This window comes from Plantactinospora sonchi, from assembly GCF_036422035.1.
Taxonomy (GTDB): domain Bacteria; phylum Actinomycetota; class Actinomycetes; order Mycobacteriales; family Micromonosporaceae; genus Plantactinospora; species Plantactinospora sonchi.
The window spans coordinates 113889-170166 of record NZ_JAZGQK010000020.1; the positions used below are offsets into that span (position 1 = coordinate 113889).

Here is a 56278-nt window from a genome sequence, read left to right on the forward strand (position 1 = left end):
TGTTCACGCTGCCGCAGCGCCACCTTGACGATGGCCACCCGCTCCGAGTCGGTCAGCGCGTCCCGCAACAGCACGTACGGCTTGGTCGCGGCGCTCTCCGGCTCCAGGAAGTACGCCTTGTTGTAGAGGATCGGGTCGACCTGCTCCGCCGGCACGAACTCCAGTACGTCGATCGCGTGCGAGGTGCTCAACGGCAGCTCGGCGAAGTCCTCGTCGGTGAGGATGACCATCTCGCCACCGCCGATGTCGTACCCCTTGGCGATGTCGTCGTAGCTGACCTCCTCGCCGTCGACCGAGCAGACCCGCTTGTACTTGATCCGGCCGCCGTCGGTGCGGTGCACCTGGTGGAAGCGGATGTCCTTCTCCTCGGTCGCCGAGTAGACCCGGACCCCGATGGAGACCAGCCCGAACGAGACCGCGCCGCGCCAGATAGCCCGCATGACCGCACCTACCCCCATCCGGGCGCCAGATTCACCCGACCGAGTGAAAGAACCCCCTTGACCAGCCGGTACTACCCGTCCACGGCGTACCGAACACTGCCGTTGTGGACCAGAATCGCATCGATCGAATCGCCACGCGAGGCTTTCGGTGTGGTCCTAGAGTGAGGATCGTGCCCGGCCCGCCGGTCAAGCCGATGCTCGCCAGCACCGGGGAGCTGCCCACAGGCCCCGGCTGGGGGCATGAGTTCAAGTGGGACGGGGTCCGGGCGATCGGCGACTTCGCGGGCCCCGGCGAACTGCGGCTGTACGCCCGCTCCGGGGTCCAGATCACCGCCGCGTATCCCGAACTCGCGCCGCTCGGCGCGCAGCTCACCGAACGGGGACTGGCCGGGGCGGTACTCGACGGCGAGGTGGTGGTGCTGACCGAGAGCGGGCAGCCGTCGTTCACCGCCCTCGCCGAGCGGATGCACGTGCGGGAGCCGAACCGGGCCGCCCGGCTGGCGGCGAGCCTGCCGGTGACGTACATGATCTTCGACCTGTTGCGCCGGGACGGGGAGGATCTGACCGGGTGGCCGTACCGGCGACGGCGGGCGGCGCTGGAGGAACTCGGGCTCGCCGGGAGCCGCTGGGCGGTGCCGCCGGTCTTTCCCGACGGCGTCGCCACCTACCAGGCCGCCAGTGAGCACGGCCTGGAGGGCGTGGTCGCCAAACGGTTCGACTCGGCCTACCGCCCCGGCGTCCGGTCACCGGACTGGGTCAAGGTGAAACTGGAGATCACCGCCGACTTCGTGGTGGGTGGCTGGCGTCCCGGCGTACGCCGGATCGGTGGCCTGCTGGTCGGGGTGCCGGCGCCGGACGGCGGCCTGGTCTACCGGGGCCGGGTCGGCGGCGGGATCGGCGCGGCGATCGAGCGGGAGTTGCTGGCCGTCCTGGAGCCGCTGCGGGCGGCGGCGTCCCCGTTCGTCGATCGGGTACCCCGGGAGGATGCCCGGGGCGCGATCTGGGTACGACCTGAGGTCGTGGTGGAGGTGAAGTACGGCCAGCGGACCCCGGACGGCCGGCTGCGGTTTCCCCGGATCCGCCGGTTGCGTACCGACAAGACGGCGGCGGAGGTCGACGATGCCGGTTGAGCGCACCGTGTTCCCTGCCGGACGGGAGGTCAGCGATGCCGGCTGAGCGGCGGGTGGTCCGGGTCGAGGTCGACGGACGTGACCTGGAGCTGTCCAATCTGGACAAGGTGCTGTACCCGGCGTCCGGGTTCACCAAGGGTGAGGTGATCGACTACTACACCCGGATCTCGAACGCGCTGCTGCCGCACCTGCGGAACCGGCCGCTGACCCGGATCCGCTACCCGAACGGCGTCGACGGCAACTCCTTCTTCGAGAAGAACGCCCCGGCCGGCACCCCGGACTGGGTACGCCTGGAGACCCTGCCCGCGCCCGGCTCCACCAAGGGCCGGGAGATGCTCGACTACGTCGTCTGTGACGACCTGCCGACCCTGGTCTGGCTGGCCAACCTCGCCGCCCTGGAGTTGCACACCCCGCAGTGGCAGGTCGGCGCCGACCCGGACCTGATGGTGATGGACCTGGACCCGGGTGCCCCGGCCGGGCTGGTCGAGTGCTGCGGGGTGGCGCTGCTGCTCCGGGAACGCCTCGCCGCCGACGGCATCGCCAGCTATCCGAAGACCTCCGGCAAGAAGGGGATGCAGCTCTGCTGCCCGGTCTCCGGACGGCAGTCGGCGGATGTCGTCTCCGGCTACGCCCACCGGGTCGCCGAGGAACTCGCCCGCGAGGCACCGAAGTTGATCACCGCTCAGATGGCGAAACGGCTCCGCCCCGGCAAGATCTTCATCGACTGGAGCCAGAACAACGCGGCGAAGACGACGGTGACGGCGTACTCGCTGCGGGCCCAGCCGAACCCGTCGGTCTCCACCCCGGTCACCTGGGCCGAGGTGGAGGCCGCGGCCGACGGGGAGGCGGGCGCCGTCCGCCAGTTCCCCGCCGCCGAGGTGCTGGACCGGATCGAGGAGTACGGCGACCTGCTGATCGACCTCCTCGACCACGGCCCGGAACTCCCGTCCCGCTGAGCCGGCCCGCTCTCGCCCGCCAGCCCGCTCTCGCCCCGCCGACCGGGGTGACCCTGGTCAGTCGACGCTCGGCAGCGGCGGCCCGAGTACGTCGTCGGCGTCGACGATCGTGTACGCGTATCCCTGCTCGGCGAGGAAGCGCTGCCGGTGGGCGGCGTACTCGGTGTCGATGGTGTCCCGGGAGACCACGGTGTAGAAGTGCGCCTGCCGGCGGTCCGCCTTGGGCCGGAGCACCCGGCCGAGCCGCTGCGCCTCCTCCTGCCGGGAGCCGAAGGTGCCGGAGACCTGGATCGCCACCGCCGCCTCCGGCAGGTCGATGGAGAAGTTGCCGACCTTGGAGATGACCAGGGTACGCAGCTCACCGGCGCGGAACGCGTCGAAGAGCCGTTCCCGCTCCTTGTTCGTCGTCGAACCCTGCACGATCGGCGCGTCGAGGGTCTCGCCCAACTCGTGCAGCTGGTCGATGTAGCCGCCGATGACCAGCACCTGGTCGCCGGCGTGCCGCCGCACCAGGGCCCGGACCACCGGCAGTTTGGTCCGGGCCGTCGCGGCCACCCGGTAGCGCTCCTCCGGCTCGGCGACCGCGTACGTCATCCGTTCGGCGTCGGTCAGGGTGACCCGTACCTCGACACACTCGGCCGGGGCGATCCAGCCCTGCGCCTCGATGTCCTTCCACGGCGCGTCGTACCGCTTCGGGCCGATCAGCGAGAAGACGTCGCCCTCCCGGCCGTCCTCCCGGACCAGGGTGGCGGTCAGGCCGAGCCGGCGGCGGGCCTGCAGGTCGGCGGTGAACCGGAAGATCGGCGCCGGCAGTAGGTGCACCTCGTCGTAGATCACCAGTCCCCAGTCCCGGGCGTTGAACAGGTCCAGGTGGGTGAAGGCGCCGCCGCGCCGGGCGGTCAGCACCTGGTACGTCGCGATGGTGACCGGCCGGATCTCCTTACGTTCTCCGGAGTACTCGCCGATCTCCTCCTCGGTCAGCGAGGTGCGGGCGACAAGTTCCCGCTTCCACTGCCGGCCGGCGACGGTGTTGGTGACCAGGATCAGGGTGGTCGCCTTCGCCTCCGCCATCGCGGCGGCACCGACAAGCGTCTTGCCCGCACCGCAGGGCAGCACCACCACGCCCGACCCGCCGGCCCAGAACTGCTCCACCGCCTCCCGCTGGTACGACCGCAGCTCCCAGCCGGGTCGTCCGTCGGTGGCGGCGGTGTCGAGGTCGATCGCGTGCGCCTCGCCGTCGACGTACCCGGCCAGGTCCTCGGCCGGCCAGCCGAGCTTGAGCAGCGCCTGCTTGAGCCGGCCGCGCTCGGACGGGTGCACGATCATCGTGTCGTCGTCGACCTTGCCGCCGAGCATGCCGGCGAGCTTCTTGCTCTTGGCGACCTCGATCAGCACCAGCCGGTCCAGGGCGTGCAGCACCAAGCCGTGGGTCGGGTGGGCGACGAGTTGCAGCCGCCCGTACCGGTCCATGGTCTCGGCGACGTCGACCAGCAGGGCGTGCGGCACCGGGTAGCGGGAGAACTTCAGCAGGGCGTCGACCACGCCCTCGGCGTCGTGCCCGGCGGCCCGCGCGTTCCAGAGCCCGAGCGGGGTCAGCCGGTAGGTGTGCACGTGCTCCGGCGAGCGTTCCAGCTCGGCGAAGGGGGCGATGGCCATCCGGCAGTCCTTCGCGTCGGGGTGGTCGATCTCCAGCAGCAGGGTCTTGTCCGATTGCACGATCAGTGGTCCGCCGCTCACATCGACATCCTTCCGTCGCAGGTCGGACGCCCCCGCGCCGACCCTCCAGTGTTGCACTCGGAAAACAGGGCGGAAAATTTCTTCACCCGGCGCAACCGAACCGGTACTCCCGTGCGTCTAGCTCTCGACGGCTTCTGGGGAGGACCAGATGGTATCCGCACATTTCGGCACCCGTCTTGTCGCTCTGGTGGCGGTCACCCTGTTCGGCGTCGGTGCGTGCGCGTTTGATCCGCAGACCGACCAGTCGGGAGCCGGCGGGCTCCGGCCGGCCGGTGACGTGGAGGACGCAACGGGGGCGAGCGCGCCGCCCACGCCGGACCGGAAGAAGGACGACTCGGACCAGGAGAAGAACGACTCGGACCGGAAGAAGGGCGAGCCTTCGCCGACCGCGACGACCACCCGGCCACCGGCCCCGACCCGGACCCCGACCTCGAAGCCGCCGTCCGGCTGCCCGCAGGGCGAGCGGCAGCGCGAGGTCGAGCGGCACCTCGCCCAACTCGGCGGTTTCGGCAGGGTCACCGTCGACGGCCGGCAGTCGGCCGCCGACTGCGAGGCGATCAAGAGGTTCCAGCGCCGGTACGACATCCGGCCTGCGCACGGCCGGGCCGGCCCGACCACCGCCGACGTCGCCCGCCGACTGGCCGAGACCGACACCGACCGGTGCCGGGCCGGTTCCGGTACGACGTTCTGCGTCGACCTGACCCGGCAGACCGTCTGGGCGATCCGGGACGGTCGGGTGGTCGTCCCGCCGACGGTCACCCGTACCGGCATGTCGGGGTACGCGACCCCGTCCGGGACGTACAGAATCAACTTCCGGAACGTGAAGGAGTGGTCGGACCCGTACGAGGTGTGGCTGCCGTACTGGCAGCGTTTCGTCGGCGGGATCGGCTTCCATCAGACCACCACCTACCTGCACGACAAGTCGATCGGCTCGCACGGCTGCGTCAACCTGCTCCCGAGCGACGCCCGCCGGCTCTGGGAACTCGGCAAGGTCGGCACCCGGGTCCACGTCATCGGCCGCCGCCCCGGCACCTGACCCGGCCGCCCGTTCCCGGGGCACCCGGGCCGGCCGCCCGTTGCCTCCCCTGGCACCTCTGGGCCGGCGGCCCGTTCCCGGGGGACCCGGGCCGGCGACCCGTTCCCAGGCACCTGGGCCGGCGGCCCCGGCACGCGGGCACTATTACCCGCCATGCCCTGTCGCAACCGGCGGGTGGATGCGAGTCTGGACGGGGAACGAACCGGTGGGAGGGCGCCAGATGACGGTTGACGGCGAGGTGCGACCCGAGACAGATCCTCCGGCCGCCCCTCCGGTCGATCCGTCGACCGCAGGCACGCTGCCCCCGGCCGCCGTCCCGTCCACCGACCCCGTCACGCCGCCGGAACCGGTGTCGCTGGTCACGGTGCTGGCGTACGCCACGGTCGCGGTGCTGCTGGCGATCTGGGTGCTCTTCGGCTGGCTGGTGCAGCAGCAGGGGTTCGTCGAATCGCTCGGCGAGGGGCTCGGCGCCGCCTTCACCCTGCTGCTGATCGTCTCCGTGATCGGCACGGTACGACGCAACCGCCGCCCCTGAGCCGTTAGGAAGGGCCCCTTCCTATCGCTTCTTGTATGGGAAGGGGCCCTTCCTAACAGCTGCTGTCACTCGTCGAGGACCGCGGCGGTGATCCGGTGCAGGGCGAAGGTGTGCAGCATCTCGGTGCGTTCGTCCTCGGCCCGCAGGTAACCGGCGCCGATCGAGACCGGCCGGACCAGCCGGGACGCGGTCGCGCCGTGCGCGTCGACGTACCCGACCCAGACCAGGGCCTTGTCCCGGACCGCCTGCTGCAGCACCGCCAGCGCCTGGCTGTGGGCATGCGCCGAGGGCAGCGCCGGCCCGGTGCCGCCCGGCCGACCGGCACCCCGGACGGTGGTCGGGGCACGGCGGGCGGCCCGGGCGGCGGCGTCGCCCCGGCGGACCTGCTCGACGATGCCGAGCAGCCGGGGCGTGGTCAGCCGGGGAGTGGCCAGCGGATCGGTGACCCGGTTCGCCACCGAGCCCCGGGCCGGTGCCCGCCGCACCTTCACCCGGGTCAGTACGGTCGCGCCGCTGGCGTCCTCGGACACCGGGGCGTACCCGGCCTCGCGCAGCGCGGTCAGCAGCCGCCCGACCAGGTGCGGGGTGGTGAGCACGGTCGGCGCCAGTCGACGCAGTCCCATCACGGCGAGTCGGCGGTCGGCGAGCACCTCGGTCAACAGCGCCTCGTCGTCGCTGCGCAGGTACGCCCCGGCGGAGCCGACCCGCAGCCCGCCGTGCCGCCGGGCGATGTCGTCGATCAGGTACGTCAACCCCTGCGGTACGGGGGTCCGGGACCGGCGCCGGAAGAGCGCCTGCAGGTCCTCGCCGGCGTACCCGGCGTCCAAGGCGCGCCGGACACTCGCCGCGGTGACCCGGTGCACGCTGGCCCCGCCGGCCGACTCCGGCTCGGCGACCACCGCGAGTTCGGCGGCCAGGCCCGGTTCCGGCGGCCCGGGTACCACCACGGTCAGGTCTGCCTGGACCAGGAAGTGGTCGACCGGGGCCGGCAGCAGCGCGTCCAGCGCCCGGACCGCGGGTGACCCGCCACCGGCCGCGCCGTCGGCGTCCGGCCGTACGCCGAGCGGGTCGTCACCGGCCTCGGTGAGTCGGGTGTCGCCGGCCGCCCACTGGGCGAGCAGCAGCTTGCCGTACGAGGTGAGGGCGCCGAGCCCGGTGACGCCGAGCAGCGCCGCCTCGGTCAGCACCTCCCGCTGTCCCGCCTCCCGGCCGAGGCTGCGTCGGGGGGCCCGCCAGGCGAGCAGCCCGACCACGTCGTCCGGGGCCGGCGCGGTCCCCGGGTTCAGGTCGTCGAGGACCCCGAGCACCGCCCGCCGGACGGCGGGGGCACCGGCCCGCTCCGCCTCGGGGGAGAGCAGGGTGATCACCCGGTCGCGGTCGTCGCGCTGGCCGACCAGCCCCACCTGGCGGGTCATCGTCAGCCACGCCCGGGCCAGGTGTTCCCAGCGGTGGGCCAGCGAGCCGTCCCGCCAGCCCTCGTAGCCGGCGGCGGGAAGGACCTGCTGGTCGGCGCCGGTACGGGTGGTGGCGGCGCCGGGCAGGTCCGCCTCACCGAGCAGCCCGGCGGCGTACGCCACCTCCAGCAGCAGCGCGGCGGTCGGCTCGTCGAGTCCGCTGGCCTTGGCGAGCCGACGCAGGTCGCGTACCCCGAGTCCGCCGGAACGCAGCAGCGGGGCGGGCTCGCCGGCGAGCTGTTCGAGCAGTGCCTCGGTGTGCCGTACCGCCTCCATCGCCTGCCCGGCACCGGCCGAGTCGACGGCTTTCGGCTCCCGTTCCGGGCCGGTCACCGTCGGGGGCTGGGCCCGGAGTGGTCCGAGTGGGCCGGCGTCGCGGCGCAGCAGCAGCCCGATCTCCCGGGGCAGCTCGACCGCGGCCGGCCGGGCCGGACCGCCACCGGTCTCGGGGACCGGTACCAGCAGTTTCTGTTCGACCAGCCAGGAGGCCGGGCTCACCGGTTCGGTGCCGGGCGCCGGGGCGGCGGGCAGGGTGCCGACCGGGGGTCCGGCGGCGAGCCGGTCCAGGATCGCCCGGGCCGGCGGCGGGGCGGCGAGCAGGGTGCGGCGCAGTCGGGCCGGGTCCGCGACCAGGGCCGCCGTCTCCGGGTCCAGTTCCGCCGCCGGTCGGCCCAACCCGGCCGGGTACGGCGAGCAGACCTCGTCCACCCCGGCGGTGACCCGCAGTGCGTCCTCCGGCCCGTACAGCAGGAAAAGCGCGCGGAGCCGGTCGATCGCGGTACGGGCGGCGGCCCGCTCGGCGCGGCGCCGGTTGCCGGTGGTGTCCCCGAGCACGAGTGTGACGATCGCCTCGACCGAGGTCTCGGCGTCGTCCCCGGCCCGGGTCAGCCGGGCCGCGTCGAGGATCCGCAGGGTGAACTCGTCGAGCCCGTCCAGGGCACGGGCGACCGACACCCGGGACTGGGCTCGGACCGCCAGAGCGGACAGATCGGTCGGTACCGGTACGACGAGGTCCGGACGCAGCCGGAACAGGGCGGCGAGCGCCTCGTCGGGCAGGGCCCGCAGGTGGTCGGCGAGTGTGGTCATCGTCTTCCCACGCTATCCGGCCGGGGGCCGGTGATGCTCGTCGGTCGTCCGGCTCGTTCCACCTGGTTGATCAGCGCCGTACCCGGTCCGGCCGGACTGATCGGCCGGGTGGCAGCATGGCCGGGGTGAGCACGCCCGCCGCCGTCGGCTTCGATCTTGACATGACCCTGCTCGACACCCGCCCGGGCATCGCCGCCGCCTACCGGAGGCTCTCCGAGCTGACCGGGGTGCACGTTGACGCCGACCTGGTGGTGAGCCGGCTCGGCCCACCGCTGCGGGAGGAGATCAGCCGGTGGTTCCCGGCCGAGCGGGTCGAGGAGGCGGTCCGGACCTACCGGGCGCTCTATCCGGAGTACGCGGTCACCACCGCACGGCCGCTGCCCGGCGCGTTGGACGCGGTGGCGGCGGTCCGGGACCACGGGCTGCGGGTGGTGGTGGTGACCTCGAAGCTCGGCCGACTCGCCCGGCTGCACCTGGAGCATGTCGGACTGGAGGTCGACGAGCTGGCCGGTGACCTCTTCGCCGAGGGCAAGGCGACCGCGTTGACCGAACACGGCGTACGCCTCTACGTCGGTGACCACGTCGGCGACATGGTGGCGGCGCGGACCGCCGGCATACCCGGGATCGGGGTCACCACCGGCCCCTGCGACGCCGACGAGCTGCGTACCGCCGGCGCCGAACTGGTGCTCGCCGACCTGACCGGATTCCCGCAGGCGCTCGGGCGGTTGATGCCGCTAGCCTTGTGAGGACAGTTATCTCAGGGGAGTCGAGGTCTACAGGTGCCGACGGGTCGAGTGAAGTGGTACGACGCGGCCAAGGGATACGGGTTCGTCACCAGTGACGAGGGTGGCGACGTGTTCCTGCCGAAGGGCGCGCTGCCCGCTGGTGTCACCGACCTGAAGGGCGGCCAGCGGATCGAGTTCGGTGTGGTCGACAGCCGTCGCGGCGCGCAGGCACTCGGCGTGAAGTTGCTGGACGCGCCACCGTCCATGGCGGAGCTTCGCCGCCGCCCGGCGGAGGAGCTGCACGGCCTGGTCGAAGACATGATCAAGGTGCTGGAGGCCAAGGTGCAGCCCGCGCTGTCGCGGGGCCGGTTCCCCGACAAGAAGACCGCCCAGACCGTGGCCCAGCTCGTCCACGCGGTCGCCCGCGAACTGGAGATCTGAGGACCGCTCGTCAGCCGGGTGCACCGTTCGTCCGGAGCTGCGGATCTGGGGACCGCTCGTCAGCCGGGCAGGTCGGTGATCGGCGGGGTCAGCCCGGCGGCGGCGGCCCGACCGAGCAGCGCGTCGATCGCCGCCCGGCCGTCGTCGCCCAGCTCGGCGGTGAACTCGTTGACGTAGAGCCCGATGTGCTGGTCCACCACGTCGGGCTCCATCTCCTGCGCGTTCGCCAGAACGTAGTCGCGGCTCGCCGCCGGGTCGGCCCAGGCCTGGCGGACCGAGTCGCGGATCCAGCCGGCCGCCGCGTCCGGGTCGACGACACCCTTGCGGGCCAGGATGGCGCCGAGCGGGATCGGCAGCCCGGTGTCGCCCTCCCACCACTCGCCGAGGTCGACCAGCGCGGTCAGCCCGTGCCGGTGGTACGTGAACCGGGCCTCGTGGATCACCAGACCGGCGTCGTACCGGCCGGCGGCCACCCCGGGCATGATCTCGTGGAACGGGACGACCTCGATCTTCGCCGGCGGGTGCGCCGCCGACCAGAGCCGGAACAGCAGGTACGCCGTGGTCCGGTCACCCGGGACCGCCACCGTCGCCCCGGTCAGGTCGGCCGGGTCGCCGCCGTGTCCCGTCCATCCGTTGCCGGTCAGCACCAGCGGCCCGCAGCCGCGTCCGAGCGCTCCGCCGCACGGCAGCAGGTGGTAGTCGTCGAGCAGCCAGGGCAGCGCCGCGTAGCTCACCTTCACCAGGTCGTACGCCCCGCGTTCGGCGGCGGTGTTGGTGACGTCCACGTCGGCGAAGGTCACCTCGACCGGCGGGGCGCCGGGCACCAGCCCGTGCACCAGGGCGTGGAAGACGAAGGTGTCGTTCGGGCAGGGCGAGATCGCCAGGGAGAGCGCCACGATCCTCACCGTAGACCTCGCGTCCGCCCCGGCCGCCGCCCCGCCCCCAGGCCCGTTGGCTACGTCACCCCACGGGCTTGCGGATCGTTGTCACGCTGGCGTGGTGCGCCCTGCCGCTCTGCTTCGTGTCGGTCTCGGCGGGACCGCCGTGGCCGGGGTGTTGGTCGCCGTACTCGGGTTGCTGCTCGGCGACCCGACCGCGGGCTGGCCCCGCACGGAGGTGCTCGGGCCGCTCGGCGTCGCGATGCTGGCCGGTGCCGGCTGGTGGTGGGCGGCGACCCGGGCCGATCCGGCCGACGGTCCACCGTACGGCTGGGGCTGGTGGCCGGCCCGACGCCGGATCGTCGTCAACCTCGTACTGGTCTTCGGCGGGATCTGTGTGCTCAGCCTGCCCTTCGCCGTCACCGGCGGGCATCCTGGCCTGGCCGAACTGCGGCGGCACGATCCGGTCGTCCAGGAGGTCAACATCGAGTCGATGGGTCCGGTCGTCCGCCGGTCCGGCGGCCGGAGCGGGCCGAGTTGGCAGACCGAGGTGACGGTACGGCTCAATCGGCCTGACGGGCCCGGTCGACAGGTCACCGAGGAGGTCTCCTTCGACCGGGACCCACGTCGCCGTAAGACCATCCACGTGCTGTACGCGCCGTCGCGGCATACCGCCGGTGCGGTCCTCTCCGCGGACCGCGACAGGCTGGTCGACCTGATGGATCCGCCCCGGCCCGGCTGGTTTCCCTGGTTCCTCCTGGCGGGGGCGGCGCTGGTGCTGGTCAGGGCGGGGGCGGCCGGTCCGCCGGGCGGATGGCGGGCCTAGGCGCGACTGCGCGGGGCGCTGCGCCGCACGGCACAGGCGATCGTGCTCACCGGCCGGCTGACGGCGTCCGGGCTGCCGTCCGGGAAGACGACAACGCCGGCCGAGTTCCACGGTACGGAGGCCAGCGGCACCGTCCATCTCGACGACTCACTCCCGGTCGACCGGGTACGGGCGGATCTTCCCGGCGAGGTACGGCTGTGCTGGTTGCCCGGGACGACACCGGCGCGGTGGCAGGAGTTCCACGCCGCGGTGCTGGTCGACGACACCGGCCGGTACGTCCCGGTCGGCATCCGGCGGCTTTCTCCGGTGGCCGCCACCCGGCCCGGCCCGACGCTCGGCGCTCCGCTCGGCCCGTACCCGTGGGCGGCCGGCCGGTACCGGTTGACGCTCGGGCTGACCGTACTGCTCGGTGCCGGCGTGCTCTGCTCCGGCGTTCTGGTGCCGTCGACGGCCGACCCGGCGGGTTTCGACAACACGACGTGGACGGACCTGAACTTTGCCGAGACCATGCAGTGCTGCCTGCTGGTCGTGCCCCTGATCGGGCTGTTGTTCGCCAAGGTCGACGACCGGGTGTGAGTCGCCGCCGGGTGCGTGGACCGGGGTACCCGCACGGGCCGGCCGGAGACGGTCGGTCGGAGCTGCCGGAAAAAGGTTGGTCAGAGCTTCGGCGCGACGGTGGCGAAGGCGGCGGTGAGGGCGGCGAAGGCGTCACCGATCCGCCAGGCTGCCCGGTCGCGGGGGCCGATCGGGTTGGAGATGGTCCGTAGTTCGGCGAAGGGCAGCCCGGCGGCGCCGGCGGCGACCGCGACGCCGTACCCCTCCATCGCCTCGGCCACCGCGTCGGGATAGCGGGCCAGCAGGGCGGCCGTGGTCGCCGCGCTGCCGGTCACCGTGCCCAGGGTGAGTACGGTGCCGGTGACCGCGTACGGCAGGCAGGTGCGGAGCAGGTCGAGCAGTGCCGGGTCGGCCGGGGCGGTGGTGGCGCCGAAGCCGAGTTCGTCCAGGGTGAGGAAGCCGTCCGGCGACTCGGCACCGAGGTCGGCGGCGACGCTGCGGGTGCCGAGCACGGTCCCGCCGACCGGCGCCCGACCGGGGAAACCGCCACCGATCCCGGCACTGACCACCGCCCGGTACGGCGTTCCGCCCGCCTCGGCCAGCGCGATCAGTCGGGCCGTACCGGCAGCGGCTGCCGCCGGGCCCACTCCGACCGGCGCGACCGTCACCGTGTCGTCGACCAGCCCGGCCCGGACCGCGTCCGCCTCGGCGCCGACGGCCGTGACGACCAGGATGCCGCCGTTCACTACTGACCTCCCCGGGCGTCCCGGCGGGAGCCCTCGTCGCCCGGTCCCGGTCCCGGCGCCGGTACGGCGGAGGACGGCCGGTAGATGTGGTAGCCCGGCGGCGCCAGCCCCTCGTCGTCGTCAGGGTCGTCGGACGGGTCGACGGACTGGCCGCGGGTCGCCGGGGTGACGGCGGGGGTGGGTGCGGTCGGCGTGTCATCCGGCCGGGTCCCACGGTCGCGGGTGTCGGCGGTCCGGGCGCCGCCGGCCTGGCGGTCGGTGCCGACGGTGGTGGTGGCCTCGGCCGGTCGGGCGTCGCGGAGGCGGCTGCCGGCCGGCGGCGGTACGTCGCCCCCGGCATCGTCGGCCGGCCCGCCCGGCGGCCTGTCGTCGGGGTGGGCCTCGTCCGGCAGGTCCGCGTCGGGCATGGCCCGGCCGGAGAGCCGTTCGCCGCGCAGCCGGGTGGCGACCGCCGTGGTCCAGACCATGGCGACCACCGCGAGGCCGGTCAGCACGCCGATGCCGATCCGGCCGTCGACCGGGATCAGGCCCAGGGCGCCGCCGGCCACGAAGGCCAGCATCAGGATCGTCTCGGAGTGTGCGAAGGCGGTCGCCCGCAGCCGCTCCCGGACCCGTTCCTGGATCGTGGCGTCGACGGCCAACTTGGCGATACCGCTGGTCATGGCGGTGACCAGGCAGAGCAGGGCGACGAGTTGGAGCGAGAACCAGAGCGTGGCGACGATACCGACCCCGGCGACCAGTACCAGGCCGATGGCCTGCAGTACCACCGGGCGGTGGATGCGTAGCCGGGTGCCGAGTGCGGTGGCCAGGAAGGTCCCGATGCCGAGCCCGGCGCCGACCACCCCGAGGGCGAGTTCGTCGCCGAGTTCCCGGCCGAAGAGGCGGCTGTCCAGGTCGCCGGCCTTGATCGCGAAGGCGAGGAAGAGCAGGAGGAAGCCGTACAGGGCGCGCAGCGTGGCGCTGCCGACCAGGCTGGAGATCACCAGCCGGCCGGACGGCCCACCCCGACTGAGCGCCCGTTCCCGGTTGCCGCGCAGCCGGAACGCCTGGAAGGCACGGGGCACCGTCTCCGGCGGGTCGGAATCCGCCCGGGGCGGCAGCCGCAGGGCGATCACCATGCCGACCAGGAAGATCACCGAGGCGACCCGGAGCGGCCACTGTGGACCGAACCAGAACGCGGCCAGTCCGATCGGCAGCACCAGGCCGCCGGCGATCGAGCCGTACACGCTGGCCCGGGCGCCGGCCTGGGAGAGCCCGATCCCCTCCGGCAGCAGCCGGGGCACCGCCGCCGACCGGGCCACCCCGTACGCCCGGGAGAGCGCCAGCACCCCGAAGGCGGCCGGGTAGAGGCCGAAGCCGTGGATGTAGTCCGAGATCAGCCAGGCGAGAAAGGCCCGGCCGAGCATGGTGGCCGCCAGGGCGTACCGGCGGCCGTGCCGGAAGTGGTCGAGCAGCGGGCCGACCACCGGTGCGAGCAGCGCGAACGGCACCATGGTGATCAGCAGGTAGAGCGCCACCTTGCTGCGTGCCTCGCCCAGCGGCGCGTTGAAGAAGATCGTTCCGGCCAGGCCGATCGTGATCAGCGTGTCCCCGGCGCAGGAGGCGGCGTGCAGATCGAAGAGCCGGACCATGCCGGCCTCGCCGCCGGCGCCCTTCTCCCGGACCCGGGCGACCCGGCGGCCGGTCCAGCGCACGCTGCCCAGCGATCCCCGGAACAGCAGCCGGACGGCCCGGATGACCGTGCCGACGACGCGCCCCAGGAAGGAGCCCCCAGGGCGACTGAACAGCGGCATGAACACCATCCTTGCCCATTCGGTCGGTGACCGTCGGTTCCGTGCCGAGATATCTCTGCCTGAACGGCGCCGGGGAGTGCCGCCGACCCGACGTCAAGGATAGGCAAGAATAGGTGAGTGACCAGGACCAGCACTGCTCGCGCGGCCCGCCTCGACCAGGTCTGCGCCAGCGCCGTCGACGTGGCGCGCGACGGCATCACCGAGGTCGAGGCCGCCGACGTCGGCGAGCACCTGGGGGCTATTGCCGAGGGTGACCGTCTGGTGACCCATCTGTTTGAGTGTCGGCTGGCCGGATACCGGGGCTGGCGGTGGGCGGTCACCGTGACCCGGGTGCCGCGCAGCCGGCAGGTCACGGTCTGCGAGACGTTCCTGCTGCCCGGCCCGGACGCCATGCTGGCACCGAGCTGGTTGCCCTGGCAGGAACGGCTGCAACCGGGCGACCTCGGGGTCGGCGACCTGCTGCCCACCCCGGCGGACGACGAGCGGCTGGCCCCCGGTTACCTGCTCTCCGACGACCCGGCGGTCGAGGAGACCGCGTGGGAGCTGGGCCTCGGCCGACCCCGGGTGATGTCCCGGGAGGGGCGCGCCGACACCGCCCAGCGGTGGTACGACGGCGACCACGGCCCGACCGCGCCGATCTCGGTCGCCGCGCCGCGTACCGCCCGGTGCGGGACGTGCGGCTTCTACCTCCCGTTGGCCGGTGCGATGCGCCAGGCGTTCGGGGTCTGCGGCAACTTCTTCGCCCCGGACGACGGCCGGGCGGTCAGTGCCGACCACGGCTGCGGGGCGCACTCGGAGACCCTGGTCGAGGTGGCCGACACCCCGGTCGACGAACTGCCGACGATCTACGACGACAGTGAGGTCGAGGCGATCGCGGTCAGCCGGGCTCCCGGCTCGGTCGAGGTGGGCGAGCCCGCGGAGCCGTACGGGCACGGCTGAGCGGCGACACCGGACGGGCTCGGCGTCACGCCCGGGGTCGGCGTCCGGCGTACCCCGGCGGAGGTCAGCGGGCGGCGCGTCGGCGCCGGCGGTTGGCGTCGTGCCGGAGCATCACGGCGAGTCCCGGGAAGCCGGCCAGGAACCCGGCGAAGCAGATCCAGAGCCAGTTCTCGTGGTCGTGCGCGATGAGCCAGTCGCGGAAGAAGAGGAACAGCACCAGCCCGACCAGCGCGAAGACCACGATGCCGGCGACGGCGAACGGCACCATCGGCGGGTCGAGCGGCGCGATCGGCGCGTCGCGGGGCGCGTCGGCCGGCGCGGCGGGCGGGCGCGGCTGGTCGGACACGGAACCAAGGGTACGGCCGGGCCGACCCGGCACGGTAACCGGGAAGGTCTTTGCCGGTAACCGGTGATCTGGCACGATGCCCGGATCAGCAGTTGACCCCTCACCTGCGAGGACCCGATGGACGACGTCGCGGCCACCCCCGCCGCCCCGGCTGACCGGCCGATCCCCCGCAACGGGTTCGACCGGTTCTTCGAGATCTCCGCCCGTGGCTCGACGCTGAGCCGGGAGCTGCGCGGAGGTCTGGCCACCTTCTTCACGATGGCCTACATCGTGGTGCTGAACCCGCTGATCCTGGGCAACGCCGTCGACGGGGACGGCCAGCGGCTCGCCATTCCGGCGATCGCCGCCGCCACCGCCCTGGTCGCCGGGGTGATGACCATCCTGATGGGGGTGGTCGGCCGGTTCCCGCTGGCACTGGCCGCCGGGCTCGGCGTCAACGCGCTGGTCGCGCTGGAGATCGCACCGCAGATGACCTGGGCCGACGCCATGGGCCTGGTGGTGATCGAGGGCGTGATCATCGCGATCCTGGTGTTGACCGGGCTGCGTACCGCCGTGTTCCGGTCGGTGCCGACGCAGTTGAAGACCGCGATCGGGGTGGGGATCGGGCTCTTCCTCACCATCATCGGCCTGGTCGACGCCGGGTTCGTCCGCCGGGTGCCGGACATCGCCGGCACCACCGTGCCGGTCGGGCTGGGCATCGGCGGCAAGCTGGTCACCTGGCCGGCGTTGGTCTTCGTACTGGGACTGCTGATCACCCTGGTGCTGGTGGTACGGCGGGTGAGGGGCGCGATCCTGATCGGCATCCTCGCCTCGACCGCGCTGGCGATCGTGGTCGAGGCGATCGCCAAGGTCGGCCCGTCGTTCGTGAACGGGCAGCCGAACCCGGCCGGCTGGTCGCTCAACGTGCCGACGCTGCCGGAGACGGTGGTGGACACCCCGGACCTCTCCCTGCTCGGCCAGTTCGACCTGCTCGGGTCCTGGCAGCGGGCCGGTTGGCTGGTGGCGATCATGTTCGTTTTCACCCTGCTGGTCACCGACTTCTTCGACACCATGGGGACGATGGTCGCGGTCGGCCAGGAGGGGAACCTGCTCGACGAGCAGAAGATGCCGCCGCGTACCCGGGAGATCCTGCTGGTCGACTCGCTCGCGGCGGCGGCGGGTGGTGCGGCGAGCACGTCGAGCAACACGTCGTACATCGAGAGCGCGGCGGGTGTCGCGGAGGGTGCCCGGACCGGGGCGGCCAACCTGGTCACCGGTGGGCTGTTCCTGCTGGCGATGTTCCTGGCGCCGCTGGTGCTGGTGGTGCCGTTCGAGGCCGCCTCGGTGGCGCTGGTGATCGTCGGTTTCCTGATGATGACGGCGGTCCGGACGATCGACTGGAGCGACTACGAGATCGCCATCCCGGCGTTCCTGACCATCGTGCTGATGCCGTTCACCTACTCGATCTCGAACGGGATCGGCGCCGGGGTGATCACCTTCGTGGTACTCAAGATCGCCCGTGGTAAGGCCCGGGAGCTGCACCCGCTGCTGTACGGGGTGGCGGCACTCTTTGTGCTCTACTTCCTGCGCGGTCCGATCGAGACCGTACTGTTCTAGCTGCGCAAGCCCCGCCCGGCGGCGGTGACGGTGGTCATAACGAGTGGTCGTTAGCCTGGCTCATTAGTTAGGCTAACGACCGTGACGGAGTGGACGGTGATGGCAGAGCACATGCCGGCGACACAGCTCGCCACGGTGCTGCGTGACGCGATCACCCGACTCAACCGACGGGTACGGCAGACCCGCCCTGTCGGCGATCTCACGGGGACCCAGCTCTCCGCGCTGACCAGCCTGGAGCTGGCCGGCGCGCTGACCCCCCGTGAGCTGGCCGACACCGAGCGGGTCCAGCCGCCGACGATGACCAAGATCGTTGCGAAGTTGGAGGAGCGCGGCCTCGTGCAGCGCACCCCCCACCCGACCGACGGTCGCCAGGTCATTCTCGCGGTGACCGACCCCGGTCGCTCGATGTTGGCCCAGTTCGACCGGGCCCGCAACGAGTGGCTGGCCGGTCGGCTCACCGAGCTGACCCCGGAAGACCGTGAGGTGCTGCGGCGGGCCGCCGAGATCCTGCAGAAGGTGGCCCGCGACTGACCGGCGCGTCCATCAGGTCCGCTTCGTCCGCCAGGTAGCCGGCGCTCTCGCCGGGTACACGGATGACGCGTACGACCCGAGGAGGCGCACCCCGAGTGCGGGCAAAGCTGAGCACCACCTTCCAGTCCCTGAAGGTCCGTAACTACCGGCTCTTCGCCACCGGTCAGCTGATCAAGTTGATCGGTGTGTGGATGATGTTCACGACCCAGGACTGGCTCGTCCTGGACCTCTCGGACAACAACGCCACCGCGCTCGGCATCGTGATCGCGTGCCAGTTCACCCCGGTGCTCCTGCTCACCCTGCTCTCCGGGCGGCTCGCCGACCGGTACGACAAGCGTTTCCTGCTGATGATCGCCAACACCACCTGGAGCGTGCTGTCGCTCGGGATGAGTCTGCTGGTCATCACCGGTTTCGTGCAGCTCTGGCACGTGTTCGTCTTCGCCGCCCTGCTCGGCGTGGCGAACGCGGTCGAAACCCCGGTACGGCAGTCCTTCGTCTCCGAACTCGTCGGTACGCCGCTGCTGCCCAACGCGCTGTCGCTCTCCGCCGCCACGTTCAACTCGGCCCGGATCATCGGTCCGGCGGTCGCCGGCGTGGCGATCGCGGTCTTCGGCGTCGGCCCGGTCTTCATGGTCAGCGCGTTCAGTTCGATCGCCCCGGTGATCTGCGTGGTGCTGATGCGCGCCGCCGAACTGCACCGCGAGGACCTGCCGCCGATCGGGGAACGCGAACCGGCCCGGGTGATCGACGGCCTGCGGTACGTCGCCCGCCGCGCCGACCTGCTGCTGCCGATGGCGGTGATGTCGGTGATGGGGCTGGCGCTGTTCAACTTCCAGCTCACCCTCTCGGCGCTGGCCAAGACCACCTTCGACACCGGCGCCGCCTCGTTCGGCCTCTTCACCACCGCGCTCGCGGTCGGCGCGCTCTGCGGCGCACTGGCCGGCAGCGGCCGGCGCAGCCGGCCGTCGGTCTACATCGTGCTGGGTGCCGCCATCGGGACCGGCTTCTTCGGCACCCTGGTCGGGCTCGCGCCGACGTACTGGCTGGTGGTGACGTTGCTGCCGCTGACCGGGTTCTTCATGGTCTATTTCGCCCAGGCGGCGAACCAGCGGGTGCAACTCGGCGTCGACGCCGCCTTCCGGGGCCGGGTGATGGCCCTGTGGGTGCTGGTCTTCCTCGGCACCAACCCGGTCGGCGCGCCGATCATCGGCTGGATCGCCGAACGGTACGGCGCCGGGGCGAGCATCTGGATCGGCGGGCTGCTCTCGATGGCCGCCGCCGGTGTCGCCCTGACCTGGCAACTGCACCGCGACGGGGCCCGGCTGCGGTTGCGGCTCCTGCCACTGCCCCGGTTCTACGTGGTCAACTCCGCCGACCTGTGACAGCCTCTCCGCCCTCTCGTAATACCTGGGCGCAGCGGCGAGTCACCGCCACGTCAGGCCGTGCACGCGTCGGCGTGAGCCCCTGCCACGCCGGCCGGGGAGGAATCGTCGATCCGGTGACGGGTCGCGCCGGCGCCGCCGATAATCCTCGGGGGGCACGGCGGGAGGCCGGGAATGACCACCGGGGAAAATGCGGCGCTGTTGCGCCGGATGGAGGGGTCGACCCGGGCCACGCTGTTGGAGCTGATCTTCGACGTGGTCTTCGTGGCCGCCCTCGCGCTGACGTCGACCCTGTTGACCGAAGAGCACTCCTGGTCCGGCAGCGCCAAGGTGCTGCTGATGCTGACAGCCATCTGGTGGACCTGGTCGGTCACCGCGACCACGACCGAGTTCTACGATCCGCAGCAGCGCCCGATCCAGGCCATCCTGATGATCGCCATGGTCGGTTCGGTGGGGATGGCGGTGGCGCTGCCGATGGTCACCACCGGACACCTGCTGCTCTTCGTGGTGTCGTACGTGGGCACGCACCTGATGCGCGGCGTCATCCTGATCACCGCCTTGTACCGGCAGGCGCACCGGACGGCCTTGGAACGGGCCACCCGGTTTCTGTTCTGGTTCATGGTGTCCGGCGTCTTCTGGGGCGCCGGCGCGCTGTCGAACAAGCCGAACTGGGCGCTCTGGACCGTCGCCATCACGATCGACCTGGTCGCCGCGGCGGCCCGCTATCCCACGCCCCGGCTGGGCCAGCTCCAACATGTGCCGGCCGGCGCGGCTGGCTCCGTACACCCATCTGTTGCTACTGGCTGGGGTGGTCGCCACGGCGGCCTCGTTCGAGATGGTCGTCGACCGGCCGACCGGAACGACGCCGGTGCGCTGGCTCGTGCTGATCATCGGCGGTCCGGCGCTGTTCGTGCTCGGCCGCGTCCTGTTCACCCTGCTGGTCTCCGCCCTCGTACCGTGGCGGCGAGTGGCCTGGCAGGTCGTGCCGCTACTGGTGCTGCCGTGGGCCGGCGGCTGGCCGCCGCTGCTGGTCACCGCGATCGTGGCGCTCGGGCTGGCCGGTCACATCCTGGTCCCCAGCGGAGACCGAGAAACCAAGCCAGGGCCGCAACTGTGGCAAGACGGCAACTGACCCGCAAGAGCCAGGCGGGGCCCAATCGGCGAGGTCGCGGGCGCATGCGCCCACCGCCCCGGATCGGGCGGACCCCGAACGTCGTACTCCTCTGGTTAGGTGACCGGATACTGCCGAACGCGCGATTCCTCGGCACCGACCAACTCCGGGCGGTCCTGGGAACGGCGACACAGTGAAATGTTCGATGCCGGCAAATCGGTAGCGGTAAGCTGAACAACCGCCTAGCGTCAAAGGATGTGTCCACCGTGCATGCTCTCGCGCTGCCGCTGGCACTACTCGCTACCGCGTGCCTGCCCCTTGTCGTGGCCGCGTTGATCTGTGCGGACGAGCTGCTCGACCACCTCGGGCGCCGGATCGCCGAGCGCCGGGAACGACGCCTGCTCGACCGGTTCGACCGGGCGTTCGAGGCGGACACGCGCGGCCGGGTCGATCCGACCGAGTTGGACCGGGTCGGCGGCCCGACCATCGAGCAGCTCGCCGCCGACCTGCGTCGCCTCGCCGACCAACGCGGGCAGGCCGCCGGTGGGCCGGAGCCGGAGCACCGTGCGCTGCTGGAGGCGTACGACGACCGGCTCCGGCTGGCCAGCCAGCGCCTCGGCGTACCGGAGCACCTGGGCGAGCTGACCGGCGTCGACCGGGAGATCGAACGGGTACGCGTCGAAGGCGAACTGGAGGCCGCTGGTCTGGTGCTCCGGACCCCGCACGCCGGTCCCCGTCGACCGGCCGGCTGACCCCCGGAGCGGCGACCCGTGCGGCTCTTCGTCGCCATCTACCCGCCCGCCGAGGTGGTGGACGACGTGATGGCGCAGGTTCGTCGGCTCCGGGTCGGCGCGGTGGCCGACACCGGCGTCAACGTACGTCTCGCCGACCAGGCGAACCTGCACGTCACGGTCGCCTTTCTCGGAGAGGTGGCCGACGACCGGCTACCGGAGGTGGCGGAGGCGTTAGGCCGGGCCGTACAGACCTGGCGTTCGCCGCCCACCCGTCGTCGAGACCGGCAGCCCGTCCCCGAGCCGACTCCGCTCCGGTTGCGGCTCGGCGGGGGCGGCCGGTTCGGTCGGGGCCGGTTCACCGTGCTCTGGGTCGGCCTGCTCGGCGACGTCGCCGCACTGCGCAGACTCGCCGACCGCACTCGGCGGGAGTTGCGCCGGGCCCGGTTGCCGTACGACTCCCGACCGTTCCGACCGCACCTCACCCTGGCCCGGCCCGGTGACCGGCTCGACCGGGAGAGCCTCGACGAGGACCTGCGTACCCTCGACGGCTATCTCGGACCGTCCTGGCCCGCGACCGAGCTGGCGCTGGTCCGCAGCCAGCTCGGTCCCCGCCCGACGTACGACCGGCTGGCGACCTGGCCGCTCACCGAGGACGCCTCGGAGCAGTCGGTATCCGACCGGTAGCCGCGACGGACTGTGCTCGCCGGCGGGCCGTGCTCGACCGGCGGGCCGGGGAGAGCTTCCCGGCCGCCCGGAGAGTCACCAGGCCCAGGCCTCCGGGCCGGGTCCGCCCTTGCCGGGCGCCGGGAAGAGTTCGTCGAGTCGGGCCAGCGTCTCGGCGCTGAACTCGACGGTGAGTGCCCCGAGTGTGGCGTCGAGCTGCTGCACCGTACGCGGGCCGATGATCGGCGCGGTCACCGCCGGACGGGTCAGCAGCCAGCCGAGTGCCACGTTCGCCGGATCGTGGCCCAGGTCGGCGCAGAGCTTCTCGTACGCCTCGATCGCCGCCCGGTTCTCGGCCAGCAGCCGGGTCGCGTGCTCGTTGCGTGACCGGCTCGCGCTGCCCTCGGCGAGTTTGCGGATCGCTCCGCCGAGCAGCCCGCCCTGCAACGGCGACCACGGGATGACGCCGAGGCCGTACTGTTCGGCGGCGGGCAGCACCTCCAGCTCCACGAACCGGTTCATCAGGTTGTAGATCGACTGCTCGGAGACGAGACCGAGGAAGTTGCGCCGGTCCGCCGACTCCTGGGCGCGGGCGAGGTGCCAGCCGGCGAAGTTCGAGGAGCCGACGTAGAGCACCTTGCCCTGGGCGACCAGGGTCTCCATCGCCTGCCAGATCTCCTCGAACGGGGTGGTCCGGGAGATGTGGTGCATCTGGTACAGGTCGATCCAGTCGGTCTGCAGACGACGCAACGAATCCTCGCAGGACCGGACGATGTGCCGGGCGGAGAGACCCTGCTCGTTGGGCCACTCACCCATCCGGTTGTACACCTTGGTCGCCAGCACGACTCTGTCCCGGCGGCCGTCACCCTGGGCGAACCAGCGCCCGATGATGTTCTCGGTGACACCCTCGCCGAGCTTGCGGCCGTACACGTTGGCGGTGTCGAAGAAGTTGATCCCCTGCTCCAGCGCGCGGTCCATGATGGCGTGGCTGTCCGGCTCGCTGGTCTCCGGTCCGAAGTTCATCGTGCCGAGGCAGAGCCGGCTCACCGACAGCCCGGTTCGACCGAGATTCGTGTATTCCATGACTCCCACCCTGCCACGCGTCCCGTAGACCCTCGATGACGACGGTGGCCGCGGGGGGGGGGGGCCCCCCCCCCCCCCCCCCGCGGCCACCGCAGGGACCATCGTCCGGGTCAGGCCGCTCCGGCGTACGGCCCCGACCAGGTGGGTAGCGTCGACGTCGGCGGCACCTCGGATCGGCGCGGCGACGCGGCCGGCACCGGGTCGGCGGCCGGCGTGCAGCTGGCCCCGGCCGGCGGGACGATCCGGTCGACCAGGTACCGGTCGACGAATCCGATGGTGCAGGGGGTGCGGTCGTACGCGCCGTGCCCCCAGCCCAGGTAGCTGACGAGCCGACCGTGCCGGCCCAACTGCTTCGCGACCGCCACCGACCAGTGGTACGGAGTGGCCGGGTCGTACCGCGACCCGAGCACCAACAGCGGGATGTTCGTCCGGACCTTCGGCCGGTGCTGGGGGTTGCCCACCTCGCCCGACCAGCCGAGGCAGACGGCGACCGCGAGGACGCCGAGCGTCGACGCGCGGATCTGGGGAGCCACCCGCCGGTTCTCGGCGAGGAACCGGGAGTACTGCGCGAAGTCCCGCACCGGCAGCGACCAGTCCTGACACAGAATCGCCGTCGGGAACTGGACGACGGTGGGCGGAGCGACGCCGTCGGCCCGCCCGGCCGCCGGGTCGCCCGTGACGTCGGCCGCCGGGTCGTTCCTGGCGCCGGCCGCCGGCCAGGTGAGGGTCGCCGTCGGGTCGTTCGGGACGCCGGCCGCAGGCCAGGTCAGGGCCGCCGCCGGCACCGGCCGTGGTGCGGGCGCCCGTTCGGCGTCGGTCCGGTCCGCGGACCCCGGCCTGCCGTCCGGGTCAGCGGCGGTGTCAGCCAGCGCGGCGAGCCACTCGGCCAATGACAGCCAGGCCGGACCGTAGCCGGCAGTGCGGGCGGTGCCGCTGAGCGCGTACCAGTCGAGCGGCGTACCGGTGCCCGGATCGACCAGGTCACCCGCGTCGGCACGGCGCATCAGCTCGTCGAAGACGGCCAGCACGTCCCGGCCGTGCAGTGCACACCTCTCGTCCCGGTCGCACCAGGCCGCGAACTCCTCGAACGACTCCTGCGCCCCCACCGTCTGGCCGAGGAGGAAGTCCCGGACACCCAGGCTGTGGTCCATGTTGCTGTCGATCACCAGGGCGCGTACCCGGTCGGGGAAGCGCTCGGCGTACATCTGGCCGATCAGGGTGCCGTAGGAGAGCCCGTAGTAGCTGATCTGCCGTGCGTTCAGCGCCGCCCGGATGGCGTCCATGTCGCGTACGACGTCGAGCGTGTCGACGTGGTCGAAGAGGGGGCCGGTCTGCCGCCGGCAGTCTTCGTGCAGCCGCTGGCTGAACTGGAGCAGATCGGCGTACCCCGCCGCGCTGGCGGGTGCCGGGGAGGGGCCGGTGGCGAGCACGTCGATCGAGCAGACGACCGCATTGCTGCGCGCGACTCCGCGGGGATCGAAGCCGATCACGTCGAAGCGTCGCAGCACCTCGGCGCTGAGCTGCTGATCCGCGCCGAGTGCGGCGTTCACTCCGGAGCCACCCGGGCCGCCCGGGTTGATCAGGAGCGGGCCGATCGCCGGTTCCGGTCCGGTGGCAGCACGCTTGGCGATCGCCAACGGGAAGGTGGGGCCGTGCGGTCGGGTCCAGTCGATCGGCAGGTCCAGCGTGGCGCACCGTACGCCCGGGTCATCCGGAAGTTCCGGACAGGGCTGCCAGTCGACCGGCTCCGCACGCCAACCTTCGGTGACCCGGTCGGGCTCCGGGGCCGCTGCGGCCACTGCCGGTGCGGTGGCGGCCAGCAGGAGCGAGGTGACGAGTAGGCCGATGGCGGCATGGGACGTTCGTCTCATGGGCACTCCCCGTTCGACGGAGCAACGATACCGGTCAGTTGATCACAGTCGTCGACCGGAGCAAAGGGTGATAGTCCGAAGTGTTCGGTTGTCGTATCGACTGGAGTCGACGGTTTGACGCGCCTCGACGGTGGCCGTGGGCCGGGCGTACGTCCCGACCCACAGCCACCGCTTCGTGGTCCTGCGCCGGTCAGGTCATCCCACCTGTCGGCCGAACCAGGTCGGCGGGTTCGGCATGCCCGGCACCGCCGAGCCGGGGCGCTGCGGTGACGGCGTACCCGCGGGCTGCGAGCGGGGGGTCGGATCCAGGACGCCCACGCAGGTCGCTCCGGGTGGCGGCAGTTCCCGGTCGATCAGGTACCGATCCACGAACGACCCGGTGCAGGGTGTGGCGTTGTAGCCGCCGTGTCCCCAGCCGAGGTAGGTCACCAGCCGACCGTGCCGGCCGAGCTGCTCCGCCACGTTCACCGACCACTGGTACGGGGTGGACGGGTCGTAGCGGACGCCCATCACCAGCAACGGAATCGACGTGCGTACCCGGAGCCGGTGCTGCGGGTTGCCCGCCTTCGCCGGCCATCCCATGCAGGAGCCGACCGTGAGGCTGCTGAGCCACGAGATCCGGACCTGTGGTGCGATGCGCCGGAGCTCCGCCAGGTGGCGGGAGTACTCCGCGAAGCTCCTGACCGGCAGCGAAAAGTCCTGGCAGAAGATCAGGAGGGGATTTTCGGTGACCTCCGCCGAGGTGGTGTCGGCGGTCGAGTCGGTGCCGGGTGTCGTGGTGGTGCGGTCCGTGCCGGGGAGGGCCCAGCGCGGCGCCACTGCCCCGGCCGCCGTCGGGGACGTCTGGTCCACCAGCGCGGCGAGCCAGTTGGACAGCATGATCCAGAGCGGCTCGAAGCTGCTGCTCCGAACCTGGGCGCCCAGCTCGGACCAGTGCATCGGGGCGCCGGTGTCCGGGTTGACCAGCTCGCCGGCCTCGGCCCGGCGGACGAGGTCGTCGAAGAGGGCCGGCACGTCCCGGCCGTGCAACGCGCAACGCTCGTCCCGACCGCACCACGCGGCGAAGCCGTCGAACAACTCCTGCACCGCGATCGCCCCGGTGCGCAGGAAATCCCGGGTACCCAGGCTGTGGTCCATGTTGCTGTCGATGACCATCGCCCGTACCCGGTCCGGGAAGTGCTCGGCGTACATCTGGCCGATGAGGCTGCCGTAGGAGAGGGCGTAGTAGCTGATCTGTCGTGCGCCCAGCGCGGCCCGGACGGCGTCCATGTCGTACGCGACGTCGACGCTGTCCAGGTGGTCGAAGAGCGGTCCGGTCCGGGTCCGGCAGTCGGCGTACAGGCGCCGGTTGTAGTCGACCAGTGCGGTGTAGGCGGCTTCGCTCTCCGGGATCAGGAACGGCCGCTGGTAAGCCAGTTCGGTGCTGCAGACGAGTGGATGGCTACGTGCGACCCCGCGCGGGTCGAAGCCGATCAGGTCGAAGCGGCGCAGCAGTTCGGGGCTGTACCGCGGTTCGCCGCCGAACCGTGCTCCGAGGTGGATCACCTCGTCCACTCCGGAGCCGCCCGGACCGCCCGGGTTGACCAGCAGTGGCCCGACGGCCGGTTCGGGGCCGGTGGCGGCACGCCTGGCGATCGCCAACGGGAAGGTGGGGCCGTGCGGGCGGGTCCAGTCGACCGGCAGGTCGAGCGTGGCGCAGCGGACGCCCGGGTCGTCGGGTACCTCGGGACACGGCTGCCAGTCGATCGGTCCCGGCCGCCAACCGCCCACCACCTGGTCGGATGCCGGCTCGGCCGGTGCCGCGACCGCCGGGGCGGCTCCGGACAGGATCAGCGTGGCGGCGAGCAGGCCGACACCGGCGCGGAACGTTCGTCTCATGCTTCCCCCGTCGTGGTCGATCGACGATCGTGGTTGGTTCATGACCGCCACAGTCGACCACGTCGATCGGTCAGAGCAAAGGGACGCTGACCCCGCTCCGGGCCGGTCCAGGGACCACTGGTCGGATCACCGCCCGGGATCCGACCGGTCGGCCAGGTCGGACTCCCGATGGGCCCGGTACAGCCGGTCGGCGACCACGGCGAGTTCCGCGACCAGCTCGGGTGGTTCCAGCACGGTGAAGTCCTGCCCGAGCAGCGCGAGGTGCACCGCGATACCCGTGACCGAGTCGGCCCCGGTGACCAGCAGGCAGTGCCCGGCGTCGACCGACTCGACCACCCCGACCGAGGACGGCACCCGGTCGGCGACCTGCTCGGCCGGCGCGTGTACCAGGACCCGGGCCCGGAACCGGTACGGCGCGGTGGTGATCGAGTCGGCCACGAACGCCGCCGCGTCGGGCGGGTCACACGGGGTGAACCGGCCCCCGGCGGCACGCGGCTCGCTGATCCGGTCCACCCGGAAGGTACGCCAGTCGTCCCGGTCCTCGTCCCGGGCGACCAGGTACCAGCGGCGGCCGGTGTGCACCAGCCGGTGCGGCTGCACGGTACGGACCAGGGCGGTTCCGTCCCGACCCTGGTAGCCGAAGCGGAGGCGGTGCAGGCCCTGGCACGCCTCGGCGATCACGTGGAGCAGGTCCGGGTCGACGGTCGGCAGCTGGCCCGGCAGCGGGACGGTGGCCAGCCGCAGGGCGGCGGTACGCCGACGCAGCCGGGCGGGCAGCAGCCGTTCGATTTTCACCAGCGCCCGTACGGAGGTCTCGGCGATGCCGGTGACCGTGTGGTTCGTCGCGCCGCGCAGGCCGAGCACCACCGCCACCGCCTCGTCGTCGTCGAGCAGCAGCGGCGGCAGGGTCGAGCCGCTGCCCAGCCGGTAGCCGCCGGCCACCCCCGGGGTTGCCCGTACCGGATAGCCGAGTTCGCGCAGCCGGGCGATGTCACGACGCAGCGTGCGTACCGTGACGTCGAGCCGCTCGGCCAGCTCCGGCCCGGTCCACTCCGGCCGGGTCGACAACAGGGCGAGCAGCCGCAGCAACCGGGCCGACGTGTCCAACACACATCAAGTCTTCCAGCTATCGAGGACCGAACCTGTCCTCGATAGCGGTTAGCGTGACGACCATGGGCATCTTGTGGAGCGAGCAACTCGCCGACCAACTGGACTGGCACTGGCAGCACCAGCTGCGGCCCCGGCTCGACGGGCTCACCGACGACGAGTACTTCTGGGAGCCGGTGCCGGGATGCTGGAGCGTCCGGCGGCGCGCGGAGAGCCCGACCGGGCACGGCTCCGGCGAGTACGTCGTCGAGTTCGCCTGGCCGGAGCCGGAGCCGCCGCCGGTGACCACGATCGCGTGGCGGCTGGCCCACCTCGTCGTCGGTGTCTTCGGCGCCCGCAACGCGAGCCACTTCGGCGGCCCGGCCCGCGACCACGACAGTTTCGAGTACGCCGGCACCGCGGCCGGGGCGTTGACGCAGCTCGACGAGGCGTACCGGATGTGGACCGCCGGGGTACGCGGGCTCGGCGAGGACGGACTCGGCCGTCCCTGCGGGCCGGCCGAGGGGCCGTACGCCGACTATCCGATGGCCGGGCTGGTGTTGCACATAAACCGCGAAGTGATCCACCACGGAGCCGAGATCAGTCTGCTCCGCGACCTCTACCAGCGCAGGGGATGACCATGCCGTACGACTTCCAGGTGACCCAGGACAGCGCCGACCCGCACAACCTCGCCGACTGGTGGGCCGAGACCCTCGGCTGGGAGGTGGAGCCGAGCGACGAGGCGTTCATCCGGCGGATGATCGACGCCGGGTACGCCACCGAGGACGACACCACCCGCCACCACGGCGTCCTGGTCTGGCGGGCCGGGGCGGCGATCCGGCACCCGGACGGGCCGACGCGGGCACCCCGGGTGCTCTTCCAACACGTGCCGGAGCCAAGGACGGTCAAGAACCGGATGCACCTCGACGTACGGGTCGGTACCGACGACGTCGACGCGGTGGTCGAGAAGCTGGTCGGCCGGGGTGCGCGGGTGCTGCACCAGGGACGTCAGGGCCCACAGACCTGGACCACGATGGCCGACCCGGAGGGCAACGAGTTCTGCGTCTCGCCGTCCTGACCCGTGTCCACCGACGACTCCGGCTGTGCAGGGGGCGACCTGTCACGCGACGGGATCAAGCCTGACCGCCCAGAGCGGGACAGGTCGCCCCCCTGCCACCTCAGCCAGGTCGCCCCCGCTGCCACCTCAGCAAAAGGTCACCCCACCGTTACTTGGGTCAGGCGCTCCACCGCCACCTCGGCCAGGTCGCCCCACCGCCGCGTCAGCCGGGACAGGGCCGCGCCAGCACGCGGTAGTCCCGTGGCTCAGGAACTCTCCCGCGCCGCCGGACCGCCGCCGAAGAGCACGTCGTCCCAGCTCGGCAGCCGCTTGCGGGGCTTGCCCGCCGCGTCGCCACCCTCGCCGCCCGGCCCGGAGGTGCGCCGGGGCCGTAGCACCGCCAGCGACGGTACGGCCGGGACCTCCTTCGGCGCGTCGGAGTCGTCGTCGAACGCGGATCCCGGGCCGCCGCCGAGCAGCGCGGCAGCACCGCCGACCACCGGCCGCTGCCGGGGTGCCTCCGGCGCCATCGAGGCGGCCGGTTCGAGACCACGGCCGGCGTTGGAGCCGAGCGGCCGGTCGAGCGAGGCGAGCAGCGCGTCCCGTCCGGCCCGGATCGGATCCCGGCCGGGCCGGGGCAGGTCGCTGGCGGCGGGCAGGCCGTGGCCGCCACGACTCGGCTCCACCCGGGACGGACCGGGCAGCGCGTGCCCGCCCCGTTCCGGAGCCGGTTCCTGGCCCAGCAGCGGCGCGGGCCGCTCGGCGCAGAGGTACTGCGCCATGTCGTCGTGCGGGCTGACCGCCTGGCGGGTCTTGTCGAGATCCCAGACCGCCTGCGCGGTCGCCTTGCCGGAGGGCCAGGTCGCGACGATCCGCCACGTCCCGTCGTCCCGCCGGTAGGCGTCCCAGGAGATCTTCTCGGTGTCGATGCCGTGCTGGGAGAGCCGACCGTCGACGATCTCGGCGAGCGGGCTGGTGTTCTCCGCGTTCTTCAGCCGGGTCCGCCGGGCGTGCTGGGCGAGCATCGCCCGCTCCTGGAGCACCGGTCCGGCGTACCGCAGCACCCGGTCGACCGGGACGCCGGCGATCCGGGCCACGTCCTCGGCGGACTCGCCGGCCCGGATCCGGGCCTGGATGTCCCGAGGCGACAGTGAGGGCACCGGGTCGCTGCCGCTGCCGACCGCGGTCAGGGTCGGGCTGCTGGGATCACCGTGCAGGACGGTCTGCACCCGTTCGTCGATCGGGAGCGCGAGAAGGCGGCCCACCTCGTCGGTGAGCACCATGGCCTGGCCGTCCTCGGAGAGGGCGACGAAGCGTACTGGCCGCATCGCGTTGCCTCCGTCCCGCCTCGCTGGCCCCACGCCACAGGTCAGCCACCCGGGCGTCCTTGAGACACGGTACGCCGGATCGTCACCCGTTGGGGAGAGCCACGCCCGCATGTCGCGGGGTGAGCTGGACCAATTGATCAATCAGCTCGAATGCGCCAGCCGCCCGGGTGGGGTGGTCGAGCCGACCACCCGACCCGGGAACCGGTGTCTCAGAGCCGGTCGAGGACGTGATCGACGCAGGCGGTCAGCGCCTCCACGTCGGCCGGTTCGACCGCCGGGAAGAGGGCGATCCGCAGCTGGTTGCGGCCCAGCTTGCGGTACGGCTCGGTGTCGACGATCCCGTTCGCCCGCAGCGCCTTCGCGATCGCGGTCGCGTCCACACCCTCGGCGAAGTCGATCGTGGCGACCACGTTGGAGCGCAGCGCCGGGTCGGTCACGAACGGCGTCGCCACGCTGGAGCGCTCGGCCCAGCCGTACACGATGTTGGCGCTCTCGGCGGTGCGCTTGGCCGCCCAGGCCAGCCCGCCCTGCGCGTTCATCCAGTCGGTCTGCTCGGCGGCCAGGAAGATGGTGGACAGCGCCGGCGTGTTGTACGTCTGCTCCAGCCGCGAGTTGTCGATCGCGGTGACCAGGTCGAGGAAGGCCGGGATGTAGCGACCGGACTCCTTGATCTCGGTGGCCCGGGCCAGTGCGGCCGGCGACATCAGGGCCAGCCAGATCCCGCCGTCGGAGCCGAAGCACTTCTGCGGGGCGAAGTAGTAGACGTCGCTCTCCCGGACGTCGACGTCCAGGCCGCCCGCGCCGGAGGTGGCGTCGACCAGCAGCAGCGCGTCGTCGTCCGCCCCGGCGACCCGGCGGACCGGCACCGCGACCCCGGTCGAGGTCTCGTTGTGCGGGGTGGCGTAGACGTCGACGCCGGCCTCGGCGACCAGGCTCGGGGCGCTGCCCGGGTCGGACTTGCGCACGGTCGGCTCGCCGAGGAACGGCGCGTCCTTGACCGACTTGGCGAACTTGGCGCCGAACTCGCCGAAGCTGGCGAACTGGGCCCGGTCGCGGACCAGGCCGAAGGTGGCGACCTCCCAGAACGCGGTGGTGCCGCCGTTGCTGAGGATCACCTCGTAGCCCTCGGGGAGGGAGAAGAACTCGGCGATGCCGCGGCGCAGCCGGGCGACCTGGTCGCGCACCGTCTTCTGCCGGTGCGAGGTGCCGAGGTACGTCGTGGCGACGTCCGCGAGCGCGGAAACCGCGGCCGGACGCACCTTGGACGGGCCGCAGCCGAACCGGCCGTCAGCGGGTTTGATCTCGTCTGGGATCCGAATGGTCGATACGTCAGCCACGGTTACGAAGATCCTTCCGGTGGGCCGAGGAGCCCGGGTGCCGAGCGGTTTTATCCGGCGACGCTGCCGCCCGACCATCCTCGCACCCGTCCCGCCGCGCCGGTCCGGTTGTCCCATCGTGCCCACTGAGGCGTGCCCCACATCCCGGCCGCCGGCGGAAGTCGGCGGACCGCGGCGACCTGCGGCATCCCCGGCGCGCCGAGGGTGGGCCGAGGGTGGGCCGAGGGGCGTTAGGAGGGGGCCCTTCCTATCGTTTCAGGTATAGGAAGGGCCCCTTTTGACACTTGACTGGTAACACTCAGGCGTTGTGCGGGATGGCGGTCCAGCCCTCGACGTCGCTCGGCTTGCGCGGGCCGTGGCCGACGTACCGGGCCGACGGGCGGACCAGCCGACTGAGCTTCTTCTGCTCCAGGATGTGCGCCGACCAGCCGGCCACCCGGGCGCAGGTGAACATCGAGGTGAACATGTGCGCCGGCACCTCGGCGAAGTCGAGCACCACGGCGGACCAGAACTCGACGTTGGTGGCCAGCACCCGGTCCGGCTTGCGGGCCTGCAGTTCGGCAAGCGCGGCCTTCTCCAGCGCCTCGGCGACCTCCAGTCGGGGGGCGCCGAGTTCCTTGGCGGTGCGCCGGAGCACCCGGGCGCGCGGGTCCTCGGCCCGGTAGACCCGGTGGCCGAAGCCCATCAGCCGCTCACCCCGGTCGAGCAGGTTCTTGACGTACCCCTCGGCGTCGCCGCTGCGCTCGACGGCCTCGATCATCTCCAGTACCCGGGACGGTGCGCCGCCGTGCAGCGGGCCGGAGAGCGCCCCGATGCCGGAGGAGATGCAGGCGGCGGCGTCGGCGCCGGTCGAGGCGACGATCCGGGCGGTGAAGGTGGAGGCGTTCAGGCCGTGCTCGGCGGCCGAGATGAAGTACGCGTCGACCGCCTTGACGTGCCGGGGGTCGGGCTCGCCACGCCAGCGCTTCATGAACCGCTCGACGATGGTGGACGCCTTGTCGATCTCCTTCTGCGGCACCGCCGGCAGGCCGAGGCCCCGGGCCGACTGGGCGACGAAGGAGAGTGCGGTGACCGACACCCGGGCGAGGTCCTCCCGGGCCTGTTCGTCGGAGATGTCGAGGAGCTGGCTCAGTCCCCAGTACGGGGCGAGCATCGCCACCGCCGACTGCACGTCGACCCGGATGTCGCCGGAGTGCACCGGCACCGGGAACGGCTCGGCCGGGGGCAGGCCGGGACCGAACCGGCCGTCGACGAGCAGCGCCCAGACGTTGGCGAAGGAGACCTGTCCGATCAGGTCCTCGATGTCGACTCCCCGATAGCGCAGCGCCCCTCCTTCCCTGTCGGGTTCGGCGATGGCGGTCTCGAAGGCGATCACACCTTCCAGCCCCGGCTTGAAGTCGGACATGCGCGCTCCTGGATCGTTGTGCGTGCCCTCGGGGGCTCATTTCCGGTGTGCCCGGCAGGAGCCTCCGGCGAACTCAGGGATGTATTCGTGCCATCTTGCCTGCTGGGTAACTAACTTTGCGAGCGGGCCAGGTTGTGCTGTCCGCGACACGGCCGTTACCGGCCGTCAGGCGTACCGTCCGGGTGCGGGTGGTCGGGTGAGGAGAGGAACGTGGTGGGGGACACAGTGCCGCCGGCGGAGCTGCGCCGGGAGTACGCGGCGACGGGTGGGTTGTCCCACGCCGACCTGGCCGCCGACTGGTGGACCCAGTTCCACCGCTGGTTCGCCGACGCCGTCGCGGCCGGGCTGCCAGAACCGAACGCGATGGTGGTGTCGACCGCCGACGCGCGGGGCCGGCCCAGCTCCCGGACCGTCCTGCTCAAGGGGTACGACGAGCGCGGGCTGGTCTTCTACACCAACTACGGGTCGCGCAAGGGTGCCGAGGCGCGGGTCAACCCGTACGCGAGTCTGCTCTTCCCGTGGTTCCCGATGCAGCGGCAGGTGGTGATCTGCGGCACCGTGGCGCCGGTGGACCGGGCGGAGACCGAGGCGTACTTCGCCGGTCGACCCCGGGGTTCCCAGCTGGGGGCCTGGGCCAGCCCGCAGTCGGAGGTGCTGCCGGACCGGGCGGTGCTGGACGAGCGGTTCCGGGCGGTTGTCGAACGGTTCCCGGAGGGGACGCCGGTGCCCGCGCCGCCGTACTGGGGCGGGCTGCGGGTGGTGCCGGAGTCGGTGGAGTTCTGGCAGGGGCGGGCCAGTCGGCTGCACGATCGACTGCGCTACCGTCGGTCCGGTGCACAGGATTGGACCATTGAGCGGTTGGCGCCTTGAACAGCGGTAATACCAAGATCACGGGGGGTGCCCGAGGTCGGTTCGCCCGGTTGGCGATCGACGTGCGGCCGCTGCGGGTGCCGGCGTACCGGCGGCTCTGGGTCGGCAACGGCGTGTCGATGTTCGGCTTCCAGCTCACCGCCGTCGCCGTGCCGGTCGAGATGTACGCGCTCACCGACGATTCGCTCTGGGTCGGATTGCTGGGCATCGCCGGATTCGTCCCACTGCTGATCTTCGGTCTCTGGGGCGGCGCGATCGCGGACGCGATGGACCGTCGGCGACTGCTGCTCGCCAGCTCGGCGCTGATGTGGCTGTCCACCCTCGGTCTCCTGCTCCAGGCGCTGTTCCGGGTGGGCAGCCCGGTCCTGCTGCTGGTCCTGGTCGCGGTGCAGACGACGGCGTTCGCGATCAGTTCGCCCGCCCGGCAGGCGATCATCGCCCGGCTGGTGCCGTCGACCCTGGTCCCGGCCGCGAACACCCTCGGCTTCACCACCAGCACCTTCGGCGCGGTGGTCGGCCCGCTGGTCAGCGGGGTGGTCTTCTCGGCGGCCTCGGTCGACACGGCGCTCCCGATCGCGTACGGCGTCGACGCCGTGCTGTTCACCGTCTCGCTGTGGGCGACGTACCGGCTGCCGCCGATGCCGCCCATCCTCGACGACGACGCGGACGCCGCAGCCCCCCGTCGTGCCGGCCTGCGCAGCATCACCGACGGTTTCCGCTACCTGGCCGGTACGCCGGTGCTGCTGCTCTCCTTCGCCGTCGACATCGTCGCGATGGTCTTCGCGATGCCCCGGGCGCTCTTCCCCGAGGTGGCCACCGAACGTTTCGGCGGCGGCGCGGCGATCGGCTGGCTCTACAGCGCGATCGCGATCGGCTCGGTGCTCGGCGGGCTCACCTCCGGCTGGATCAACCGGATCCGCCGCCAGGGACTGGGCCTGGTGATCGCGGTCGTCGGCTGGAGCCTGGCGATCGCCGCCGCCGGGCTGGCCCACCAGCTCTGGCTGGTCGTCGGGCTGCTCGTCCTCGCCGGCGCCGCCGACCTGGTCAGCTCCGTCTTCCGGCAGTCCATGCTCCAGGTGTACGCCCCGGACCGGCTGCGCGGCCGGCTGCAGGGCGTCAACATCACCGTGGTGGCCGGTGGGCCGCGCCTCGGTGACCTCCGGTCAGGTTCGATGGCGAGCGTCTGGGGCGTCGGCATCGCCTGGTCCGGCAGTGCGCTCGCGGCGGCGGTGCTGGCCGTGCTGGTCGGGGTCCTCTTTCCGGCACTGCGCCGCTACCGCGCCCCGATCGCCGATGATCCGGCCGACCCTTCGCCGGCCGGCCCTTTGTCAGGCGACGCGGATCCCGACCGTTCGCCGGCCGGCTCTCTGCCAGGCGACGCGGATCCCGACCGTTCGCCGGTCGGCTCTCTGCCAGGCGGCCCTTTGTCCGGCGACCCCCGCCCTGTCCTGGCCGACCCGCCCGCCGGGGAGGCGGACCCCGGGGCGGGCCGCGCGGTCGAGCCCGCCGTGCCGGCGCCCGCCGACCGGTCCGGCGCGCCCGTGGCCCCGGAGCAGCGCGGCGTGGCGTCGGCCGACCGGCCCGGGGCGGCTCCGGATCAGCCCGGTGCGGCGTCGACCGAGCGGCCCGGTGTGCCCCCGGATCAGCCCGGTGCGGCTCCGGAACAGTCCGGCGTGGCGTCCGGGCGGCCCGGCGCGACGCCGGGGTAACGGCTATCGTCCGGTCAGCGACCGAGCCGCCTCGGACCTCTCTCCGGGTGCGGCCGACCTAGGAGCAAGACATGGAAGACGTCACGACGGCGGCCCGGCCGCTGTCCGGTGCACAGTGGACGATTGGTGCCGACGGCCACGAGGCGGTGGTGGTCGAGGTCGGCGGCGGGCTGCGGGCGTACCGGGCGGACGGGGTCGACTACGTCGACGCGTACGGCGAGGACGAGCTGCCGCCCGGCGCGGCGGGCCAGATCCTGGCGCCCTGGCCGAACCGGATCCGGGACGGCCAGTACACCTTCGGCGGCCGGGCGTTGCAGCTGTCGTTGACCGAGCCGGAACGGCACGTCGCGATCCACGGACTGGTGAACTGGCTGCCCTGGCGACTGGTGTCGCGGCGTTCGGACAGCGTGGTGATCCGTTGTGAGATGCCGGCCCAGCTGGGATATCCGTGGCCGCTGGAGTTGCAGACCGAGTGGCGGGTCGACGCGGGCGGGCTGCGCGCCGAGCACGAGGTGACCAACGTGGGGCGGGAACCGGCCCCGTTCGGCTTCTCGGTGCACCCGTACCTGCGGTTGCCCGGCGTGCCGGTGGACGACCTGTTGCTGCGGGTGCCGGGCCGCAACCGGCTGATGTTGGACGGGCGGCTGCTGCCGATCGGTGCGGTGAAGGTGGCCGGCGGCGACTACGACTTCACCGCGCCGCGCCGGATCGGCCCGGCGGTGCTCGACGTCGCCTTCGGGGACCTGGACCCCGACCAGGTGGGTCCGACCGGCTCCAGTGTCACGCTGACCGGCCCGGACTCCTCGGCGGCGGTGAGTATCTGGGCGGACAACTCGTTCGGCTGGTGGCAGGTGTTCACCGGGGACACGCTGACCGGTGACCGGCACCGCCGTTCGGTGGCGGTGGAGCCGATGACCTGCCCGCCGGACGCGTTCCGCTCCGGCCGGGACATCATCGTCCTCGAACCGGGGCAGACCTGGCGGGCGGCCTGGGGCATCCGCCCCGGCAGCTGAGCGACGGGACGGGCCGATGGAGTTCTCGGCGGTCGTACGGCGGCGTCGGATGGTCCGCAACTACGACCCGGACCGGCCGGTGCCGCCGGAGGTGGTGGACCGGCTGCTCGACCACGCCGTCCGGGCGCCGTCCGCCGGGTTCTCCCAGGGCTGGTCGTTCCTGCTGCTCACCGAGCCGGCTGACCGCGACCGGTTCTGGACGGTGACCAGCCCGCAGCCGCGGCCAGAAGTGTTAGGAAGGGGCCCTTCCTCTACCGAAAGCGATAAGAAGGGGCCCTTCCTTTCCGCCAGTCGGTGGTTGACCGGGATGCGTCGGGCGCCGTTGGTCGTGGTGCCGCACGCCAGTCGGAAGGCGTACCTGGACCGGTACGCCGAGCCGGACAAGGGTCGGACCGACCGGGACGAGGCCCGCTGGCCGGTGCCGTACTGGTACGTCGACACCGGGTTCGCCGCGCTGCTGATGTTGTTGACCGCGGTGGACGAGGGACTGGGGGCGTGTTTCTTCGGGCTGCCGGTGGAACGGGTCGGTGCGTTCAAGGACGCGTTCGGGGTGCCGGAGGAGTTCACCCCGATCGGGGCGGTCACCGTCGGTTACCCGGCGCCGGACCACCGGTCGGGTTCGTTGCGACGGGGTCGCCGGCCGCTGGCCGAGGTGGTGCACCGAGGTCGTTGGGGTATGACAGATTGACCGAGAGCGGTCAGGTGCGCTACCGGAGGTAGTAACGAAACTGACATCCGGGAACAAACCGAGGGGTCGTACGAGGTCGCTAGGCTGACGAGCGTCATTTGCAATCTGCGGCTTGCGCCGGGGGCGGGCCGCCAGGGTGGAAACGCAAGGGGTCAGGCCAGCACGGCCATGGGGAGGGGAGCGTGCCGTCGTGATCTTCAAAGCGGTTCGGGACGGGCGACCGTACCCGGACCACGGGCTCACGTTGAAGCAGTGGGCAGAGATCCCGCCACGTCCGCTGCGCCTCGACCAGCTTGTCACGACCAAGCGGGAACTCGCCCTCGACAAGCTGCTCGCCGAGGACTCCACTTTCTACGGCGACCTGTTCCCGCACGTCGTGCAGTGGGGCGGTCACCTCTATCTGGAGGACGGGCTGCACCGGGCGCTGCGTGCCGCACTGCAGCAGCGCAACCAGATCCACGCCCGGGTCCTGGTGCTGCCGGCGTCATGAGCACATATCCGTTGGAGTTGCTCGACCTGGACGGTCCGCTGACCGGCGAGGAGCGCGGGATCCGCGACGTCGTACGCGAGCTGGTGGCCACCCGGGTCCGCCCGTACGTCGCCGACTGGTACGAGCAGGGCCGGGCGCCGGTCCGGGAACTGGCCGCCGAGTTCGGCAAGGTGGGCCTGCTCGGCATGCACCTGACCGGGTACGGTTGCGCCGGCGCCTCGGCGACCGCGTACGGGCTGGCCTGCCTGGAACTGGAGGCCGGTGACTCCGGCGTCCGGTCGCTCGCCTCGGTGCAGGGATCACTGGCCATGTACGCCATCTGGCGGTACGGCTCGGAGGAGCAGAAGCAGCGGTGGCTGCCGTCGATGGCGGCCGGCGAGACGGTCGGCTGCTTCGGGCTGACCGAGCCGGACCACGGCTCCGACCCGGCCTCGATGACCACCCGGGCGCGGCGGGACGGCACCGACTGGGTGCTCAGTGGCGGCAAGATGTGGATCACCAACGCGCCGGTCGCCGACGTCGCGGTGATCTGGGCCCGCACCGACGACGGGGTGCGGGGTTTTGTCGTACCGATGACCACGCCCGGCGTGACCGCGCGGGAGATCCGGCGGAAGATGTCGCTGCGCGCCTCCTCGACCGGTGAGATCGTGCTGGACGAGGTACGGCTGCCGGCGGAGGCGCGACTGCCCGAGGCGGTCGGGTTGAAGGCTCCGCTGAGCTGCCTGACCGAGGCGCGGTACGGCATCGTCTGGGGTGCGCTCGGGGCGGCCCGGGACTGCCTGCACACCGCGCTGGACTACGCCACCACCCGGGAGCAGTTCGGGCGGCCGATCGCCGGCTTCCAGCTCACCCAGGCCAAGCTCGCCGACATGGCGGTCGAGTTGCAGAAGGGCTACCTGCTGGCGCTGCACCTGGGTCGGCTCGCCGACGCCGGCCGGCTCCGGCCGGAGCAGGTCAGCGTCGGCAAGCTCAACAACGTACGGGAGGCGCTGGCGATCGCCCGGCAGTGCCGGACGATCCTCGGCGCGAACGGGATCAGCGGGGAGTATCCGCTGCTCCGGCACGCCAACAACCTGGAGAGTGTGCTGACCTACGAGGGCACCTCGGAGATCCACCAACTGGTGATCGGGCAGCGGCTGACCGGGCTGGCCGCGTTCGGCTGACCCGGGCGGCGGTCCGGAGGTCAGCCCGACGGCGGTTCGGAGGTCAGCCTGACGGCGGTCCGGTCAGCCTCGGCTGGTCCCGGCGGCCGGCTCAGGCCACCTTCTTCGCCGACCTGATGGCGTTCGCCAGGGTCTCCAGCGCGGCGGCGCTGCCGGCGTACGAGAAACGGGGCTCGCTGTTCCAGCCGACGACCTGGTTGGCTCGGACCGCCGGTAGCTGGCCCCAGGTCGGCTTGTTGGTCAGGTCCTTCGGTTGCAGCGTGGAGCTGCGGTTGTCGAGCAGCAGCAGGTCGGCCGGGTACTTGTCGGCGTTCTCCCAGCTCAGGCTCTCGAAGTAGCCGAGGTTGTCGAGCTTGTCCGGCACGATGACGTCCACTCCGAGGGACTTGTAGTAGAGGATGTCGGAGTTGACGCCCGGGTTCGAGGCGTAGAAGAGGTCGGCGGCGGCGGAGCAGGCCAGCACCTTGAGCCCCGGCTTCTCCGCCACCGCCTGCCGGATGCTGGCGGCGGCGGCCTCGAACCGGGCCTTGGCGTCGGTGACCCTCGGCGCGTTCAGGTCGGCGCCGAGCGCGGCGGCGAGTTCGGCGTGCCGGCCGATCACCTTGTCCAGCGGTGCCCGGGAGGCGACCAGGACGACGCTCGGTGCCAGCGGGGCGATCTTGTCCTTGCTCTCGTCCGGCACGTACCAGAGCGCGCCCTCCTCGTACTGGTGGGTGACCAGCAGGTCGGGGCGGAGCCCGGCGTACTTCTCGATGTTGAACTCGCCCCAGGTGTTGCCGATGACGGTCACCTTGCCGACGTCCAGGTCGCCGGCCTGCACGTCCGGGCTGCCGTCCGGCCGGGTGGTCGGGCCGAAGACTCCGACGAGCTGGTCGGCGACACCGAAGTCGTGGAGCGCGGCGGCGGTCCCGGTGAACGCGACCACCCGCTGCGGCCGGGCGTCGGTCCTGACCGACTGGCCCCGGTCGTCGGTGAAGTTCCACGGGCCGCCGGCCGGGGCCGAGCCGGATCCGCCCGACGACCCGCCGTCGTCCGCGCCGCAGGCGCTGAGCAGGGCGCCGAGGCCGAGCGCGCCGGCCGCGCCGAGCAGGTTCCGGCGGCTGAGGGAACGACTCTGGGACATGACGGATGGCTCCTCGAACTGACGCGGGGGGGTAGCGGGTTGCCGCACGGCGCGACGCGGTGACGGCACCGCCGGTGCGGGCCTTAGGTTAGCCTGACCTAAGTCAGAACTGTCAAGCCGGGCCCGCGAGGCAGCGCTGTCCGGACCCGGGCACGACCCGGAACCGTAGGGATTAAGGCGCGCGGTGCGGGGTAGCCGCCTGCCGTGTCCGATGTACCCGCGATCACGGTTCCGGCCGAGTTTCCCCAGGTGCTGGTGCCGGTCGACCACATCGAGCCCGCGCCTCGGCGGATCAGGGCGATCATGAACGGTGAGTGGGTTCTGGACACCGTCCACGCCAAGTACGTCTGGGAGTGGCAGCACTACCCCCAGTACTACATCCCACTGGAAGACATACGTCAGGAGTTCCTGGTCGACGAGCACGATGTCGAGGAGTTCAAACTCGGCTCGGCCCGGCAGTACGGGCTGCGGGTCGGCGACAACTACCGGGCAGGTGTGGTTCGGCTGCACATCGCTCCCTCCAGGGAGGGGCTGGTGGACATGGTGCGGGTCGACTGGGAGGCCGTCGACACCTGGTTCGAGGAGGACGAGGAGCTTTTTGTCCATCCCCGGGACCCGTACACCCGGGTGGACGCCCTGCGCTCGACCCGGCACGTCCGGGTCGAACTCGACGGCGAGTTGCTCGCCGAGAGCCGGTCCCCGGTGCTGGTCTTCGAGACCGGGGTACCGACCCGCTACTACCTCAACCGGTCCGAGGTGCACCTCGGCCGGCTGATTCCGACGAAGACCGAGACCGCCTGCCCGTACACCGGGCGGACCAGCAACTACTGGTCGGTGAAGATCGGCGACACGTTGCACGAGGACATCGCCTGGGCGTACGACTTCCCGAGCCACCTGCTGCAGCCGATCGCCGGAATGATCTGCTTCTACAGCGAGAAGACCGACATCACGGTCGACGGCAAGCGGCTGGACCGTCCGCAGACCCGCTGGGCGAAGTGACACCCCCGCCCGGTGTCCGAGGAACTGCTGGGCCGCGTCGTCGAGGTACTGGTCACCATCGTCGAGGCGGTCGGGGCGGCGGTCATCTTCGTCGGCGCGGTCTGGAGCGCGGCCCGGTTCGTGGTCTCCGGGGTCCGGCACCGTTCCGCCGCCGTCTTCACCCCGATCCGGTTGTCGCTGGGCCGGTTCCTCACCCTGGGACTGGAGTTCCAGCTCGCCGCCGACATCCTCCGGACCGCCGTGTCGCCGAGCTTCGGGCAGCTCGGCCGGCTGGCCGCGATCGCGACCATCCGGACCGCGCTGAACTACTTCCTGCGTCGGGAGATCGAGCGGGAGCAGCGGCAGCTCGGCACCGGGGAGCCGGGCCGGCGTGCCGCCGGTGCGGGGCGGTCCGGAGCGGCCCCGGCGAGCGGGGACCTGTTCGGGGAAGCCGGTGGCGGCCCGGCAGGGCACGCCTCCGGGCCTGATCCGGCCGACCGGCGATGAGTCAGTGGGCGACCCTGCTCACCGCCGTGGCGCTGGCCACCGCGGCGGTGGTGCTGGTGACCACCCGTTCCTGGCGTACCGCGATCCGGGTACTGCTCGACCTGCTGATCGCCGCCGGTCTGATCCGGCTCTCCGGCGCGCAGACCTGGACGGACCTGGCCGGTGCGGCGGTGGTCGTCGCGTTGCGTCAGCTGGTCTCGGCGTCCCTGCTCGGCCCCGGCCCCCGGTCCGGCGGCGGAGGCGCCGGACCCGGCGCTGTCCGACCGGGATCCCGACCCGACCAACCCGCCGGGTGAGCACGGCGGGCACCGGTCGGAACGGGCGGGCGGCGGGTTCCACCCGGTCCGGGACGGGATGGGCGCGGCGGATTCCACCCGGTCCGGGACGGGATGGGCGCGGCGGGTTCCAGCTTGGCCGGGAGCGGGGTGAGCGCGGGCCGGCCGGGTCGGTCGGGTCGGGCCGGGGCGAGCGCGCGGGCGGGGTGACGCGCTCGGCCCCGGCCCGGGCTGGGGCCGGGTCCGGGGCCGAGCACCGGTGGGGTCGGATTGCGTTGGCCGAACACCGGTGGTGGTGGTGCTGGTCGGGACGGAACCCGCTGATGGGCGGGTCCACGAGGGTCGGGGCCGACCGGGAACGGGCCCGGGCCTGGCCCGTTCCCGGTCGAGCCGTCAGAAGCCGCGCCTGCTGTTCGGGTCAGCGGCGACGGCGAGGACCTGCTGCAGGCCCCGGTACGCGGCCTTGGGCTGGAAGTTCTCGTCCATCGGGGTGGCCGAGCCCTGGCCCTCGAAGAATCCGGGGACCCAGGAGTACTTGTCGGTGAAGCCCCAGACGGTGAACATCACGCACTTCGGGGTGAGCAGGCAGGCCTGGAGCAGCGTGTTGAAGCTGCCTACCTGGCCGGCCTCCTTGTACGTGTCGACCGGCAGGAAGAACCGGACGTCGACCTCGGTGAACGCGGTCTCCAGGCCGAGCCTGTCGAACCGCGCCAGGTTCTGCGGGGCGTCGATCGGCAGCGGGTACTGCAGATCGAGGTGGCCCTGAAAGCCCATGCCGTGCAGCGGCACCCGCTGCTTGCGCAGCTGCCTGGCCAGCTCGTAGTACGCGGTGCTCTTCGGGTTGATGTTGTCGATCGCGTAGTCGTTGAGGAAGAGCTTGGCCTTCGGGTCGGCGGCGTGCGCCCAGCGCAGCGCGTCGGCGATGTAGTTCTCGCCGAGGTGCTGGCGGAAGATGGTGTCCCGCAGCACCGGGCTGTCGCCGTCGGTGAACGCCTCGTTGACCACGTCCCAGGCCCGGACCTTGCCCTTGTAGCGCTTCACCACGGTGGTGATGTGGTTGCGCGCGATGGTGCGCAGCTCCGCCGGAGTGATCGAGCCGTCGGCGACGCCGTCGGTCAGCCAGGTGGGAAGCTGGCTGTGCCAGAGCAGGGTGTGGCCGTGCACCTTCTGCCCGTTGCGTCGGGCGAACTCGACCAGTTGGTCGGCCGGGCCCCAGTTGTACGTGCCGCGGGTCGGCTCCAGCTCCGCCCACTTCATGGCGTTCTCGGCGGTGACCGCGGAGAACTCCGTGGCCGCCAGCTCCCGGTAGGTGGCGTCGTTGGTCAGGTTGTTGACGTCGACCGCCGTACCGAAGCCGAGACCGTGTTTCCTGGCCAGCACCCGTAGCGGCAGGTCGGTGTTGACCGGCGAGGGGGAGTGCCAGCCACCGGTCGCCAACGCCTGACCGGTGGGGGCGAGCGCCTGGGTCGGAGCGGCGGTGGCGGACGACGGCCCGACCGCGTAGAGCGCGCCGGCGGTGAGTACACCGGCAACTATGATCCGGAGCTTCTTCATTCGAGCGGGACCTCCAGGGGTGGGGGTTCGACGCCGACCACCGGAGTGGTCGGCTGATCCGCGCGTGCCGGGGACGGGTACGCGTGGATCTCCCCTCGAACGCGCGCCGGGCGGCGAATTGCTGCACCGCGCGTTGTCAGAGATCCGACACCGCTGAGGCCGGTTCACCTCTGGCCATCGGGCAGCGTGAATGGTATTTGGGACACCCCTAGTTGGACATCAACGCCGCGAACTGTTCGGCGGTCAGCTCCGACCGGAACAGCCGCCGCAGATTGGTGTTGAGCCTCGTCGCGGTCTGCGGATCCACCGCCTGGTCCCAGGCCAGGCTGTAGGAGGGCGCCCCAGCCACCAGCGCCGAGATCGAGGTGGTGAACTCCGCGTGCGTGGTGTCCCGCAGCCGCGCCGCCGCGTCGACGACCGGCGGCACCTCACCGTCGGCGACCAGGTCGTCGAGGTACGTGTCACCGGCGACCGCCCGGACGAAGTCGACCGCCGCCGTCCGGTGCCGGCTGTCCCCGGCGACCGAGATGTACTGCGCCGGCACCCCGACCAGGTCCGCCGGGTCCCCGGCCCCACCGGCGACCGTCGGGAACGGCACCCAACCGAGCCGGCCGTCGAGGACGAAGTCGGAGTTCCGGCCGAGTTGGGTGGGGTACTCCCAGGTCCCCATCAGCTGCATCGCGGCCTCGCCGCTGGCCAGCCGCCGACCCGCGGTGCCGTCGTCGTAACCGGCCGAGTCGAAGTCGGCACCGAAGGCCCCCCGTTCGGCGAGTTCCCGGGCGTCGTGCAGGGCCCGCAGCACCGCCGGCTTCGTCCAGGCACCGGGCCGGCCGGCGACGATGTCCGCCGTCGTACCGGGGCCGCCGATCCGTTCCGCCAGGTACATCACGTACATCAGCTCGGTCCAGCCCTGGGCGCCGCCGAGCGCCAGTGGAATGGTCCCGTCGGCGGAGAACCGGTCGACCAGGTGGAGCAACTCGGCGTAGGTACGCGGGGGACGCAGGTCGGCCCGGGTGAAGACGTCCCGGTTGTAGAAGAGCACCACCGGATGCGTACCGCTCATCGGCAGTCCGTACTGGCGGCCGTCCACCGCGCCGCCGGCCAGCACGTCCGGCAGGAACCGCTCGACCACCCCGGGCTGCTCCCGCAGCGGCCCGGTCAGGTCGAGCAACCGGCCGGCCCGGGCGAGCCGGGACAGCTCCGCCCCACCCCAGCTCACGAAGACGTCCGGGCCGTCCGGATCCTCGCCGACGGTACGCAGCCGCTCCTTGTACTCCTCGTTGCCGAAGATGGAGAGTTCCACCTGGACGCCGGTCTCCCTGGCGTACCGCTTGACCAACTCCTGCAGCGCGGAATCCCGGACCGGCGGGGTGATCGCCCAGACCCGGATCGTCGCGTTCCCGTCCGCCGTCGGCGGCGGGACCAGGCCGTTGCCCCGCATCAACTGGCTGCCGGTGAGGGTCACGGCGAGCACCAGGACCGCCGCCGCCACGCTGGCCAGCCCGGCCCGCCGCTGCCGGCCACGGCGGTACCGGCGGCGGATCGCCGCCAACGTGTCCGGGCCGGCCGCCGGCAGCGCGGCCTGCGCCTCGGACAGCGTGGCGGCAACCTCGTCGGCGAGTCGCCGATCGTCCACGGGACCAGTCTCGTCAACCACGTACGCTCCGAATCGTCGGCCGGGCGTTCCCCAGATGCGCCCGCAGGGCGCGCCTGGCTCGCGCGTACCGGCTGGAAACCGTCCCCGGCGGCTCACCGCAGATCCCGGCGATCTCGCTGAACGTGTAGCGGTAGAGCACGTGCAGGACCACGACGGTACGTTCGGGCTTGCCGAGATCCTGCAACGCCTGCCACAGCGCGCCGTTGCTGACCACCGCCCCGGCCGGGTCGTCCGGCCGGTGGTCCACCTCGTCGGTCGGTACCTCCCGCCGCCACCGCCGCCACCGGCTGACGTTGCGGGTCACGATGACCTGCCGGGCGTACGCCTCGGGGTTCTCCCGCGCCTTGCGCCACCGCTGCCAGACCTCGACCACCGCGATCTGGGCCAGGTCGTCCGCCTCGGCGGCACTGCCGCTGATCAGGTACGCGAACCGCCGCAGTGCGTCCAGGCGCGCCCGAGCGAAGTCCTCGGCGTCGCTGAACGCGCCATGGGCCATCGGGGTCCCTCCTGTCGGACTACAAACGCCGAGCGCCGTCGATCCGCTCCAAGGAATCTATCGGGTGCGAGGAAGGGCCCCCTATTATCGTTTCCGGTTGTACAGGGGCCCTTCCTGACACCTCAGGCGGCGGGCAGGCCGGTCTGCCGCTCGGCCAGCTCGACGGCGTTGCGGAAGAGCATCGCGACGGTGGTCGGGCCGACCCCGCCGACCCGGGGCGTGATCGCGCCGGCGACCGTCGCGCACGACTCGTCCAGGTCGGGCAGGAGTCGACGGCCCTCGTACCGGACCCCGCCGCCGATCGCGACCGCGCCGGGTCGCAGGTGCTCCGGCCGGACGATCCCGGGTACGCCGACCGCGGCGACCACGATGTCGGCCCGCCGGGTGTGCCGCTCCCAGCCGGGTACGCCACTGTGCACCACCGTCACCGCCGCGTCGGCGGTGGCCCGCTTCTGACTGAGCAGCAGGGAGAGGGGACGGCCGAGGGTGGTACCCCGGCCGAGGACGACCACGTCCCGGCCGGCGACCGGGATCTCGTGGAAGGCGAGCAGCGCCTCGATCCCGGCCGGGGTGCACGGCACCGGGCCGGGCAGGCCGGCGGCGAGCCGGCCCAGGTTCTCCGGGTGCAGCCCGTCGACGTCCTTCGCCGGGTCGATGGCGAGGATCGTCTCCGCGTAGTCGAGCTGCGGCGGGGTCGGGTGCTGGACCAGGATCGCGTGCACGTCCGGATCCCTGTTGTACGCCCCGATCGCCCAGAGCAGGTCCGCCGGGGTGGCGGTGGCCGACAGGTGGATGTGCGGGGAGGCGAAGCCGAGTTCGGCGGCGCGCTCCTGCTTCATCCGGATGTAGCCGGCGCTGGCCGGGTCGTCGCCGACCAGGATGGTCGCCAGGCTCGGTACGACACCGGCGGCCCGCAGCGCGGCGACCCGGGCGGTGATCTCGGCGAAGACCGCCTCGGCGACCGGACCGCCGGGCAGTGGTCGGGCGGTGTGGGTCGGGTTCTCGGTCACGGTCACGGGGCTTCCTCTCGACGGTGGAAGGCCCCGGCGCCCAGGCGTACGGCGACGGAGTGCAGGTCCGGGCGGTCCGTTCCCCGGTGGTGCTCCACCCGCGCCAGTCGCGGAACCGCCGTGGCCAGCGTACTGCGGGCGGGGCCCGGGCGCAGGGGCGTGACCGGCACCGGCACGGCAGGGCCGCCCGGGTTCGGAGGCGGGCGCAGAACCGGCGTACGACACCGACGTTGAGCTGCGTGAACGTGAGAGCGGTCCAGGTCCCGGACATTCGACTCGCGCGTGTCGTACCGGGGCCGTACCGTTTGATTCAGGTGCTTCTCTGACAAGGACGGTGAGGGCGCGATGTCCCGACCAGGTGATGTCAACCAGCCCACGCGTGAGGTTCCCGGTTACGCCAAGGGGCAGGTGTCACCCGCCCCGGCGGATCCGTGGGCGCACGAGAGCGAGACCACGCCGTTCGACGCCGCACGGCCCGTCACTGACCACACCACCACCGAGCTGGAACCGTCCGGCGGTGGCCGGTGGGGGCGCGGCATCTTCGTCCTGGTCGGCGTCATCGGCCTGGTCGCGGTGCTGACCCTCGGGGCGCAGCTCAGCGGCATCCTGCCGGACTTCCGCAATCCGTTCGCCAAGGAGCAGACCGACCGCAGCCAGCCGCCGCTGCTGAAGTCGATCCAGGACCTCAGCCGGTACGTCGCGGCGGAGGGCAACTTCGAGGTGGTCGTCGACCTGGAGCAGAACCGCCGGTACGTCCCGGACTTCCTGCTCGGTGAGCGCACCCTCTTCGTCGGTGCCGGCACCGTCGACGCGTACGTCGACTTCGGGCAGATCAGCGAGGGGGCGATCGTCCAGTCGCCGGACAAGAAGTCGGTCGAGATCAAGCTGCCGGCGCCGCAGCTCGGTCAGGTCAACCTCGACCTGGAACGCAGCTACGTCTTCGCCGAGGACCGGGGCATCCTCAACCGGCTCGGTGAGGTCTTCGGCGGTGACCCGAACCGGCAGCGCGAGACCTACCTCAAGGCCGAGCAGAAGATCGCCGAGTCGGCGAAGAGCAGCGGGCTCGGCGAGCGGGCCCAGGAGAACACCCGGAAGATGCTGGAGCAACTGCTCCGCTCGCTCGGCTACGAGCAGGTCACCATCACCTACACCCAGCCGTAGGACATCCCGGACGGCCAACCGCTCAACGGCGGCGCGGGTCATTCCGCGCCGCCGTTGCTGTTGCCAGGCTCCGTTACTGTCAGCAACTGCCTCCGCTGGGCGTACGGCACCGCCGGTGGCGTCGGGACGGATTTTCTCCGCACCGAGGCAGCGGGCGTCGCGGTGCCGGCGTTGGAGACGGTATGACTGACAGGCACAAACATGGACGCTGACCTCGAGAGGGAGTTCAGCGAGTTCATCGAGGCCCGGTCGCACGCACTGTTCCGCACCGCGCTGGCCCTGACCGGGCACCGGCAACAGGCCGAGGACCTGTTACAGACGGTGTTGACCCGTAGTGTCCGACACTGGGCCCGGATCCGCGCCGACGCGCCGGAGGCGTACCTGCGGACGGCGCTGTACCGCGAGCAGACGAGTTGGTGGCGCAGCCTGCGGAGACGTCGCGAGGTGAGCGCCGAGCGGGTGCCGGAGGTCTCCACCGGCGACGGCACCGCCACCGTCGACCTCCACCTCGCGCTGCGACAGGCGCTGGCGCTGCTGCCTCCCAAACGCCGCGCGGTGCTGGTGCTGCGCTACTTCGAGGACCGGCCGGACAGCGAGATCGCCCAGATCCTGGGCTGCTCCGAGTCGACCGTACGTAGTCAGGCGGCCCGTGCGCTCACCCGACTCCGTGAACTCTGCCCCAAGCTCGACATCCTCCAGGTGAAGGAGACCGCAGGCCGATGAATCCGCACGTCACCGGGACCATCCGGAACGTATTCGAGGAACTGGCCGACTCCGCTCCACCGCCCTCCGGGTTGGCGCGGGTCACGCTCGCGCGGGCCCGACGGCAACGGATCACCCGACTGACCGCGGGCGGCGGTCTGGCCACCGCGCTCTGTGCGGCGCTGGTCGGGCTGCTCGTCGGCGTCGTACCGGCGGGCGACGGCACGGCCGAACAGGTGGCTGGTACCTACTCGCGCAGCTCGGTGGTCACCTCCTACAGCGGCATCCGCGACCCTCAGGTCGAGGACCCGAGCCCCGCGTTCGAGTACTCGATGGTGCTGAACCGGAAGACGGGCCACTACGACCGGTTGCCGTACCGGTTCGCCATGCCGTCACCGGACGGCAGCCAGGTGCTGGTGGGTACGGGCGACAACGGTGCGGCCCATCCGACCCGGGTCGGGATCCTGGACCGGGTCGGCGGGGAGGTCCGGTGGCTGCCCACCCCCGACGTGGGTGCCGCCAACGTCTGGGGGTACGCGGACTCCGGTAGCTGGTCTCCCGACGGTCGGCAGGTCCTCTTCACCTACCGGCCCAAGTTGGACGCACCGGCCGGTTTCCTGCTCACCGACGCGGCGACGCTGCAGACGCGCTTCGTGCCCCTGGCGGACGTGTCGACGGAGAACGCACAGGGCCTCAGCCTGGTCTGGACGCCAGACGGAGCCGGCCTCGTCCTGACCACCAGTCGGAGCGTCGACGAGAGCCAGCCGGACTCGGTGACCGGCATCCGCTTCTACGACCTCACCGGTCGGCTGGTGCGGACGGTCCCGGCCAGTGCGTCGCTGCTCGACGCCGCCGGGTTCTCGCCGGACGGCAGCCGGCTGGCGCTGGTCGACCGGTACGCCCCGGGTCCGACGAAGGTGACCGTCGCCGACGCCGCGACCGGAGTCTCGGAGGGTGTGGTGGACCTGGGCCGGCCGGCCCGGCTGGTGGGCTGGACCGACGACGACCATCTGCTGCTGTGGGTCTTCGCCGACTCCGCTCCGCAGGGCGCGGACCGGGAGGACCAGCTGCTGGTGGTCGACCTGGCCGGCAAGGTCGTCCGGAACGTCCGTCCGGCGGCTGACGAGCCACAGCAGACGTTCATCGGCCCGGCCGACGGCCTGCCTGCCGCCGCGGAGAAGCTGACCCTCTGAACGGCGTGGGTCCGGCCCTTCGTGCCAGGGGCGGGCCCGGCTTCGGAATCGGCGCGGATCCGGCTTCGGAAATGGCGCGGATCCGGCCCTTCGTGACAGGGGCGGATCCGGCTTCGGAAATGGCGCGGATCCGACCCTTCGCGGCAAGGGCGGATCCGGCTTCGGAAATGGCACGGATCGACCCGGAGCAACGGCGTGACGAAACTCGTTCCGCCGGACGAGGGTGCGGCGCAACGGCGGCGCGGGGCTTCCCACCCGCGTCGCCGTTGTCGTTGAAACGGCGGATGGTAGGGAATGGACCCGACTCGTCCGGTCAACCGCCATCGGCCTGAATTCGCAGGTCGGCGGAGGAGTCCATCCGCCGACAGTTCGTCATCGACGGCCCGTCGGCCGTGCCAGACTGACGCCGGGGTCGATTCGGGTCACCCGTCCCGTCAAGAAATCCGTATTTCTGACCGGGGGAGTATTGGAGCCGATTTCATCGACCTCTATCGATCTGTTTCGAGATCGGGACAAAGGGGGAAACGCAGTGACCGATCATCTGGAGAACATGCCGGTGTCCCGGCGTGATCTAATCAGGATCTCCGGGGGGACGACGCTGGCGGCGGTGACACTCGGCTCGCTCGGCGTACCGTCAGCGGCCAACGCCGGCGCGGCGCCGGCCGGCCGACCCGTCCCCGACGGGGTGGGCGCGGCCTCGGCCAGCCCGGGCGCCCGCACCAGACTCCGCTCCACCGGAGCCGACCTGCTGATTCGCGACGGGTCGCCGCACTGGTGGCTCAGCCCGGACATCTGGGTCGTCCCGGGCACCGACCCCAACGGCGTACCCGGCACCCCGGCCGCCGGTGACGTGGCCTACGTGTGGGCCCGGGTGCAGAACACCGGACGGACCGACGCCATCGGCGTCCAACTCCGGTTCTACTGGGGGAACCCGTCGGTGCAGATGTTCTACAGCACCCTCAACCCCATCGGTACGGCGTTCGCCGACGTCGCCGCCGGCGACATCCAGGAGGTGCTCTGCCTGGTGCCGTGGAACGTGGTAACCGTCAACAACGGCCACGAGTGCCTGGTGGTGGTCGCCAGCCTGCCCGACGACCCGCCGCTGCCGGACGCCGTCGACCCGGTCGGATATCCGAACGTGGCCCAGCGCAACCTGACCCTGGCCACGGTGGGGAAGAGTGACTTCAAGCTGACCCTGACCGTCACCGCCGCGCCCCGCAGGCCGAAGCGGGTCCGGATCAGTGCGCTGGTCGGCGGTGAACTGCCCAAGGAGACCCTGCCCACGCTCGGACTGCGCGACCACCGGCCGGTGGAGAAGCGACTGGTCGAGGTCGGGTTCTCGACAAAGCCGATCACCGACCCCAACGACGGCGTCGGCGAACCCGAACTGGAGCTGGAGGTGCCGGCCGGACGCAGCGTGCCGGTCCACCTGACCGTACGCGGCGGCGGGGACCTGGCCGTCGGGGAGTACCAGCTGGTGGAGGTCATCGAGTCGGAGGAGAAGCAGACTCTCGGCGGCATCTCGTTCGCGGTCGTCGGTCAGGAGGGCCTCCGATGAGCGCCACGCCGATGGCCGTACAGACCCGGCCGTTCGCCATCGAGCCGTTCACGAACGTGATGCTGCCGGACGGCATCTTCGACAACGCGCTCTACAAGCTGCGGATCGCCTGCCACTACACCAACACCTCGGGCAGCGACCTGACCAACGTCACCGTCTACCTGGAGAGCGTCGGCGACCCCGGGATCGTGGTGACCGGGCAGACGTACACGTTCGCCCGGATCCCGGCCGGCGCCTCGGTGCTGGTCTCCTGGGCGGCCGACTTCCAGCACGCCTCACCCGGCAAGCCGCTGGTCAGCTTCGTCGCCCGGGCGGACGGGTTCACCTCGGCCCGGACGATCCGGCAGATCTTCGTCTCCCAGACCCGGTACGACGAGACGACGAAGACGTACTCGATCCAGATCCCGGAGGGGCGGCTCGAACTCTCCAAGGTGACCGTCGTACCGCCCGCCAAGGGCGAGTGGTGGGCGGGGGAGAAACCGGACGGCGAGAAGCGCAAACCGTGGCACGGCCCGTACGTCCCCACCGGCTGCACCCTGGTCTGGGTGCCGAACCCCGCCTACCCGGGCACCCACGGTGAACTGCCGTTCGAGGACCCTTGGTGGAAGGTGCTGGCGCTGATCATCCTGGTCATCGCCGCGATCGTCGGGATCATCGCGGCGGCGGTCGGCGCGGGCACCTTCCACGTCGGGATCAAGGGCGAGTTCGAGGAGACCGATCCCGGGGTGGTGACCGAGTGCTGCAAACCGGCACCGGGAGACGTGCTGAAGGGCGGACTCACCGTCGCCGGGGTGGCCGGGGTGATCGCCTCGGTCGCGTTGGCGGTGGCGCTCTCCGACGAGGCCGACCCGCACTGGCGTGGTCAGGAGGCGACCCCGCCCGGCCCCGGCGAGCTGACCGTCGGCGAGCGGGTCGAGGCGCACTGGAAGCTGCTCGACGAGCCGTACGCCGGGAAGCCGTACCGGACGGAGGTGAGGTGGTCGTACGAGCGGACCACCACCGGCGGCGTGTACCACCACCAGGTGGCCGAGGAGCAGACCAACATCCACGTCACCGACGAGGTCAAGGTGGTCACCCCGGACACCGTCACCTCACCGGGCACGCTCTGGGTGCGTTCGACCTTCACCCGGCCCGACTCGACCCTGTTCAGCGGGCCGGACCTGTACACGTTCGTGCTGTTCCGGGCCCCGCAGGGGCTCTACTTCCTGGTGCCGTTGACCGACGACGGCATCGGTTTCGACGACTCGGCGTCCGACGGGGTCTACACCGGCGGTCTGCGCCTGCGGGAGGCGCTGCCCGAGCTGAAGAAGGCCGGCCAGAGCCCGTACGGCATCTGGAAGGTCTACGTCTTCGCCCAGGACGTCAACCGGGTGGCACCCGGCACGCCGCCGCAGATCGCCGCCCAGACCATCGGCGGGTTCTTCGTGGCCAGCGCGGTCCAGATCGCCTTCGACCCCAACCTGCCCTGCCCGCTGGAGGCGCAGTCCAGCATCAAGGTCGTCTGACCGTTCGGGGGTCGACGCCCCCTCCCCGGCCGGCTGACCCCTGCCCTGCCCTGCCCGGGGTCCGGGCCGGCGGAGCCGGAGTGGCCGGTCCGGGGCAGGTGACCGGGGAGCCGGGACGTCCTGTCCACGTCCCGGCTCCTCCGGCGACCGGGTCAGGGGTCCGCGCGGGTGGCTGGAGGGATCGACGTCCCGGCTCCTCCGGCGACCGGGTCAGGGGTCCGCGCGGGTGGCTGGAGGGAGGCCGGCGACTATCCTGCGGGGTCGTGGACCTGACCGCACTGGCCGCGCCGTCCGCCACCGAGGAGCCGCCACTGCTCTTCGCGGCTGTGGTCTGGTCGATCCTGATCATGCTGGTCGTGTTCGTCGCGAACCTCGTCGTACACCTGCTCCGGCCCTGGTTCGGGCCGCTGGACCGGCTGGTGGAGGGGGCCCGGCAGGACGTCTACCTCACCCACGTCCGGGGGCCGGCCGCCGCCGTCCTCGTCGCCGCGACCAGCGGGTACGGCATCAACGTCGTCACCGGGGACAGCGGGTCCCTGGAATACCTGGGCCTGCTGATGGCGCTGCCGCTGCCACTGGCCATGGTCACCTGGGCCGGCGTCCGGGCCGTACGGCAGGCCGACTTCGAGCAGGCGTGGCCGCCGGAGGTGGTGCCGGTCGACGACCGGGTGAAGGTCCGGTACGTGCTGCGTCGGATACGGGCCGAGGCGGACCGGCTGCCTGGCCTACCAGCCGGGGAACTGGACCGGCTCGGCGTGCTGCTGACGGAACTGCTCGACGTGACCGTGCCGGCGCTGCGCGCCCGCCGCGACCGCGGCCTGGGTCGATGGTTGCGGGACCATCCGGTGGTGGCGGTCGGGGTCGGGGTCTGGAGCGGGGCGACGGTGGTCGGCGCCGCGCTCGCGGTCGGCTCCGGATTCGACGGCCCGCTCTGGCGTACGGCGGCGGTCGTCGCCGGGTTCGCGGTGGTCGTGTGTGCCATCCAGGCCGGGCTGCTGAGCGTGCTGCGCCGGCGGAGCCGCCACCGGTGCGCGGAACTCGCCGACGAGGTCGCCGCGACCGCCGGTGGCATCCGCCGGCGCATCACCGAACAGCGGCTGGGTCTGGACATCCGGTCGGCCCCCGCACCGGGCCGACGGCAACGGTGAGCCGGTACGGCTACGCGGCGACGTAGCTGCGGTCCTCGTTCGGCATGATGATCCACAGCGCCAGGTAGATGACCACCTGGGTGCCGGGCAGCAGCACCGAGAGGACAAAGAGCAGCCGCATCATCCCGGCGGACATTCCGAAGCGGCGGGCCAGGCCGGCACAGACGCCGGCGATCATGCGGTTGTCCCGGGGGCGGGTGAGCTTGCGGCTCATCGTGTCTCCTCGCTGACGGGTGGAACGGGCGACTGATTCCACGGTAGGAACGGGCCGTCGTGCCGCCCTCGGTCTGCAGGCGGATCCGCGACGGCGGTACCCGTAGGGAGGTACCCCCCAGGGACGGCCGCAAGCCGGCGTCACCGTCTCCGGGTAGGCTCGCCAACCGGCAGGTCAGGGGCATGCTGGAGGAGTACCGGCAGCCGTGTCCGGGCCAGGGGGCGGCAACGGGGCCGGTCCGGGAGGAGTTTCGATGATCAGCGCTTTCGACCTGTTCACGGTGGGGATCGGGCCGTCCAGCTCGCACACCGTCGGCCCGATGCGGGCCGCCCGGACGTTCGCCGCCGGGCTCAAGGCCGACGGGCTGCTCGCGCTCACCCACCGGATCCACGCCGAACTGTTCGGCTCGCTCGGTGCCACCGGACACGGGCACGGCAGTGACCGGGCGGTCCTGCTCGGCCTGGCCGGGGAGGCGCCGGAGACGGTGGACCCGGACGGCGTCGCCGCGACGGTGGCCGGGGTCCGCGCCGAACGGCGGCTGAACGTGCTCGGTGCGCACGTCGTCGACTTCGACGTCGACCGGGACCTGGTGCTGCACCGCCGTCGGTCGCTGCCGTTCCACCCGAACGGGATGACCTTCACCGCGTACGACGTGGCGGGTGAACCGCTGCGGGCCCGGACCTACTACTCGGTCGGCGGCGGGTTCGTGGTGGACGAGAGCGCGACCGGCGCGGACCGCATCAAACCGGACACCACCAGGGTCCGGTACCCCTTCACCACCGGGGCCGAACTGCTCGCCCTGACCACCGGGACCGGCCTGTCGATCAGCGACATCATGCTCGCCAACGAGCGCTCCTGGCGCAGCGAGGCGGAGATCCGGGCCGGCCTGCTGGAGATCTGGCGGGTGATGCGGGAGTGCGTCGAGCGGGGCAGCACCCGCGACGGCGTGCTGCCCGGGGGGCTGAAGGTCCGCCGCCGGGCGGCCGAGCTGCGTCGCGGTCTGGAGGCCGATCCGACCTCCACCGACCCGCTGCGGGTGATGGACTGGGTGACCCTCTTCGCGCTCGCGGTCAACGAGGAGAACGCCTCCGGTGGCCGGGTGGTCACCGCGCCGACCAACGGCGCGGCCGGGATCATCCCGGCGGTGCTGCACTACTACACCCGGTTCTCGCCCGGCGCCTCCGAGGAGGGTGTGGTCCGGTTCCTGCTGGCCGCGGCGGCGATCGGGGTGCTGTTCAAGGAGAACGCCTCGATCTCGGGCGCCGAGGTGGGCTGCCAGGGCGAGGTCGGCTCGGCCTGTTCGATGGCGGCGGCCGGGCTGGCCGAGGCGCTCGGCGGCACCCCGGCCCAGGTGGAGAACGCCGCCGAGATCGGCATGGAGCACAACCTCGGGCTGACCTGCGACCCGGTCGGCGGCCTGGTGCAGATCCCGTGCATCGAGCGGAACGCGGTGGCCAGCGTCAAGGCGATCACCGCGGCCCGGCTGGCGTTGCGCGGGGACGGGGAGCACACCGTCTCGCTGGACAAGGTCATCAAGACCATGCGGGAGACCGGTGCCGACATGAAGGTCAAGTACAAGGAGACCGCCCGGGGCGGTCTGGCGGTCAACGTCATCGAGTGCTGACGGCACCTCCCTGCCGGGACTCCGTGGGGGATGGACGGCAGGCGTCCGTGAGGTAGCGTGCCGACGGCTGTCGGGTAGCGTTGGCGCGTTGCCGGGGCGGCCCGTTGGCGGCGCCCGGTTCTGTTCGGCGTGCTCCGGTCGGGAAGCCTGGCCCGGTTAGTCGTCATTGTGGCGGTTTTCCCGACTGGTACCCTATGCCGCGTCAGCGACTGCCCGGGTGGCGCGGAATGACAAGCGGGAGGCGGCGGTGACGTCTGGCGTGGTGGCGGTGTGGTCACACCGCAACACGCTGCGGCTGCTCGTCCGCCGGGACCTCGCGGTCAAGTACCAGCAGTCGGTGCTCGGCTACCTCTGGTCGCTGATCGAGCCGCTCGGCATGGGCGCCATCTACTTCTTCGTCTTCGGCCTGCTCTACCGCTCGGCCACGCACCGGCACCTCGGCGACGCCGCCGAGTCGTACCCGCTCTTCCTGATCACCGGGATCTTCGCCTGGATGTGGACCAACTCGGCGATCAGCGAGGCGACCAACGCGCTCACCGGGCAGGCCCGGTTGATCACCACGATGAACCTGCCCCGCGAGGTCTTCCCGGTCGGCCGGGTCGCCGGCCGGTTCGCCGAGTACCTGGCCGGGCTGCCGATCCTGGCCGCCGTCGCGGTGGTCTACGCCGCCCTCGACAAGATCGAGTTCGGCGTCTGGCTGCTCGCCCTGCCACTCGCGATCCTGGTCCAGGCCACGCTGCTGATCGGCCTGGCACTGCTGCTCTCCTCACTCAACGTGCTGATGCGGGACATCGAGCGGCTGATCCGGCTGGTCACCCGGGTGCTCTTCTACGCCACGCCGATCATCTATCCGCTCAGTCTGGTCCGGGAGTCCGGCATGCCGGACTGGGTGAAGATCGCGTACGAGGTCAACCCGCTGGTCGGGATCTTCCAACTGCACCACGCGGTCTGGTAC

The 56278-nt window shown here is 71.9% G+C and carries 53 protein-coding genes, 2 pseudogenes and 1 riboswitch (2 of these 56 only partly in view); of the genes and pseudogenes, 35 read left to right on the forward strand and 20 right to left on the reverse strand.

All coding sequences use genetic code 11. From position 1 onward, the window contains the following. Positions 1–440: the 5' portion of a non-homologous end joining protein Ku gene (ku, locus tag V1633_RS23070; protein WP_331216478.1), read on the reverse strand. It extends 619 nt beyond the left edge of the window; 440 of the gene's 1059 nt are visible here — the first part of the coding sequence; the start codon lies at positions 438–440; its stop codon lies beyond the left edge, outside the window. A 170-nt stretch (positions 441–610) separates the two neighbouring features. Here ku and ligD (V1633_RS23075) point away from each other — a divergent pair, with 170 nt between their 5' ends. Then, the gene (gene ligD / locus V1633_RS23075; protein ID WP_331216479.1) at positions 611–1570 is read left to right on the forward strand and encodes a non-homologous end-joining DNA ligase; all 960 of its coding nucleotides are present in this window, start codon (positions 611–613) and stop codon (positions 1568–1570) included. Positions 1571–1605: 35 nt separating this feature from the next. After that, positions 1606–2526, forward strand: a complete 921-nt coding sequence (gene ligD / locus V1633_RS23080) for a non-homologous end-joining DNA ligase (RefSeq protein ID WP_331216480.1) — start codon at positions 1606–1608, stop codon at positions 2524–2526. Between the two features lie 57 nt (positions 2527–2583). On the opposite strand, the gene V1633_RS23085 is transcribed toward ligD (V1633_RS23080), so the two are convergent. Beyond that, a complete protein-coding gene (locus tag V1633_RS23085; RefSeq protein ID WP_331216481.1) occupies positions 2584–4263 on the reverse strand; it encodes a DNA repair helicase XPB in 1680 nt (559 codons plus the stop codon). A gap of 148 nt (positions 4264–4411) precedes the next feature. On the opposite strand from V1633_RS23085, the gene V1633_RS23090 reads away from it, so the two are divergent. Together V1633_RS23090 and V1633_RS23095 are read left to right on the forward strand one after the other, a co-directional pair. Then, a complete protein-coding gene (locus V1633_RS23090) occupies positions 4412–5299 on the forward strand; it encodes a L,D-transpeptidase family protein (RefSeq protein ID WP_331216482.1) in 888 nt (295 codons plus the stop codon). Between the two features lie 220 nt (positions 5300–5519). Continuing rightward, entirely contained in the window at positions 5520–5834 is a 315-nt protein-coding gene (locus V1633_RS23095) for a hypothetical protein (protein WP_407952084.1), read from the forward strand. 65 nt (positions 5835–5899) lie between these two features. Here the strand turns inward: V1633_RS23095 and V1633_RS23100 are convergent, their stop codons facing one another. Next, the gene (locus V1633_RS23100) at positions 5900–8374 is read right to left on the reverse strand and encodes a helicase-associated domain-containing protein (protein WP_331216483.1); all 2475 of its coding nucleotides are present in this window, start codon (positions 8372–8374) and stop codon (positions 5900–5902) included. A 161-nt stretch (positions 8375–8535) separates the two neighbouring features. Between V1633_RS23100 and V1633_RS23105 the strand changes: the two genes are divergently transcribed. Together V1633_RS23105 and V1633_RS23110 are read left to right on the forward strand one after the other, a co-directional pair. After that, positions 8536–9120 (forward strand): HAD family hydrolase, encoded by a 585-nt coding sequence (locus V1633_RS23105; protein WP_331216536.1) that lies wholly within the window; start codon positions 8536–8538, stop codon positions 9118–9120. Between the two features lie 33 nt (positions 9121–9153). After that, positions 9154–9540, forward strand: a complete 387-nt coding sequence (locus V1633_RS23110; RefSeq protein ID WP_331216484.1) for a cold-shock protein — start codon at positions 9154–9156, stop codon at positions 9538–9540. Positions 9541–9599: 59 nt separating this feature from the next. Here V1633_RS23110 and V1633_RS23115 read toward each other — a convergent pair whose 3' ends face one another. Then, on the reverse strand, positions 9600–10436 hold the full coding sequence (locus V1633_RS23115; protein ID WP_331216485.1) for a 1,4-dihydroxy-6-naphthoate synthase: 837 nt from the start codon (positions 10434–10436) through the stop codon (positions 9600–9602). A gap of 103 nt (positions 10437–10539) precedes the next feature. Between V1633_RS23115 and V1633_RS23120 the strand changes: the two genes are divergently transcribed. Then, positions 10540–11244, forward strand: coding sequence for a hypothetical protein (locus V1633_RS23120; protein WP_331216486.1), 705 nt, complete (start codon positions 10540–10542; stop codon positions 11242–11244). A gap of 42 nt (positions 11245–11286) precedes the next feature. Continuing rightward, the gene (locus V1633_RS23125) at positions 11287–11820 is read left to right on the forward strand and encodes a hypothetical protein (RefSeq protein ID WP_331216487.1); all 534 of its coding nucleotides are present in this window, start codon (positions 11287–11289) and stop codon (positions 11818–11820) included. Positions 11821–11900: 80 nt separating this feature from the next. On the opposite strand, the gene V1633_RS23130 is transcribed toward V1633_RS23125, so the two are convergent. Both V1633_RS23130 and V1633_RS23135 read right to left on the reverse strand, forming a co-directional pair. After that, a complete protein-coding gene (locus V1633_RS23130; protein WP_331216488.1) occupies positions 11901–12545 on the reverse strand; it encodes a futalosine hydrolase in 645 nt (214 codons plus the stop codon). Then, positions 12545–14338, reverse strand: coding sequence for an MFS transporter (locus V1633_RS23135; protein ID WP_331216489.1), 1794 nt, complete (start codon positions 14336–14338; stop codon positions 12545–12547). Before V1633_RS23135 ends, V1633_RS23130 begins: the two co-directional genes overlap by 1 nt. A gap of 117 nt (positions 14339–14455) precedes the next feature. On the opposite strand from V1633_RS23135, the gene V1633_RS23140 reads away from it, so the two are divergent. Then, positions 14456–15277: a DUF3027 domain-containing protein gene (locus tag V1633_RS23140; protein ID WP_331216490.1), complete on the forward strand. Its 822-nt coding sequence runs from the start codon at positions 14456–14458 to the stop codon at positions 15275–15277. Positions 15278–15341: 64 nt separating this feature from the next. Here the strand turns inward: V1633_RS23140 and V1633_RS23145 are convergent, their stop codons facing one another. Then, a complete protein-coding gene (locus tag V1633_RS23145) occupies positions 15342–15545 on the reverse strand; it encodes a DUF2530 domain-containing protein (RefSeq protein WP_331216537.1) in 204 nt (67 codons plus the stop codon). A gap of 195 nt (positions 15546–15740) precedes the next feature. Between V1633_RS23145 and V1633_RS23150 the strand changes: the two genes are divergently transcribed. The 7 genes and pseudogenes from V1633_RS23150 (at position 15741) to V1633_RS23175 (ending at position 21661) form a co-directional block, all read left to right on the forward strand. Next, complete coding sequence (locus V1633_RS23150) at positions 15741–17219, forward strand: NCS2 family permease (RefSeq protein WP_331216491.1); 1479 nt, start codon at positions 15741–15743, stop codon at positions 17217–17219. 81 nt (positions 17220–17300) lie between these two features. After that, a complete protein-coding gene (locus V1633_RS23155) occupies positions 17301–17750 on the forward strand; it encodes a MarR family winged helix-turn-helix transcriptional regulator (RefSeq protein ID WP_331216492.1) in 450 nt (149 codons plus the stop codon). 95 nt (positions 17751–17845) lie between these two features. Continuing rightward, positions 17846–19132 (forward strand): MFS transporter, encoded by a 1287-nt coding sequence (locus V1633_RS23160; RefSeq protein ID WP_331216493.1) that lies wholly within the window; start codon positions 17846–17848, stop codon positions 19130–19132. 210 nt (positions 19133–19342) lie between these two features. After that, positions 19343–19870: pseudogene (locus V1633_RS37055) on the forward strand (low temperature requirement protein A); the annotation flags it as partial. A gap of 97 nt (positions 19871–19967) precedes the next feature. Continuing rightward, a complete protein-coding gene (locus V1633_RS37060; protein ID WP_407952087.1) occupies positions 19968–20264 on the forward strand; it encodes a low temperature requirement protein A in 297 nt (98 codons plus the stop codon). 236 nt (positions 20265–20500) lie between these two features. Then, the gene (locus V1633_RS23170; protein WP_331216495.1) at positions 20501–20995 is read left to right on the forward strand and encodes a hypothetical protein; all 495 of its coding nucleotides are present in this window, start codon (positions 20501–20503) and stop codon (positions 20993–20995) included. A gap of 69 nt (positions 20996–21064) precedes the next feature. Then, entirely contained in the window at positions 21065–21661 is a 597-nt protein-coding gene (locus tag V1633_RS23175; RefSeq protein ID WP_407952088.1) for a 2'-5' RNA ligase family protein, read from the forward strand. Positions 21662–21736: 75 nt separating this feature from the next. On the opposite strand, the gene V1633_RS23180 is transcribed toward V1633_RS23175, so the two are convergent. The 4 genes from V1633_RS23180 to V1633_RS23195 form a co-directional block, all read right to left on the reverse strand. After that, positions 21737–22723 carry an aldo/keto reductase gene (locus V1633_RS23180; protein WP_331216497.1) on the reverse strand — a complete coding sequence of 329 codons (987 nt, stop codon included), beginning with the start codon at positions 22721–22723 and terminating at the stop codon, positions 21737–21739. Between the two features lie 110 nt (positions 22724–22833). Continuing rightward, entirely contained in the window at positions 22834–24594 is a 1761-nt protein-coding gene (locus V1633_RS23185) for an alpha/beta fold hydrolase (RefSeq protein ID WP_331216498.1), read from the reverse strand. 195 nt (positions 24595–24789) lie between these two features. After that, the gene (locus tag V1633_RS23190; protein WP_331216499.1) at positions 24790–26472 is read right to left on the reverse strand and encodes an alpha/beta hydrolase; all 1683 of its coding nucleotides are present in this window, start codon (positions 26470–26472) and stop codon (positions 24790–24792) included. Positions 26473–26598: 126 nt separating this feature from the next. Then, complete coding sequence (locus V1633_RS23195; protein ID WP_331216500.1) at positions 26599–27582, reverse strand: helix-turn-helix transcriptional regulator; 984 nt, start codon at positions 27580–27582, stop codon at positions 26599–26601. A 68-nt stretch (positions 27583–27650) separates the two neighbouring features. On the opposite strand from V1633_RS23195, the gene V1633_RS23200 reads away from it, so the two are divergent. Both V1633_RS23200 and V1633_RS23205 read left to right on the forward strand, forming a co-directional pair. Next, a complete protein-coding gene (locus V1633_RS23200) occupies positions 27651–28196 on the forward strand; it encodes a DinB family protein (protein WP_331216538.1) in 546 nt (181 codons plus the stop codon). Continuing rightward, complete coding sequence (locus tag V1633_RS23205; RefSeq protein WP_331216501.1) at positions 28193–28636, forward strand: VOC family protein; 444 nt, start codon at positions 28193–28195, stop codon at positions 28634–28636. Before V1633_RS23200 ends, V1633_RS23205 begins: the two co-directional genes overlap by 4 nt. A 245-nt stretch (positions 28637–28881) precedes the next feature. Here the strand turns inward: V1633_RS23205 and sepH are convergent, their stop codons facing one another. The 3 genes from sepH to V1633_RS23220 form a co-directional block, all read right to left on the reverse strand. Further along, on the reverse strand, positions 28882–29943 hold the full coding sequence (sepH, locus tag V1633_RS23210) for a septation protein SepH (RefSeq protein ID WP_331216502.1): 1062 nt from the start codon (positions 29941–29943) through the stop codon (positions 28882–28884). A 209-nt stretch (positions 29944–30152) separates the two neighbouring features. Beyond that, the gene (gene serC, locus V1633_RS23215; protein WP_331216503.1) at positions 30153–31280 is read right to left on the reverse strand and encodes a phosphoserine transaminase; all 1128 of its coding nucleotides are present in this window, start codon (positions 31278–31280) and stop codon (positions 30153–30155) included. Between the two features lie 298 nt (positions 31281–31578). Further along, positions 31579–32685 carry a citrate synthase 2 gene (locus V1633_RS23220; RefSeq protein ID WP_331216504.1) on the reverse strand — a complete coding sequence of 369 codons (1107 nt, stop codon included), beginning with the start codon at positions 32683–32685 and terminating at the stop codon, positions 31579–31581. Positions 32686–32895: 210 nt separating this feature from the next. Here V1633_RS23220 and pdxH point away from each other — a divergent pair, with 210 nt between their 5' ends. The 6 genes from pdxH (at position 32896) to V1633_RS23250 (ending at position 38618) form a co-directional block, all read left to right on the forward strand. Beyond that, on the forward strand, positions 32896–33555 hold the full coding sequence (pdxH, locus tag V1633_RS23225) for a pyridoxamine 5'-phosphate oxidase (protein ID WP_331216505.1): 660 nt from the start codon (positions 32896–32898) through the stop codon (positions 33553–33555). A gap of 17 nt (positions 33556–33572) precedes the next feature. After that, on the forward strand, positions 33573–35264 hold the full coding sequence (locus V1633_RS23230; RefSeq protein ID WP_331216539.1) for an MFS transporter: 1692 nt from the start codon (positions 33573–33575) through the stop codon (positions 35262–35264). A gap of 71 nt (positions 35265–35335) precedes the next feature. Beyond that, the gene (locus V1633_RS23235) at positions 35336–36277 is read left to right on the forward strand and encodes an aldose 1-epimerase family protein (protein WP_331216506.1); all 942 of its coding nucleotides are present in this window, start codon (positions 35336–35338) and stop codon (positions 36275–36277) included. 16 nt (positions 36278–36293) lie between these two features. Then, complete coding sequence (locus tag V1633_RS23240; RefSeq protein ID WP_331216507.1) at positions 36294–36965, forward strand: nitroreductase family protein; 672 nt, start codon at positions 36294–36296, stop codon at positions 36963–36965. Positions 36966–37155: 190 nt separating this feature from the next. Next, a complete protein-coding gene (locus V1633_RS23245; RefSeq protein WP_331216508.1) occupies positions 37156–37455 on the forward strand; it encodes a type II toxin-antitoxin system VapB family antitoxin in 300 nt (99 codons plus the stop codon). Next, positions 37452–38618 (forward strand): acyl-CoA dehydrogenase family protein, encoded by a 1167-nt coding sequence (locus V1633_RS23250; RefSeq protein WP_331216509.1) that lies wholly within the window; start codon positions 37452–37454, stop codon positions 38616–38618. Before V1633_RS23245 ends, V1633_RS23250 begins: the two co-directional genes overlap by 4 nt. Positions 38619–38709: 91 nt before the next feature. On the opposite strand, the gene V1633_RS23255 is transcribed toward V1633_RS23250, so the two are convergent. Beyond that, positions 38710–39741, reverse strand: coding sequence for an ABC transporter substrate-binding protein (locus V1633_RS23255; protein ID WP_331216510.1), 1032 nt, complete (start codon positions 39739–39741; stop codon positions 38710–38712). 204 nt (positions 39742–39945) lie between these two features. On the opposite strand from V1633_RS23255, the gene V1633_RS23260 reads away from it, so the two are divergent. The 3 genes and pseudogenes from V1633_RS23260 (at position 39946) to V1633_RS23270 (ending at position 41522) form a co-directional block, all read left to right on the forward strand. Further along, a complete protein-coding gene (locus V1633_RS23260) occupies positions 39946–40740 on the forward strand; it encodes a DUF427 domain-containing protein (protein WP_331216511.1) in 795 nt (264 codons plus the stop codon). 12 nt (positions 40741–40752) lie between these two features. Then, positions 40753–41109, forward strand: a pseudogene (locus tag V1633_RS23265) (DUF1622 domain-containing protein); the annotation flags it as partial. A 113-nt stretch (positions 41110–41222) separates the two neighbouring features. Beyond that, positions 41223–41522, forward strand: a complete 300-nt coding sequence (locus V1633_RS23270; RefSeq protein ID WP_331216513.1) for a hypothetical protein — start codon at positions 41223–41225, stop codon at positions 41520–41522. Positions 41523–41894: 372 nt separating this feature from the next. Here V1633_RS23270 and V1633_RS23275 read toward each other — a convergent pair whose 3' ends face one another. From V1633_RS23275 to V1633_RS23290, 4 genes are all read right to left on the reverse strand, one after another. After that, positions 41895–43055: an endo-1,4-beta-xylanase gene (locus V1633_RS23275; protein ID WP_331216514.1), complete on the reverse strand. Its 1161-nt coding sequence runs from the start codon at positions 43053–43055 to the stop codon at positions 41895–41897. Positions 43056–43263: 208 nt separating this feature from the next. Beyond that, positions 43264–44691, reverse strand: coding sequence for an extracellular solute-binding protein (locus tag V1633_RS23280; RefSeq protein ID WP_331216515.1), 1428 nt, complete (start codon positions 44689–44691; stop codon positions 43264–43266). Between the two features lie 13 nt (positions 44692–44704). Next, positions 44705–45208, reverse strand: a complete 504-nt coding sequence (locus V1633_RS23285; RefSeq protein ID WP_331216516.1) for a sigma-70 family RNA polymerase sigma factor — start codon at positions 45206–45208, stop codon at positions 44705–44707. A gap of 122 nt (positions 45209–45330) precedes the next feature. Further along, positions 45331–46224, reverse strand: coding sequence for a bifunctional 5,10-methylenetetrahydrofolate dehydrogenase/5,10-methenyltetrahydrofolate cyclohydrolase (locus tag V1633_RS23290; RefSeq protein WP_407952086.1), 894 nt, complete (start codon positions 46222–46224; stop codon positions 45331–45333). Between the two features lie 25 nt (positions 46225–46249). Beyond that, a riboswitch (ZMP/ZTP riboswitch) is annotated at positions 46250–46339 on the reverse strand. A gap of 224 nt (positions 46340–46563) precedes the next feature. Between V1633_RS23290 and V1633_RS23295 the strand changes: the two genes are divergently transcribed. The 6 genes from V1633_RS23295 to V1633_RS23320 all read left to right on the forward strand — a co-directional run bounded on the left by V1633_RS23295 (position 46564) and on the right by V1633_RS23320 (position 53485). Continuing rightward, entirely contained in the window at positions 46564–47379 is an 816-nt protein-coding gene (locus V1633_RS23295; protein WP_331216517.1) for a DUF4230 domain-containing protein, read from the forward strand. A gap of 201 nt (positions 47380–47580) precedes the next feature. Further along, a complete protein-coding gene (locus V1633_RS23300; RefSeq protein ID WP_331216518.1) occupies positions 47581–48102 on the forward strand; it encodes a SigE family RNA polymerase sigma factor in 522 nt (173 codons plus the stop codon). Next, positions 48099–49274 carry a hypothetical protein gene (locus tag V1633_RS23305; RefSeq protein WP_331216519.1) on the forward strand — a complete coding sequence of 392 codons (1176 nt, stop codon included), beginning with the start codon at positions 48099–48101 and terminating at the stop codon, positions 49272–49274. Before V1633_RS23300 ends, V1633_RS23305 begins: the two co-directional genes overlap by 4 nt. A 529-nt stretch (positions 49275–49803) precedes the next feature. Continuing rightward, the gene (locus V1633_RS23310) at positions 49804–50832 is read left to right on the forward strand and encodes a hypothetical protein (protein ID WP_331216520.1); all 1029 of its coding nucleotides are present in this window, start codon (positions 49804–49806) and stop codon (positions 50830–50832) included. Then, positions 50829–52337: a hypothetical protein gene (locus tag V1633_RS23315; RefSeq protein ID WP_331216521.1), complete on the forward strand. Its 1509-nt coding sequence runs from the start codon at positions 50829–50831 to the stop codon at positions 52335–52337. Before V1633_RS23310 ends, V1633_RS23315 begins: the two co-directional genes overlap by 4 nt. A 263-nt stretch (positions 52338–52600) precedes the next feature. Next, complete coding sequence (locus V1633_RS23320; RefSeq protein ID WP_331216522.1) at positions 52601–53485, forward strand: hypothetical protein; 885 nt, start codon at positions 52601–52603, stop codon at positions 53483–53485. Positions 53486–53495: 10 nt separating this feature from the next. Here V1633_RS23320 and V1633_RS23325 read toward each other — a convergent pair whose 3' ends face one another. Beyond that, the gene (locus V1633_RS23325) at positions 53496–53699 is read right to left on the reverse strand and encodes a PspC domain-containing protein (RefSeq protein WP_331216523.1); all 204 of its coding nucleotides are present in this window, start codon (positions 53697–53699) and stop codon (positions 53496–53498) included. A 253-nt stretch (positions 53700–53952) separates the two neighbouring features. Between V1633_RS23325 and V1633_RS23330 the strand changes: the two genes are divergently transcribed. Together V1633_RS23330 and V1633_RS23335 are read left to right on the forward strand one after the other, a co-directional pair. Continuing rightward, positions 53953–55323 (forward strand): L-serine ammonia-lyase, encoded by a 1371-nt coding sequence (locus V1633_RS23330; protein ID WP_331216524.1) that lies wholly within the window; start codon positions 53953–53955, stop codon positions 55321–55323. Between the two features lie 247 nt (positions 55324–55570). Beyond that, positions 55571–56278, forward strand: partial view of an ABC transporter permease gene (locus V1633_RS23335; RefSeq protein ID WP_331216525.1) — the 5' portion only. Its footprint extends 120 nt past the window's final position; the window shows 708 of its 828 coding nt (coding positions 1–708); its start codon is at positions 55571–55573; its stop codon lies beyond the right edge, outside the window.

What these genes read in the sequence shown, in the direction of transcription:
- V1633_RS23100 (WP_331216483.1), bottom strand. Translation starts at nt 8,374, where the DNA reads ATGACCACACTCGCCGACCACCTGCGGGCCCTGCCCGACGAGGCGCTC.
- V1633_RS23270 (WP_331216513.1), top strand. Translation starts at nt 41,223, where the DNA reads ATGAGTCAGTGGGCGACCCTGCTCACCGCCGTGGCGCTGGCCACCGCG.
- V1633_RS23220 (WP_331216504.1), bottom strand. Translation starts at nt 32,685, where the DNA reads ATGTCCGACTTCAAGCCGGGGCTGGAAGGTGTGATCGCCTTCGAGACC.
- V1633_RS23145 (WP_331216537.1), bottom strand. Translation starts at nt 15,545, where the DNA reads ATGGTGCCGTTCGCCGTCGCCGGCATCGTGGTCTTCGCGCTGGTCGGG.
- V1633_RS23285 (WP_331216516.1), bottom strand. Translation starts at nt 45,208, where the DNA reads ATGGCCCATGGCGCGTTCAGCGACGCCGAGGACTTCGCTCGGGCGCGC.
- V1633_RS23205 (WP_331216501.1), top strand. Translation starts at nt 28,193, where the DNA reads ATGACCATGCCGTACGACTTCCAGGTGACCCAGGACAGCGCCGACCCG.
- V1633_RS23300 (WP_331216518.1), top strand. Translation starts at nt 47,581, where the DNA reads ATGGACGCTGACCTCGAGAGGGAGTTCAGCGAGTTCATCGAGGCCCGG.
- V1633_RS23330 (WP_331216524.1), top strand. Translation starts at nt 53,953, where the DNA reads ATGATCAGCGCTTTCGACCTGTTCACGGTGGGGATCGGGCCGTCCAGC.
- V1633_RS23180 (WP_331216497.1), bottom strand. Translation starts at nt 22,723, where the DNA reads ATGGAATACACGAATCTCGGTCGAACCGGGCTGTCGGTGAGCCGGCTC.
- sepH (WP_331216502.1), bottom strand. Translation starts at nt 29,943, where the DNA reads ATGCGGCCAGTACGCTTCGTCGCCCTCTCCGAGGACGGCCAGGCCATG.
- V1633_RS23275 (WP_331216514.1), bottom strand. Translation starts at nt 43,055, where the DNA reads ATGAAGAAGCTCCGGATCATAGTTGCCGGTGTACTCACCGCCGGCGCG.
- V1633_RS23255 (WP_331216510.1), bottom strand. Translation starts at nt 39,741, where the DNA reads ATGTCCCAGAGTCGTTCCCTCAGCCGCCGGAACCTGCTCGGCGCGGCC.
- V1633_RS23150 (WP_331216491.1), top strand. Translation starts at nt 15,741, where the DNA reads ATGGACGACGTCGCGGCCACCCCCGCCGCCCCGGCTGACCGGCCGATC.
- V1633_RS23240 (WP_331216507.1), top strand. Translation starts at nt 36,294, where the DNA reads ATGGAGTTCTCGGCGGTCGTACGGCGGCGTCGGATGGTCCGCAACTAC.
- V1633_RS23090 (WP_331216482.1), top strand. Translation starts at nt 4,412, where the DNA reads ATGGTATCCGCACATTTCGGCACCCGTCTTGTCGCTCTGGTGGCGGTC.
- V1633_RS23095 (WP_407952084.1), top strand. Translation starts at nt 5,520, where the DNA reads ATGACGGTTGACGGCGAGGTGCGACCCGAGACAGATCCTCCGGCCGCC.
- V1633_RS23235 (WP_331216506.1), top strand. Translation starts at nt 35,336, where the DNA reads ATGGAAGACGTCACGACGGCGGCCCGGCCGCTGTCCGGTGCACAGTGG.
- V1633_RS23295 (WP_331216517.1), top strand. Translation starts at nt 46,564, where the DNA reads ATGTCCCGACCAGGTGATGTCAACCAGCCCACGCGTGAGGTTCCCGGT.
- V1633_RS23315 (WP_331216521.1), top strand. Translation starts at nt 50,829, where the DNA reads ATGAGCGCCACGCCGATGGCCGTACAGACCCGGCCGTTCGCCATCGAG.
- V1633_RS23190 (WP_331216499.1), bottom strand. Translation starts at nt 26,472, where the DNA reads ATGAGACGAACGTTCCGCGCCGGTGTCGGCCTGCTCGCCGCCACGCTG.
- V1633_RS23175 (WP_407952088.1), top strand. Translation starts at nt 21,065, where the DNA reads ATGGCGCAGGTTCGTCGGCTCCGGGTCGGCGCGGTGGCCGACACCGGC.
- V1633_RS23105 (WP_331216536.1), top strand. Translation starts at nt 8,536, where the DNA reads ATGACCCTGCTCGACACCCGCCCGGGCATCGCCGCCGCCTACCGGAGG.
- V1633_RS23250 (WP_331216509.1), top strand. Translation starts at nt 37,452, where the DNA reads ATGAGCACATATCCGTTGGAGTTGCTCGACCTGGACGGTCCGCTGACC.
- V1633_RS37060 (WP_407952087.1), top strand. Translation starts at nt 19,968, where the DNA reads ATGGTCGTCGACCGGCCGACCGGAACGACGCCGGTGCGCTGGCTCGTG.
- V1633_RS23305 (WP_331216519.1), top strand. Translation starts at nt 48,099, where the DNA reads ATGAATCCGCACGTCACCGGGACCATCCGGAACGTATTCGAGGAACTG.
- ligD (WP_331216480.1), top strand. Translation starts at nt 1,606, where the DNA reads ATGCCGGCTGAGCGGCGGGTGGTCCGGGTCGAGGTCGACGGACGTGAC.
- V1633_RS23135 (WP_331216489.1), bottom strand. Translation starts at nt 14,338, where the DNA reads ATGCCGCTGTTCAGTCGCCCTGGGGGCTCCTTCCTGGGGCGCGTCGTC.
- V1633_RS23325 (WP_331216523.1), bottom strand. Translation starts at nt 53,699, where the DNA reads ATGAGCCGCAAGCTCACCCGCCCCCGGGACAACCGCATGATCGCCGGC.
- V1633_RS23185 (WP_331216498.1), bottom strand. Translation starts at nt 24,594, where the DNA reads ATGAGACGAACGTCCCATGCCGCCATCGGCCTACTCGTCACCTCGCTC.